The organism is Streptomyces sp. NPDC031474, from assembly GCF_055581185.1.
The window spans coordinates 1-55940 of sequence record NZ_JBVIJX010000010.1; the positions used below are offsets into that span (position 1 = coordinate 1).

At 73.2% G+C, this 55940-nt stretch carries 56 protein-coding genes and 4 pseudogenes (1 of these 60 running past the window's edge); 44 read left to right on the forward strand and 16 right to left on the reverse strand.

What is annotated here, in order from left to right; genetic code table 11:
• The 8 genes and pseudogenes from ACZ5SK_RS21505 to ACZ5SK_RS21540 all read left to right on the forward strand — a co-directional run.
• Positions 1-522: pseudogene (locus ACZ5SK_RS21505) on the forward strand (bifunctional 3-(3-hydroxy-phenyl)propionate/3-hydroxycinnamic acid hydroxylase MhpA); the annotation flags it as partial.
• On the forward strand, positions 519-1616 hold the full coding sequence (locus ACZ5SK_RS21510) for an alpha/beta hydrolase family protein (protein WP_334575736.1): 1098 nt from the start codon (positions 519-521) through the stop codon (positions 1614-1616). The pseudogene ACZ5SK_RS21505 and the gene ACZ5SK_RS21510, both read left to right, overlap by 4 nt.
• A gap of 239 nt (positions 1617-1855) precedes the next feature.
• The gene (locus ACZ5SK_RS21515; RefSeq protein WP_334575735.1) at positions 1856-1993 is read left to right on the forward strand and encodes a hypothetical protein; all 138 of its coding nucleotides are present in this window, start codon (positions 1856-1858) and stop codon (positions 1991-1993) included.
• Between the two features lie 533 nt (positions 1994-2526).
• Positions 2527-2970 carry an SRPBCC family protein gene (locus ACZ5SK_RS21520; protein WP_334575734.1) on the forward strand — a complete coding sequence of 148 codons (444 nt, stop codon included), beginning with the start codon at positions 2527-2529 and terminating at the stop codon, positions 2968-2970.
• A 153-nt stretch (positions 2971-3123) separates the two neighbouring features.
• Complete coding sequence (locus ACZ5SK_RS21525; RefSeq protein WP_361701831.1) at positions 3124-5517, forward strand: MFS transporter; 2394 nt, start codon at positions 3124-3126, stop codon at positions 5515-5517.
• Positions 5518-5669: 152 nt separating this feature from the next.
• Complete coding sequence (locus ACZ5SK_RS21530) at positions 5670-8219, forward strand: SpoIIE family protein phosphatase (RefSeq protein ID WP_334575731.1); 2550 nt, start codon at positions 5670-5672, stop codon at positions 8217-8219.
• A 163-nt stretch (positions 8220-8382) separates the two neighbouring features.
• The gene (locus ACZ5SK_RS21535; protein WP_468576465.1) at positions 8383-9108 is read left to right on the forward strand and encodes a class I SAM-dependent methyltransferase; all 726 of its coding nucleotides are present in this window, start codon (positions 8383-8385) and stop codon (positions 9106-9108) included.
• A 105-nt stretch (positions 9109-9213) separates the two neighbouring features.
• Positions 9214-9555, forward strand: a complete 342-nt coding sequence (locus tag ACZ5SK_RS21540) for a DoxX family protein (protein ID WP_334575728.1) — start codon at positions 9214-9216, stop codon at positions 9553-9555.
• Between the two features lie 54 nt (positions 9556-9609).
• Here ACZ5SK_RS21540 and ACZ5SK_RS21545 read toward each other — a convergent pair whose 3' ends face one another.
• Entirely contained in the window at positions 9610-10554 is a 945-nt protein-coding gene (locus ACZ5SK_RS21545; RefSeq protein ID WP_457493962.1) for a sigma-70 family RNA polymerase sigma factor, read from the reverse strand.
• A gap of 48 nt (positions 10555-10602) precedes the next feature.
• Positions 10603-11190 carry a rhodanese-like domain-containing protein gene (locus tag ACZ5SK_RS21550; protein WP_334581098.1) on the reverse strand — a complete coding sequence of 196 codons (588 nt, stop codon included), beginning with the start codon at positions 11188-11190 and terminating at the stop codon, positions 10603-10605.
• Between the two features lie 141 nt (positions 11191-11331).
• Between ACZ5SK_RS21550 and ACZ5SK_RS21555 the strand changes: the two genes are divergently transcribed.
• Positions 11332-11610: a metal-sensitive transcriptional regulator gene (locus ACZ5SK_RS21555; protein WP_334575726.1), complete on the forward strand. Its 279-nt coding sequence runs from the start codon at positions 11332-11334 to the stop codon at positions 11608-11610.
• A gap of 21 nt (positions 11611-11631) precedes the next feature.
• Here the strand turns inward: ACZ5SK_RS21555 and ACZ5SK_RS21560 are convergent, their stop codons facing one another.
• Both ACZ5SK_RS21560 and ACZ5SK_RS21565 read right to left on the reverse strand, forming a co-directional pair.
• On the reverse strand, positions 11632-12375 hold the full coding sequence (locus ACZ5SK_RS21560; protein WP_334575724.1) for a sulfite exporter TauE/SafE family protein: 744 nt from the start codon (positions 12373-12375) through the stop codon (positions 11632-11634).
• A 374-nt stretch (positions 12376-12749) separates the two neighbouring features.
• Positions 12750-14111: pseudogene (locus ACZ5SK_RS21565) on the reverse strand (MBL fold metallo-hydrolase); the annotation flags it as partial.
• 179 nt (positions 14112-14290) lie between these two features.
• Here ACZ5SK_RS21565 and ACZ5SK_RS21570 point away from each other — a divergent pair.
• From ACZ5SK_RS21570 to ACZ5SK_RS21595, 6 genes are all read left to right on the forward strand, one after another.
• On the forward strand, positions 14291-15124 hold the full coding sequence (locus ACZ5SK_RS21570) for a M55 family metallopeptidase (RefSeq protein WP_468576467.1): 834 nt from the start codon (positions 14291-14293) through the stop codon (positions 15122-15124).
• A gap of 68 nt (positions 15125-15192) precedes the next feature.
• Complete coding sequence (locus tag ACZ5SK_RS21575; RefSeq protein ID WP_468576469.1) at positions 15193-16497, forward strand: M20/M25/M40 family metallo-hydrolase; 1305 nt, start codon at positions 15193-15195, stop codon at positions 16495-16497.
• A gap of 16 nt (positions 16498-16513) precedes the next feature.
• On the forward strand, positions 16514-18478 hold the full coding sequence (locus ACZ5SK_RS21580; protein ID WP_334575720.1) for a S9 family peptidase: 1965 nt from the start codon (positions 16514-16516) through the stop codon (positions 18476-18478).
• Positions 18475-19398 carry a S66 peptidase family protein gene (locus tag ACZ5SK_RS21585; RefSeq protein WP_334575719.1) on the forward strand — a complete coding sequence of 308 codons (924 nt, stop codon included), beginning with the start codon at positions 18475-18477 and terminating at the stop codon, positions 19396-19398. The genes ACZ5SK_RS21580 and ACZ5SK_RS21585 overlap by 4 nt, the downstream gene beginning before the upstream one ends.
• Positions 19399-19485: 87 nt before the next feature.
• On the forward strand, positions 19486-19764 hold the full coding sequence (locus tag ACZ5SK_RS21590; RefSeq protein WP_468576471.1) for a LapA family protein: 279 nt from the start codon (positions 19486-19488) through the stop codon (positions 19762-19764).
• Positions 19765-19785: 21 nt separating this feature from the next.
• Positions 19786-20346 carry a GNAT family N-acetyltransferase gene (locus tag ACZ5SK_RS21595; protein ID WP_334575717.1) on the forward strand — a complete coding sequence of 187 codons (561 nt, stop codon included), beginning with the start codon at positions 19786-19788 and terminating at the stop codon, positions 20344-20346.
• On the opposite strand, the gene ACZ5SK_RS21600 is transcribed toward ACZ5SK_RS21595, so the two are convergent.
• Together ACZ5SK_RS21600 and ACZ5SK_RS21605 are read right to left on the reverse strand one after the other, a co-directional pair.
• On the reverse strand, positions 20324-20671 hold the full coding sequence (locus ACZ5SK_RS21600) for a DUF6204 family protein (protein WP_334575715.1): 348 nt from the start codon (positions 20669-20671) through the stop codon (positions 20324-20326). The two genes, ACZ5SK_RS21595 and ACZ5SK_RS21600, sit on opposite strands and share 23 nt — an antisense overlap.
• Positions 20672-20785: 114 nt before the next feature.
• On the reverse strand, positions 20786-21136 hold the full coding sequence (locus tag ACZ5SK_RS21605; protein ID WP_079658591.1) for a VOC family protein: 351 nt from the start codon (positions 21134-21136) through the stop codon (positions 20786-20788).
• 145 nt (positions 21137-21281) lie between these two features.
• Between ACZ5SK_RS21605 and ACZ5SK_RS21610 the strand changes: the two genes are divergently transcribed.
• From ACZ5SK_RS21610 to ACZ5SK_RS21680, 15 genes are all read left to right on the forward strand, one after another.
• Complete coding sequence (locus ACZ5SK_RS21610; RefSeq protein WP_334575714.1) at positions 21282-21755, forward strand: phage holin family protein; 474 nt, start codon at positions 21282-21284, stop codon at positions 21753-21755.
• A gap of 12 nt (positions 21756-21767) precedes the next feature.
• A complete protein-coding gene (locus tag ACZ5SK_RS21615) occupies positions 21768-22796 on the forward strand; it encodes an SDR family oxidoreductase (RefSeq protein WP_334581096.1) in 1029 nt (342 codons plus the stop codon).
• A gap of 187 nt (positions 22797-22983) precedes the next feature.
• Entirely contained in the window at positions 22984-24636 is a 1653-nt protein-coding gene (locus ACZ5SK_RS21620; RefSeq protein ID WP_468576473.1) for an NAD(P)/FAD-dependent oxidoreductase, read from the forward strand.
• A 4-nt stretch (positions 24637-24640) separates the two neighbouring features.
• A complete protein-coding gene (locus ACZ5SK_RS21625; RefSeq protein ID WP_361701842.1) occupies positions 24641-26488 on the forward strand; it encodes a transketolase in 1848 nt (615 codons plus the stop codon).
• Positions 26485-27525, forward strand: a complete 1041-nt coding sequence (locus ACZ5SK_RS21630) for a DNA polymerase domain-containing protein (protein WP_334575710.1) — start codon at positions 26485-26487, stop codon at positions 27523-27525. Before ACZ5SK_RS21625 ends, ACZ5SK_RS21630 begins: the two co-directional genes overlap by 4 nt.
• 45 nt (positions 27526-27570) lie before the next feature.
• Positions 27571-27939 carry a gas vesicle protein GvpO gene (locus tag ACZ5SK_RS21635; protein WP_334575708.1) on the forward strand — a complete coding sequence of 123 codons (369 nt, stop codon included), beginning with the start codon at positions 27571-27573 and terminating at the stop codon, positions 27937-27939.
• Positions 27940-28000: 61 nt separating this feature from the next.
• The gene (locus ACZ5SK_RS21640) at positions 28001-28438 is read left to right on the forward strand and encodes a gas vesicle structural protein GvpA (RefSeq protein WP_334575707.1); all 438 of its coding nucleotides are present in this window, start codon (positions 28001-28003) and stop codon (positions 28436-28438) included.
• On the forward strand, positions 28435-29196 hold the full coding sequence (locus ACZ5SK_RS21645) for a GvpL/GvpF family gas vesicle protein (protein WP_334575706.1): 762 nt from the start codon (positions 28435-28437) through the stop codon (positions 29194-29196). The genes ACZ5SK_RS21640 and ACZ5SK_RS21645 overlap by 4 nt, the downstream gene beginning before the upstream one ends.
• A 7-nt stretch (positions 29197-29203) precedes the next feature.
• Complete coding sequence (locus ACZ5SK_RS21650; RefSeq protein ID WP_334575705.1) at positions 29204-29467, forward strand: gas vesicle protein GvpG; 264 nt, start codon at positions 29204-29206, stop codon at positions 29465-29467.
• Complete coding sequence (locus ACZ5SK_RS21655; protein WP_334575703.1) at positions 29464-30228, forward strand: DNA primase; 765 nt, start codon at positions 29464-29466, stop codon at positions 30226-30228. The genes ACZ5SK_RS21650 and ACZ5SK_RS21655 overlap by 4 nt, the downstream gene beginning before the upstream one ends.
• On the forward strand, positions 30225-31352 hold the full coding sequence (locus ACZ5SK_RS21660; RefSeq protein WP_334575702.1) for an SRPBCC family protein: 1128 nt from the start codon (positions 30225-30227) through the stop codon (positions 31350-31352). The genes ACZ5SK_RS21655 and ACZ5SK_RS21660 overlap by 4 nt, the downstream gene beginning before the upstream one ends.
• A complete protein-coding gene (locus tag ACZ5SK_RS21665; RefSeq protein WP_334575701.1) occupies positions 31349-31720 on the forward strand; it encodes a gas vesicle protein in 372 nt (123 codons plus the stop codon). Before ACZ5SK_RS21660 ends, ACZ5SK_RS21665 begins: the two co-directional genes overlap by 4 nt.
• Positions 31717-32523, forward strand: a complete 807-nt coding sequence (locus ACZ5SK_RS21670) for a GvpL/GvpF family gas vesicle protein (RefSeq protein WP_334575699.1) — start codon at positions 31717-31719, stop codon at positions 32521-32523. Before ACZ5SK_RS21665 ends, ACZ5SK_RS21670 begins: the two co-directional genes overlap by 4 nt.
• Positions 32520-32708, forward strand: a complete 189-nt coding sequence (locus tag ACZ5SK_RS21675) for a gas vesicle protein (RefSeq protein WP_079658578.1) — start codon at positions 32520-32522, stop codon at positions 32706-32708. The genes ACZ5SK_RS21670 and ACZ5SK_RS21675 overlap by 4 nt, the downstream gene beginning before the upstream one ends.
• On the forward strand, positions 32705-32989 hold the full coding sequence (locus tag ACZ5SK_RS21680) for a gas vesicle protein K (RefSeq protein WP_079658577.1): 285 nt from the start codon (positions 32705-32707) through the stop codon (positions 32987-32989). Before ACZ5SK_RS21675 ends, ACZ5SK_RS21680 begins: the two co-directional genes overlap by 4 nt.
• 24 nt (positions 32990-33013) lie before the next feature.
• Here ACZ5SK_RS21680 and ACZ5SK_RS21685 read toward each other — a convergent pair whose 3' ends face one another.
• Both ACZ5SK_RS21685 and ACZ5SK_RS21690 read right to left on the reverse strand, forming a co-directional pair.
• Entirely contained in the window at positions 33014-33184 is a 171-nt protein-coding gene (locus ACZ5SK_RS21685) for a hypothetical protein (RefSeq protein WP_055635143.1), read from the reverse strand.
• 42 nt (positions 33185-33226) lie between these two features.
• Positions 33227-34048: a class I SAM-dependent methyltransferase gene (locus tag ACZ5SK_RS21690; RefSeq protein WP_334575697.1), complete on the reverse strand. Its 822-nt coding sequence runs from the start codon at positions 34046-34048 to the stop codon at positions 33227-33229.
• 262 nt (positions 34049-34310) lie between these two features.
• Here ACZ5SK_RS21690 and ACZ5SK_RS21695 point away from each other — a divergent pair, with 262 nt between their 5' ends.
• Positions 34311-34970, forward strand: coding sequence for a histidine phosphatase family protein (locus ACZ5SK_RS21695; protein WP_468576475.1), 660 nt, complete (start codon positions 34311-34313; stop codon positions 34968-34970).
• Between the two features lie 98 nt (positions 34971-35068).
• Positions 35069-36688 carry an ABC-F family ATP-binding cassette domain-containing protein gene (locus ACZ5SK_RS21700; RefSeq protein ID WP_334575695.1) on the forward strand — a complete coding sequence of 540 codons (1620 nt, stop codon included), beginning with the start codon at positions 35069-35071 and terminating at the stop codon, positions 36686-36688.
• Between the two features lie 34 nt (positions 36689-36722).
• On the opposite strand, the gene ACZ5SK_RS21705 is transcribed toward ACZ5SK_RS21700, so the two are convergent.
• Positions 36723-37832 (reverse strand): baeRF2 domain-containing protein, encoded by a 1110-nt coding sequence (locus ACZ5SK_RS21705; RefSeq protein WP_468157005.1) that lies wholly within the window; start codon positions 37830-37832, stop codon positions 36723-36725.
• A 66-nt stretch (positions 37833-37898) separates the two neighbouring features.
• Here ACZ5SK_RS21705 and ACZ5SK_RS21710 point away from each other — a divergent pair, with 66 nt between their 5' ends.
• Positions 37899-38252: a DUF6158 family protein gene (locus ACZ5SK_RS21710; protein ID WP_443041198.1), complete on the forward strand. Its 354-nt coding sequence runs from the start codon at positions 37899-37901 to the stop codon at positions 38250-38252.
• Between the two features lie 118 nt (positions 38253-38370).
• Here ACZ5SK_RS21710 and katE read toward each other — a convergent pair.
• From katE to ACZ5SK_RS21735, 5 genes and pseudogenes are all read right to left on the reverse strand, one after another.
• A pseudogene (gene katE / locus ACZ5SK_RS21715) lies at positions 38371-38671 on the reverse strand (catalase HPII); the annotation flags it as partial.
• A gap of 94 nt (positions 38672-38765) precedes the next feature.
• Positions 38766-39008, reverse strand: a complete 243-nt coding sequence (locus ACZ5SK_RS21720) for a hypothetical protein (protein WP_361702083.1) — start codon at positions 39006-39008, stop codon at positions 38766-38768.
• Positions 39008-39550: a type 1 glutamine amidotransferase domain-containing protein gene (locus ACZ5SK_RS21725; RefSeq protein WP_334575692.1), complete on the reverse strand. Its 543-nt coding sequence runs from the start codon at positions 39548-39550 to the stop codon at positions 39008-39010. Before ACZ5SK_RS21725 ends, ACZ5SK_RS21720 begins: the two co-directional genes overlap by 1 nt.
• A gap of 245 nt (positions 39551-39795) precedes the next feature.
• Complete coding sequence (locus ACZ5SK_RS21730; protein ID WP_334575691.1) at positions 39796-40176, reverse strand: DUF2795 domain-containing protein; 381 nt, start codon at positions 40174-40176, stop codon at positions 39796-39798.
• Between the two features lie 160 nt (positions 40177-40336).
• Entirely contained in the window at positions 40337-42130 is a 1794-nt protein-coding gene (locus ACZ5SK_RS21735; protein WP_334575690.1) for a thiamine pyrophosphate-requiring protein, read from the reverse strand.
• Positions 42131-42436: 306 nt separating this feature from the next.
• On the opposite strand from ACZ5SK_RS21735, the gene ACZ5SK_RS21740 reads away from it, so the two are divergent.
• The 4 genes from ACZ5SK_RS21740 (at position 42437) to ACZ5SK_RS21755 (ending at position 46867) form a co-directional block, all read left to right on the forward strand.
• Complete coding sequence (locus tag ACZ5SK_RS21740) at positions 42437-43231, forward strand: RNA polymerase sigma factor SigF (protein WP_334575689.1); 795 nt, start codon at positions 42437-42439, stop codon at positions 43229-43231.
• Positions 43232-43474: 243 nt separating this feature from the next.
• Positions 43475-44248 (forward strand): hypothetical protein, encoded by a 774-nt coding sequence (locus ACZ5SK_RS21745; protein WP_334575687.1) that lies wholly within the window; start codon positions 43475-43477, stop codon positions 44246-44248.
• 268 nt (positions 44249-44516) lie between these two features.
• Entirely contained in the window at positions 44517-45764 is a 1248-nt protein-coding gene (locus ACZ5SK_RS21750; RefSeq protein WP_334575686.1) for an aminotransferase class I/II-fold pyridoxal phosphate-dependent enzyme, read from the forward strand.
• Complete coding sequence (locus tag ACZ5SK_RS21755; RefSeq protein WP_334575685.1) at positions 45761-46867, forward strand: MBL fold metallo-hydrolase; 1107 nt, start codon at positions 45761-45763, stop codon at positions 46865-46867. Before ACZ5SK_RS21750 ends, ACZ5SK_RS21755 begins: the two co-directional genes overlap by 4 nt.
• Here the strand turns inward: ACZ5SK_RS21755 and ACZ5SK_RS21760 are convergent.
• Together ACZ5SK_RS21760 and ACZ5SK_RS21765 are read right to left on the reverse strand one after the other, a co-directional pair.
• The gene (locus ACZ5SK_RS21760) at positions 46864-47496 is read right to left on the reverse strand and encodes a DedA family protein (RefSeq protein WP_334575684.1); all 633 of its coding nucleotides are present in this window, start codon (positions 47494-47496) and stop codon (positions 46864-46866) included. The two genes, ACZ5SK_RS21755 and ACZ5SK_RS21760, sit on opposite strands and share 4 nt — an antisense overlap.
• The gene (locus ACZ5SK_RS21765) at positions 47493-48266 is read right to left on the reverse strand and encodes an MBL fold metallo-hydrolase (RefSeq protein WP_334575682.1); all 774 of its coding nucleotides are present in this window, start codon (positions 48264-48266) and stop codon (positions 47493-47495) included. Before ACZ5SK_RS21765 ends, ACZ5SK_RS21760 begins: the two co-directional genes overlap by 4 nt.
• An 84-nt stretch (positions 48267-48350) precedes the next feature.
• Between ACZ5SK_RS21765 and ACZ5SK_RS21770 the strand changes: the two genes are divergently transcribed.
• From ACZ5SK_RS21770 to dnaK, 7 genes and pseudogenes are all read left to right on the forward strand, one after another.
• The gene (locus ACZ5SK_RS21770; RefSeq protein ID WP_334575681.1) at positions 48351-48761 is read left to right on the forward strand and encodes a hypothetical protein; all 411 of its coding nucleotides are present in this window, start codon (positions 48351-48353) and stop codon (positions 48759-48761) included.
• A 108-nt stretch (positions 48762-48869) separates the two neighbouring features.
• Complete coding sequence (locus tag ACZ5SK_RS21775; RefSeq protein WP_468576480.1) at positions 48870-50972, forward strand: phage holin family protein; 2103 nt, start codon at positions 48870-48872, stop codon at positions 50970-50972.
• A 128-nt stretch (positions 50973-51100) separates the two neighbouring features.
• Positions 51101-52194: pseudogene (locus tag ACZ5SK_RS21780) on the forward strand (ATP-binding protein).
• A complete protein-coding gene (locus ACZ5SK_RS21785; protein WP_468157010.1) occupies positions 52191-53987 on the forward strand; it encodes a vWA domain-containing protein in 1797 nt (598 codons plus the stop codon). The pseudogene ACZ5SK_RS21780 and the gene ACZ5SK_RS21785 overlap by 4 nt, the downstream one beginning before the upstream one ends.
• A gap of 76 nt (positions 53988-54063) precedes the next feature.
• The gene (locus ACZ5SK_RS21790) at positions 54064-54492 is read left to right on the forward strand and encodes an OsmC family protein (RefSeq protein ID WP_334575677.1); all 429 of its coding nucleotides are present in this window, start codon (positions 54064-54066) and stop codon (positions 54490-54492) included.
• A gap of 238 nt (positions 54493-54730) precedes the next feature.
• Positions 54731-55489, forward strand: a complete 759-nt coding sequence (locus ACZ5SK_RS21795) for a glycerophosphodiester phosphodiesterase family protein (protein ID WP_457493972.1) — start codon at positions 54731-54733, stop codon at positions 55487-55489.
• Between the two features lie 84 nt (positions 55490-55573).
• Positions 55574-55940, forward strand: partial view of a molecular chaperone DnaK gene (dnaK, locus tag ACZ5SK_RS21800; protein ID WP_361701861.1) — the beginning only. The gene runs 1547 nt beyond the window's last position; the window shows 367 of its 1914 coding nt (coding positions 1-367); it begins with the start codon at positions 55574-55576; its stop codon lies off the right edge, out of view.

The window sequence follows — 55940 nt, forward strand, 5'->3', positions numbered from 1 at the left end:
GTCACCGCCCTCACCCACGCGGCGATCGGCCTGGGCAAGGTAGCCAACACGCACGACACCGAGGCCGCCGCGGCCCGGGACGCGGCCTTCTTCGCCGGCAAGGTCCCCCCACCGCCCCCGTTCCCCCCACTGAGCGGCGGAGTGCTGCGCAAGGAAGCCGGCACGCCGGTCGGCACCCTCACCCCCCAGGGCCGCATCCGCCTCGCCGACGGCCGCACGGGACGCTTCGACGACCTGACCGGATACGGCTTCACCCTGGTCACCGCCGAGGATCCCACCGCCGCCCTCGGTCCCGAGCGGCTCGCCCGGCTGGAGCGCCTGGGCTGCGCCGTGGTCGCCCTCGACACGGTCGAAGACCTCGACGGACGGCACCGCGAGTACCTCCAACTCCTCGGCGCGGTCGCTTATCTGGCGCGCCCCGACTTCGTGCTGTTCGGTACGGCCGCCGACACCACCGAGCTGTGCGCGCTCGTGGACGACCTCGACGCCGCGCTGTCGGCAACAGTGGGGGCGGCCGTATGACGACCGGAGATCAGGGTGCGGGGGCCACGCTGCCGCCGATGGTCGCCGCGCAGCACCGGGCCATGCCCTTCACCCGGCTCACCGACTGTGGCATGGACCCCGCCGACGCCCGGCGGCTGCTCGCCGACACCGCCGCCGGGATCCCGTGGCAGGATGCCGCCGCGACCATCGCCGACGTGCAACTGGAGCGCGCGCGGTCCGCGGAAGGAGCGGGGCACCGCGCGACCGCCCGGCAGGCCTACCGGTTCGCCTCCGCGGCGCTGATGTTCGCGCAGATGGCGCACCAGAGCGACACCGAACGGAAACGGGAGCTGTATGCCCGGCACACCGCCGCGACCGCCGCTCTCGCACCGGACGTGGAGCGGGTGGAGATCCCGCACCGCGACGGTGTCCTCGGAGGCTGGCTGTGCCTGCCGGCCGGCACGCCCCGCGCCACCGTGATCGTGTGGGGCGGGCTCAGCGGCTGGGGAGCGGCGTACCTGCCCGTCGCCGACGCCTACACCGCACGCGGCCTGGCCTGTCTGCTCGCCGAAGGCCCCGGCCAGGGCGAATCGCGGCTGCGCCAAGGACTGTACGTCGACGAGCACGTCACCGACGGTTTCGCCCGCTTCGTCGACCTGGTCGAGGCCGATCCCCGCCTCGGCGGTGGCACCGGTGTCCAGGGCGTCAGCTTCGGAGGCCTGTTCGCCGCCCATCTGGCCGCCGCCGACCCGCGTGTCGGCGCGGTGGTCGTCAACGGCGCCCCGGCGGTACCGGCCGTCCCGGAATTCCGTACCGCCCGCGAGCAGATGGCCGCCGTGGTCGGCACCGACGACCTGGACCGGGTGGCAGAAATCATGGACAGTCTGCGCTTCGACCCGGACAAGCACCGCATCGGCTGCCCGCTGCTCCTCCTGCACGGCGGCCACGACCCGCTCGCCCGCTACGAGGACCAGGAGCCGTTCCTCCGCGCCGCCGACCCCGCCACCGCGACGCTGCGAATCTGGCCCGACGGCGAGCACACCCTCTACAACCACGCGGCCGAACGCGACGCGCTCACCGCGGACTGGTTCACCGATCACCTGATCAACTCCCCCAACACCGCGAACGGGTAGGACCACCCATGGACTTCGCCGAGCCGCTTCGTCGGCGAGCGGCTGCATGCCCTGGGTGGGTCCTGGTGGAGGCCGACGCATGTCCCGGCTGGTGCATTGACGGGTCTCATCGGTGTCCTGCTCGGGGCTTCGGCGATCAGCGTCGTTGTCGCGTCCGGCCGGTGGCAGCAGAGCAGCTCAGGCTCACCTTCCGAGAAGTAGCCGCATGAAGAAGAACGAACCGATGCAGAACGCCTGCTATGACGATGAACGGACAGCCGGGCATCCTGCGGCTGGAGGGGTCGTCTGGGCCTCGCAGGGCGATTGTCCGCAGGCTGGTTCCGCGCGGCCTGTACGGCCCGGTGCAGGACGACCTCGACGGCGTCCTGGGCGGCTGACGCGTTCCTGAAGTGTGGCTGCTGGTGCGTCGGTTACGGGCGCTTCGCTGTGCGGTCGCGCAGCAGCAGCCACTGACTCGCGTCGGCGCCGCCTGAGTGCGCAGCCGGTCCATGCAGCAGCACGGCGTAAGCCGTCCTCTCCGCCTTGCTCGGGGCGGCATACTGGCCTGGCGCCTCCGGGGTCGGGAATGACCTCGTCATGCCTTTCCAGGCCTTGTCCGCGTTCGGAGTGCTGAGCATCGGCCCTCCCGGGCTCAATAGGGTCACGCAGTGAAGTACACGCACGCGTGCGTGCAGCCCCGGCAGGGGTGTCCCAGCGGGATGACGCCTCCTCGGTAGCCCTGCCCACACAATAGAACATGTGTTCCCATGATCGTGCGACGGACCTTCGGCAGTCCTTTTCGATCGCGAGGCGATCGCTTCCGCGACCCCGATTTGGGTGGCTGCGGACCGGGGTGGTTGGCTTGCCCCGCACCCTGAGCAAGCTGAGCAACCCTGAGCAACCCTGAGCAACAAGGACCTGGAGGAACCCCATGGCGCAGGTCGAGGCCACCACCGAGCGGGTCGTCGCTGCGGACCCGGAGAAGGTGTTCGACACCATCGCCGACTACAGCGGCGCGCGCGCGAATCTGCTGCCCGAGCACTTCAGCGAGTACGAGGTGCGCGAGGGCGGTGACGGCGAGGGTACCCTCGTCCACTGGAAGCTCCAGGCCACCAGCAAGCGCGTCCGCGACTGCCTCCTGGAGGTCGCCGAGCCGACCGACGGCGAGCTCGTCGAGAAGGACCGCAACTCCTCGATGGTCACCGTCTGGCGTGTCACCCCGGCCGGCGAGGGCGCCTCCCGGGTCGTCGTCACCACCACCTGGGACGGCGCCACCGGCATCGGCGGCTTCTTCGAGCGGACCTTCGCGCCCAAGGGCCTCGGCCGGATCTACGACGAGATCCTCGCCAACCTCGCCACCGAGGTCGAGAAGTAGATCAACACCCGTGCGCTCCCTGCGCGTTGATCCCCTTCACCGGTTCGGGTGGATCTCCCTTGTGACCGGGATGGCGCCGTAACTCGTCGCGCTTGCTCGTGGTTGTCGCTTTACGCGGGAATTGTGTGGCAGGTGCGACGAGGGGAGCGGGACATGGGCGGGATCACCCTGGTGCAGGACGAGCCGGTCACGGCACGTCCCGCGGAAGCGGAGGACCCGCCAGGGGCGTCGGCTGCCGGGAGCGGACCGGCCGGCCGCCGGGTGCGGCTGGTCTTCTTCGCCCTCATGCTCGCGCTGCTGCTCGCGGCGCTGGAGCAGATGATCGTCGCCACCGCGCTGCCGAAGATCGTCGGTGAACTGCACGGCCTGGACCGGATGTCCTGGGCGATCACCGCCTACCTGCTCACCGCCACCGTCGGACTGCCCGTCTACGGCAAGCTCGGCGACCTCCTCGGCCGCAAGGGCGTCTTCCAGTTCGCGATCGTCGTCTTCGTCCTCGGCTCCGCGCTCGCCGGACGGGCGCAGACCATGGACCAGCTGATCGCCTTCCGGGCCGTCCAGGGCGTCGGCGCGGGCGGGCTCATGATCGGCGTGCAGGCGATCATCGCGGACATCGTGCCGCCCCGGCAGCGAGGCCGGTTCATGGGCCTCATCGGCGCCGCGTTCGGCCTCGCCTCGGTCGCCGGGCCGCTGCTCGGCGGCTACTTCACGGACCACCTCTCCTGGCGCTGGTGCTTCTACGTCAACGTCCCCTTCGGACTCGTCACCCTCGCCGTCGTCACCGTCGTGCTGAAACTGCCGAAGCCGACCGCGAAACCCCGGTTCGACGTCCTCGGCGCCCTGCTGCTCGCCGTCGCCTCCACCTGCCTGGTGCTGCTGACCAGTTGGGGCGGCACCGAGTACGCCTGGGACTCCAGCGTCGTCGTCGGTCTCGGCGCGGGCGCGGCCGCCGCCGCCGTCCTCTTCCTCGTCGTCGAGGGCATCGCCGCCGAACCCCTCATCCCGCTGCGGCTGTTCAGGGACCCCGTCTTCAACGTCACCGCACTGGTCGGCCTGGTGATCGGCGTCGCGCTGTTCGGCGCCGCGAGCTATCTGCCGACCTTCCTGCAGATGGTCGACGGGGCCTCCGCCACCGAGTCCGGGCTGCTCATGCTGCCCATGATGGGCGGCATCGTCGGCGCCTCGGTCCTGTCCGGGCAACTCATCACCCACACCGGCCGCTACAAGATCTATCCCGTCCTCGGCAGCGCCCTCGCCGCCCTCGGCATGTGGCTGCTGTCCCGGCTGCAGGCCGACACGCCCCGGCTGCAGTACAGCCTCTGGATGGCCGTCCTCGGCGCCGGCATCGGCCTGGTGATGCCCGTCCTCGTCCTCGCCGTGCAGAACTCCGTGCGCCCCGCCGACCTGGGCACCGCCACCAGCGCCAACACCTACTTCCGCCAGATCGGCGGCAGCGTCGGCGCAGCGGTCTTCGGCACCCTCTTCGCCGGCCGGCTCGCCGACGCGCTGCGCGAGACCCTGCCCGCCCGTGCCGGCGCCGGCCTCCCGGACCCCGAGTCCCTCACCCCGCAGCTCGTACACGCACTGCCCCCGGCGCTGCGCGACGCCTGCATCCGGGCGTACGCCGACGCCATGCCGCGGATCTTCCTCTACCTCGTACCGGTGCTCGTCCTCGGGCTGCTCATCGCCTGCTTCCTCAAGGAGAAACCGCTGGTGTCCCACAACGCCGCCGAAACGGAGCCCGCGTCCGCGACCACGCCGGTCCTGCAGGCCCGGGCCCCGTACACCGCCGGAATCCCCGTCTGCGGCACGGTGCAGCACCCCGACGGGACCGTCGTGCCCCGCGCGGCGCTCACCCTCATCGATGTGACGGGCCGCCAGGTCGGCCGGAGCGCGAGCGGGGAGGACGGACGGTACGCGCTGTCCACGCCCGGCTCCGGCGCCTACGTCCTGATCGCCGCCGCCGGCGGCCACCAGCCGCAGGCCGTCTCCGTCACCGTCGGCGAACGCCCCGTCGAAATGGACATCGTCCTCGGCGGCGCGGGCCGCCTCGCCGGGAACATCGTCACCGCGGACGGCTCCCCGGTGCGGGAGGCCACCGTCACCCTCACCAACGTCCACGGCGAGGTCGTCGCCAGCACCCGCAGCGGCCGCGAGGGCGGCTACGTCATCACCGAGCTCGTCGCCGGGGAGTACACCCTCGCCGCCGGTGCGCCCGCTTTCCGCCCGGCCGCCCTGCCGGTCAGCGTCCAGGCCTCCCGCGAGACCCGCCAGGACGTCGAACTCGCCGGCGGCGCCGTACTGCGCGGCACGGTCCGGGCCACCGGCGGGCGCCCCGTCGAGGACGCGCGCGTGACCCTCCTGGACGCCGCGGGCAACGTCGTGGACACCCTCACCACGGGCTCCGACGGGGTGTTCCGCTTCGTCGACCTGTCCCGTGGCGAGTACACCGTCATCGCCACCGGCTACCCGCCGGTCGCCACCGTCCTGCACCTGGCGGGCGGCGGCCGCACGGAACGCGACCTGCAGCTCGGCCACGCGGACTGACCGGCCCGCCCCGGGCCCGGGACGTGCGGCGTACCCCGGCGCACCCCGGTGAAACCAATTCCATCATTGCCGCACATGCCGACGGACACGCACCGTACGGTGGGGACTGCGGGACAGATCTTGCGTAGCTCTGGGGAGAGAGGGCCTGGGCCATGGACCGTGGCACCGAGAGGGACGCACCTCCCAGCCGCGGAGCAGGGGGCGAGACGGCAGACGGCATGGCCGGCGCCGGGCGCGTCCCGCTGGCAGTGGTCGTGGTCGACCGCGAGGGCCTCGTCTCCCACTGGAGCACCGGCGCACGCCGGCTCTTCGGCGCCGCCAAGGAGGAGGCGATCGGCCGGTCCGCGATCGACCTGCTCCCCGTCTCCGGCGCGCTCCCCGACCCCGAAGACGACCTTCCGGACGCCGGATACGGGACGGCCGGCGGCTACGCGGGCTGCGGGGACCACGCCGCCTACGACGGTCTCGGGCCCGGGTTGGACTCCTCCCTCGACCGGGGCCTCGGCTACCCGGCCGCCGGGCGGGCCCGGCTGACTGTGCCCGAGCGAAGCGAGGCGGGGGTCCCCCCGACCGGAGGGTGGGGGAGGGGCGGCGACGGAGACCGGGTCGACGTCCTGTGGTGGGCCTACCCGCTGGTCGGACCGGGAACGGAACGGCTGCTGGTGCTGGCCGCGGACGCGGCGGCACTGCACAGTGACGACCCGGCGGACCGGGCGGTCGTCGAACGCATCGCCCCCGGCTTCGCCCTGCACACCGACTTCCCCGGCGCCGAGGACCTCGCCCGCCGGCTGCCCGAGATCCTGCCCAGCATGAGCGTCGGCGAAAGCGCCCGCATCGTGGCGCAGATCCTTGAACTCGGCTATCCCGTCCTGGAGTTCAGCCAGAACGACCTGGTGCCCGTGACCCCCGACTGGGGCGTGGCCCGGCGCGTCGAACGCAGGGTCCGCCGCGAGCGGGCCGCCCGCGCCGTCGCCGAAGGGATGCCCCTCCCGGAGGACCTGGCCGACGACAGGGAGGACCTCGAGTACGTCGCCGTCCGCGAACGCCTGGAGTTCCTCAACGAGGTCAGCGGGAAGATCGGCACCTCCCTCGACCTGTCCCGCACCATCGTCGAGGTCAGCAGAGCCGTCGTCCCGCGCTTCACCGACGTCGCCGGCACCTATCTGCGCGAACAGGTCGTCGCCGGCGAGGGGTTCCCCGACGGCGTGCCGGACACGACCACCATGTGGCACCGGGTCGCCCTGGAACACACCGACGAACCCGGCCGCTGGGACGACGTGGTGCCCGTCGGCGAGGCGATGCCGTTCCCCGCGCACACCCCGTTCTTCCAGTGCATGACCACCGGCGAGCCCGTCCTCGTGCCGCGCATCAGCGAGCAGATGGGCCACGCCATCGCCTCGCAGTTCGAGAAACGCGACATCCGGCCCCTCATCACCGGCCGCTCCATGCTCGTCGTCCCGCTGAAGGCCCGCAACGTCGTCCTCGGCTTCATGATCCTGCTGCGCCATCCCGAGCGCGCCGTCTTCAACGACATGGACCGCGTCACCGGCGCCGAACTCGCCGCCCGCGCGGGCCTCGTGCTCGACAACGCGCGCATGTACACCTACCAGGAGAGCGTCGCCGAGACCCTCCAGGACAGCATGCTGCCGCACATTCCGCCCCGCATGGCGGGCTGCGACATCGCCACCCGCTATCTGCCGGGCACGCTGCTGGGGCGGGTCGGCGGCGACTGGTTCGACTCGGTGAAGCTGCCCGGCGCCCGCACCGCCCTCGTCGTCGGCGACGTCATGGGCCACGGCCTCAACTCGGCCGCCATGATGGGCCAGTTGCGCACGGCCGTGCAGACCATGGCCGCACTGGACCTGCCGCCCGCCCAACTCCTGCGCAATCTCGACGACTTGGCGCAACGGCTCGGCGACACCTACCTCGCGACCTGTCTGTACGCGGTCTACGACCCGATCGAGAGCGAGCTGCACCTCGCCAACGCGGGCCACATCCCACCGGTGTTGGTGCGTGCCGTCGACGGCCACAGCGAACTCCTCGACCTGCCCACCGGCGCGCCCATCGGCGTCGGCGGAGTGCCCTTCGAGGCGGTCCGCGTGCGCGTGGAGCCGGGCGACCGGCTGGTCATGTGCACCGACGGTCTGGTGGAGGTGCGCGGCGAGGACATCGGCGTGGGCCTGGCGACGCTCTGCGAGTCCGCCGCCCACCCGGCCGCCGCCATGGACGACGCCTGCGACACCATCATCCGCGCCCTCAACACGCGTGGCGGCCGCAAGGACGACGTGGCTCTGCTCATGACCCGGCTCAACGGCATCGAGCCGGACGACGTCGCGGAATGGCGGCTGCGCCTGGACCCGGCCGAGGTGAGCCGGGCCCGCGCGGTGGTCCGCGAGCAGCTCCACGACTGGGGGCTGGCGAAACTGGCCGACGCGGCCGAGCTGATGGTCAGCGAACTCGTCACCAACGCCCTGGGGCACTCCCACCGGCAGCCCGTGGCCCTGCGCCTCGTACGCGGCGAGACGCTGCTGTGCGAGGTCGACGACGACGATCACGAACTGCCGACCCTGCTGAGCGCCGGGCCCGGCGACGACTTCGGGCGGGGGCTGCGCGTGGTGAGCACGCTGGCCCGCGAGTGGGGCGCCAGCCGTACGGGGGCCGGGAAGTCCGTCTGGTTCGAGCTGACGCTGCCGCGCCGCTGACCACCGGCCGCCCCCCCCCCAGGACGGGAGCGCGCGACGGCGTACGGATGTCGAAGGCGGAGTGAAGGAATGCGCCGGCTGCTTGTAGCGGGCACCCTGGAGCGATAAACCGTACTCGCCCGTCACTTACGGCGGATCGACCTTGCATCCTGGGGAGTTGGGCATGAGCGTGGCGAGTCGGTACCGGGAGGCGTGGGAGGGTTTCTGGCGGGAGGCCCCGGACGAGCCGGGCGGGGTGTTCTGGGACGCGGATCCACGCGTGACCTCCGCCGTGCACCTGGCCTTCTTCGAGCCCCATATAGTCGACGCGGGGCTGGCTTTGGTGGATCTCGGCTGCGGCAACGGCACCCAGACCCGGTACTTCGCCGACCGCTTCCCGCATGTGGTCGGTGTCGATCTGGCCGACGCGGCCCTCGATCACGCCCGGCGCACCGACCCCGCCGGACTGGCGACGTACCGGCTGCTGGACGCGGCGGAGAAGGATGCGGCCGACACCCTGCACACCGAACTGGGGGACGCCAACGTCTACATGAGGGGCGTCCTGCACCAGTGCGAGCCCGAGGACCGGCAGCCGCTGGTGGAGGGGATCGCCACGCTGGTCGGGGAGCGCGGCCGGGCGTTCCTCGTCGAACTGTCGGAGGCCGCCCGCCCCGTCCTCGGCTCGCTGGCGCAGGGCCCGGCCGGTCCGCCGCCGAAGCTCGCGCCGGTCTTCCGGCACGGCATCGCCCCCGGCGAGGTCGCCGACGACGCGGTGCCCGAGTATCTGCGCTCGGCCGGGCTCACGGTGCTGGCCTCCGGTGAACTGCCGCTCGTCACCACGGAGGTCACACCGGACGGCACCCGGATCGAGCTGCCGTCGAAGTGGTTCGTGGCGGCCCGCGCCATGTGACCGCCCTCACATCGAAAGGGGTGTCGGTGGCGGTCACACTCGCGCGTCGCGCCGTGTCAGGGGGGTGAAGGAACGCACGGAAACCCCCGCTGAGGAGCTACTGACATGTCCACTGCCTACGTTGTCGTCACCGTCGTCGGAGCCGTCCTGGCGGGCTTCTCGGCCGCCTCGGTCTTTCTGCGCGCCGAGTGGACGGTGAAGCCGCTGGCCGACTACGGAGTGCCGCGCGCCTGGTGGCCGTTCCTCGGCGCGGCCAAGGCCGCCGGCGCGGCCGGGCTGCTGGCGGGGCTGTTCGTGCCCGTGGTGGGCGTGCTCGCCGCGGCCGGTCTGGTCCTGTACTTCGTCGGGGCCGTCGTCACCGTGCTGCGGGCCCGCTGGTTCTCGCACGCGCTGTTCCCGCTGGTCTACGCGGCGCCGGTGGTGGCCTCGCTGGTGCTGGCGTTCTGACGAACGGGCGGGTGGGGGGCGGCCGGGAACTCCGGTCGCCCCCCACCCGTGGGGTCAGTCGTCGATCCCGACGGCGTCGAGCACCGCCACCTCGATGCCGTCCAGCCGCTCCCGGTCCGCCACCACGTCGATCCCGGTGATCCTGCCCTCGGTGATCGTGAACATCAGGACCAGCCGCAGCCTGCCCTGCGGCGCCATCGCGAGGCCGACCCGGCCGTCGAGCAGGGCGAGGCCGGTGAACCGGGCGCGGCCGGTCGCCGCCATCGCGCCCTCGGCCACGGGCCGGGCCCCGCCGACCGTGACGGGCTCGGGCGTCGGGACGACGAAGCGGTCGGCGGTGAGGACCACATCCGGGTGCAGCAGGGCGAGCAGCGCCTCGAAGTCGCCGCCGCGCGTGGCGGCCAGGAACGCCTCGACGACCTCGCGCTGCCGGACGCGGTCGACGGCAGGCGCGCCGGCGGGAACGGCCGCGGCAAGGGCGGCGGGCGCATCCGCGGGCGCGGTTCCCCGGACGCGTCGGCGGGCCCGGCCGGCCAGTTGCCGCGTGGCGGCCGGGGTGCGCTCGATCATCGGGGCGATGTCGTCGAACGGCACGGAGAACAGGTCGTGCAGCACGAACGCGAGCCGCTCGGCCGGGGCCAGGGTGTCCAGGACGACGAGGAGCGCGATCCCGACCGAGTCGGCGAGGAGCGCCTCCTCCTCGGGATCGCCGCCCTCTCCCGGGCCGACGGCGGGCTCGCTCACCCGGTCGTCGAGCGGGACCTCCGGCCGCGTTCTGCGGGAGCGCAGCATGTTCAGGCACACCCGGCCCACCACCGTGGTCAGCCACCCGCTGAGGTTCTCCACCGCGCCGATGTCCGCCCTGGCCGCCCTGAGCCAGGTCTCCTGCACGGCGTCCTCCGCCTCGCCGAGCGAGCCCAGCATGCGGTAGGCGACGGCGCGCAGATGAGGCCGGTCGGCCTCGAAGCGTTCCGGTGACAGCGTCGTGTGCGTGGTCATGCGCGGATCCCCGTTCGTGTCACTGCGGTGCGGGCTTGTGTGCGCAGATCACAACACGGGGGCGGAAAGCCGCTCCAACGTCTCCTCGAAAGAAGGGGCGTCCTTGGGCGGCCGGTTGTGCGGGAGCCGGGCCAGCAGGGCGGCCATGCCGCAGGTGTCGGTCGCCGCCGAGAAGACCAGGCCCGCACCGATCAGCCCGGACAGCCGGTGCGCGCCCGGCCGGGCCAGACCCACGGCGAATCCGGCGAGCACCAGAGAGCCGGCGGCGAGCCGGACCTGGCGGTCCATCGGCCAGGGGGTACGGGACCCCGCCGGACGCTCGACCGGGTGGCCGGCCGCCGCCCAGCCGCCGGTGCCGCCCTCCAGTGTGGCCGCCTCGACGCCGAGGGCCGCGAGCTGCGCGCAGCCCTTCGCGGACCGGTTGCCGGAGGCGCACACGAGCAGCAGCGGCCCGCGCGCGGCGGCTGCCCGCAGGGCGCTCGCGGCCTCGCCGAGCCGGTCCAGGGGGACGTTGTGGGCGCCGGGCAGCCGTCCCCCGGCGTACTCGCCGGGCGTGCGCACATCGACGACGGTGAACTCGTCGAGCCGGGCGGCGGCCTGGGCTACGGTCAGACCGGCAGAGGTGGACGCGGGGATGGACGCGCGGGCGGTCGTACGGTCGATCGCGGGGTCGGTCACGGAACAGAACCTTTCGACGGGGTGTTGTCCCGCACGGGTAGGATACCCATGGGGGTATATGGGGCCGCATAGGTGTATGCGGGTCATGGAGGAGGAAATGTGCAACTCGACATGTCGGCCGAGGAACTGAAGTCGGCGCTCAACCGGCTGCGGCGCGCCCAGGGACAACTCGCGGGGGTGATCCGGATGATCGAGGAGGGCCGTGACTGCGAGGACGTGGTCACCCAGCTCGCCGCCGTCTCCCGGGCCCTGGACCGGGCCGGCTTCGCGATCATCGCGACCGGGCTGGAGCAGTGCATGACCAGCGAGGACCCGGAGATCCAGAACTCCGCGCAGATGCGGGCCCGCCTGGAGAAGCTCTTCCTGTCCCTCGCCTGAGCGTCCGGGATCCGTATCCGGTCACCGGACGGCGCTCACGCCCATGCCCACCGCCACGACCAGCAGCACGCCGCCGAAGACGCGCTGCAGGGTCGCGGCGGAGACCTTCGCGGCCAGCCGTCTGCCGTCCCAGGCTCCGAGGACGGCGGTCGCGAGAAACGGCATGATCAGCGCCCAGTCCAGGTGGACGGCCGTGAACGCCCGGGCCGTGAGGGCCGCCAGCGCGTTGGCGGCGACGACCAGCAGACTCGTGCCCACCGCCGCGCTCATCGGCACGGCCAGCACGCCCACCAGCGCGGGCACGGCGAGAAACCCGCCGCCGACCCCGAGGAACCCGGTCACCGCGCCCAGCCCGGCCCCGGCTCCCGCCGCACGCGCCGCCGAGACCCGCCCGTCCCCGTGCGGGGCGCGGCGGCGCAGCATACGGACGGCGGCCAGGGCGGCCAGCCCCGCGAACATCAGCGTCAGCACCGGCTCGGGGACCCGTGAGGACAGGGCGCCCGCCGCCGCGGCCGGCGGCAGACCGGCCGCCGCGAACAGCAGCCCCGCCCGCCAGCGCACCGCGCCGGCCCGCGCGTGGGCGAGCAGCGCGGTGACCGCCGTGGCGATGACGATGACCAGGCCCGCGGTGGTCGCCGCGACCGGGCTGAAACCGAGCAGGTAGATCAGCGCGGGGACGGTCAGGATGCTGCCGCCCGCCCCCAACGCCCCCAGCGCCAGACCGACCAGCCCCCCGGCGACCAACGCCAGAACGAACGCGCTCATGCGCCGGGGGTGGCGTGGCCGGGGGTGCCAAGGGCGCCGGGGGTGGCGTGGCCGGGGGTGTTGAGGCCGGGGGTGGCGTGGCCGGGGGCGGTGTGGGCGGAGGTGGCGAGGGCGGGGGCGGTGTGGGCGGAGGTGTCGTGGGCGGGGGTGTTGAGGCCGGGGGTGGCGTGGCCGGGGGCGGTGTGGGCGGAGGTGGCGTGGCCGGGGGCGGTGTGGGCGGAGGTGGTGTGGCCGGAGGTGCCGGCGGCGGGGGTTTCGAGGGCGGGGGCGGTGTGGGCGGAGGTGCCGGGGGCGGAGGTGGCGAGGGCGGAGGTGGCGTGGCCGGGGGTGGTGTGGCCGGGGGTGCCAGGGGTGAGGGCAGCGTGGCCGGGGGTGGGGGTGGTGAGGGGGAGGTTGGCGTCGGCTGCCGCGGTGAAGGCGTCGTCGACGGCTACGACGTGCCGGCCGGCGGCGTCGAGCAGGGAGGCGGCGATGGCCGCGCGCATCCCACCCGCGCAGTGCACCCAGACCGTGCCCGCGGGCACCTCGGCGAGCCGCGGATGGAGCTGGTGGAGGGGGATGTGCACGCTGCCCTCGATCCAGCCGACCGCACGCTCGCGGTCCCGGTGGACGTCGAGCACGGTCATGTCCTCGCCGCGCCGGCGGGCGGCGGCGAGGTCGGCGAAGGTGGCCCGTGGGAACGAGGCCGGGCGTGCTCCGTCCACGAGCCAGTCGGCGGGGGAGCCGACGGCCGCCGCGGCCGGGCGGTCGATGCCGACCCGGGCGAGCTCCCGCTGGGCGCGCCCGACGTCCTCGGCGCTCCCGGCGAGCAGCGTCACCGGCTTGCCCCACGGGATCAGCCAGGCCAGATAGGTCGCGAGCTGCCCGTCGACCTCGAAGTTGACCGCCCCGGCCACGTGACCCGCGGCGAACGCCACTCGGCTGCGCAGGTCCACCACCCACTCGCCGGCCGCGAGCCGCCGGGCGATCTCGCCCGCGTCGGCGCGCCGCGGCGCCGTCAGGTCCACCGGGGCGGGGCCGCCCGCGTTGGCCGGGCCCATGTGCGCGTAGTACGCCGGGACGTCGTCCAGCCCCGCCAGCAGCTCCTTCACGAACGTGTCGGCGTCCTGCAGGAGCGCCGGGTTGGACGCCTTCTCGACGCCGATCGTGCTGTGCGCGCCGCCGGCCTGCGTGGAGGAGCAGAAGCTGCCGAAGCCGTGCGTGGGCAGCACCGCCACCTCGTCCGCCAGCTCCCGCGCGAGGCGGTGCGCGGAGGCGTGCTGCGCCCGGGCCAGCCGCTCGGTCAGCCGCGGCTCGACGAGGTCGGGCCGGCCCACGCTGCCGATCAGCAGGGAACCGCCGGTGAACGCGGCCACCGGCCGGCCCGCCTCCTCGAGGACGTAAGCGGTGTGGTGCGGGGTGTGTCCGGGGGTGGCCACCGCCCGCAGGACGAGGTCCTCGTCGATCGGCTCCACGTCCCCGTCGGCGACCGGCACACGCGCGTACGCCACCTCCGCCCCGGCCGGCACCAGATAGCGGGCCCCCGTGAGCCGGGCCAGTTCCAGCCCGCCGGTCACGTAGTCGTTGTGCACATGGGTCTCGGCGACGGCGACGATCCGCACCCCGCGCCGCGCCGCCGCGGCGATCACGCGGTCGATGTCGCGCGGTGGGTCCACGACCACCGCCGCGCGGGCGCCGCCCGCCAGATGACTGCGATGGCCCAGCCCCTCGGTCTGCAGAACGTCGACAAGGAACACGGCACACTCACTCCTTCACGGAAGCCGAACATTACCCCGGGGGGTATCTGACATCCACGGTAACAGAGATACCCCCCGGGGTATTTCCGGACCCAGGTAGCCGCCACACCCAGCTCCTGCGGCGCGATCCGTCGGACAGGCCCTAGGCTCGGGTACTCCTGGAGTGGACGGGGCCTGACGTGAAGATCCTCATCAGCGCCGACATGGAGGGCGCCACCGGTGTCACCTGGCCTGCCGACGTGCTGCCGGGCACCGCCGAATGGGAGCGGTGCCGGTCGATGTTCACCTCGGACGTCAACGCCGCGGCGCTGGGCTTCTTCGACGGCGGGGCGGACGAGGTCCTCGTCAACGAGGCCCACTGGACCATGCGCAACCTGCTCCTCGAACAGCTCGACGAGCGGGTGGAGCTGCTCACCGGCCGGCACAAGTCCCTCTCCATGGTGGAGGGCGTCCAGCACGGCGACGTCGACGGCATCGCGTTCGTCGGCTACCACGCGGGCGCCGGCATGGAGGGCGTCCTCGCCCACACCTACCTCGCCAACTCGATCACCGGCGTGTGGCTGAACGACGTACGGGCCAGCGAGGGTCTGCTCAACGCGCAGGTCGTCGCCGAGTACGGCGTGCCGGTCGTCCTGGTCACCGGCGACGACCTGGCCTGCGAGGACGCGCTCGGGTATGCGCCCGGCGCGCTGAAGGTCGCGGTGAAGGACCATGTCTCGCGGTACGCGGCCGTGTGCCGTACGCCGGCCCGCACCGCCGCCGGCATCCGGGCGGCGGCGAAGGAGGCGGCTCGGCTGGCGGTCCGTCAGGAACCGGTGAGAGGTGGGCCGTTCACCGTAGCGGTGGAGTTCGACGCCGAGCACCTCGCGATGACGGCCACCCTCGTGCCCGGTGTCGCCCGCATCGGCGAGCGGAAGGTCGCGTACACCAGCGCAACCATGTACGAGGGCATCCGTGCCTTCAAGGCGGTCACCACGATCGTCGCGGCCGCGATCGAGGAGCAGTATGGCTGAGCAGCACAGGCACAGGCACAGGCACAGGCGCGAGTACAGGCACGGGTACGGGCAGGAGCGGGAGCGGCATGGCTGACGTGCAGGCGCGGGACGAGGTCGTGCGGTTCACCTCCGATCTCATCCGTATCGACACCGCCAACCGGGGCGGCGGGGACTGCCGGGAGCGGCCCGCCGCCGAGTACGCGGCCGCGCTGCTCGCCGAGGCGGGCGTCGAGCCGACGCTGCTCGAACGCACCCCGGGACGCACCAACGTCGTCGCCCGGATCGGGGGCGCCGATCCGACCGCCGACGCGCTGCTGGTCCACGGCCATCTGGACGTCGTCCCCGCCGAGGCCGCCGACTGGAGCGTGCACCCGTTCTCCGGGGAGGTGCGCGACGGGGTCGTGTGGGGGCGCGGCGCCGTCGACATGAAGAACATGGACGCGATGATCCTGGCCGTGCTCAGGGGCTGGGCGCGGCAGGGCGTGCGGCCCCGGCGCGACCTCGTCATCGCCTTCACCGCCGACGAGGAGGCCACCGCCGAGGACGGCTCCGGGTTCCTCGCCGACCGCCATCCGGGGCTGTTCGAGGGCTGCACCGAGGCCATCGGCGAATCGGGCGCGTTCACCTTCCACGACGGCGCCGGACGCGAGATCTACCCCATCGCCGCGGGCGAGCGCGGCACCGCCTGGCTGAAGCTCACCGCGCGCGGGCGCGCCGGACACGGCTCCAAGGTCAACCGGGACAACGCGGTGACCCGGCTGGCCGCGGCCGTCGCCCGCATCGGCGGGCACCCATGGCCGCTCCGGCTCACCCCGACCGTCCGCGCCGCCCTCACCGAACTCGCCGCGCTGTACGGCATCGAGACCGACCTGCGCGACGTGGACGGTCTGCTGGAGAAGCTCGGCCCGGCCGCCGCCCTCGTCGAGGCCACCGTGCGCAACAGCGCCAACCCGACGATGCTGGACGCCGGTTACAAAATCAACGTGATCCCCGGCGAGGCCGTCGCGTTCGTCGACGGCCGGTATCTCGCGGGCGCCGAGGACGAGTTCCGCGCGGCCATCGACGAACTCACCGGCCCGGACGTCGACTGGGAGTTCCAGCACCGCGAAGTCGCCCTCCAGACACCGGTCGACGCGCCGGTCTTCGCCCGGATGCGCGCCGCCGTCGAGGAGTTCGCACCCGAGGGGCACGTGGTGCCGTACTGCATGTCCGGCGGCACGGACGCCAAGCAGTTCTCGCGGCTCGGCATCACCGGCTACGGCTTCGCACCGCTGAAGCTCCCGCAGGGCTTCGACCACCAGGCCCTCTTCCACGGGGTCGACGAACGGGTTCCGGTCGAGGCGCTGCACTTCGGCGTCCACGTCCTCGACCGGTTCCTGCGGACGGCCTAGGCGAGCGGGGGAGAACGTGCAGGTCCTGCCCTACGGTTCCTGGCCCTCGCCCATCGACGCGACCCTCGCGGCCACCCACGACGGGCGTCCCGAGTACGTCGGTTTCGTCGGCGACGAGGTGTGGTGGACCGCGCCCCGGCCGACCGAGAACGGCCGCCGCACCCTCGTCCGGCGACGCGCGGACGGCACGGAGGAGTCCGTCCTGCCCGCACCCTGGAACGTCCGCAGCCGGGTCGTCGAGTACGGCGGACAACCCTGGGCCGGCACCGTACGGGACGGCCGACCCCTCGTGGTGTTCGTGCACTTCGCCGACCAGCGGCTGTACGCGTACGAGCCCGGCCCCGGCGCCGAGCCGCGCCCGCTCACTCCCGTCTCCGGCGTGGGCGGCGGACTGCGCTGGGCGGAGCCGCAGTTGCTGCTGGAGCGGCGTGAAGTGTGGTGCGTACTGGAGGAATTCACCGGCGACGGCCCCACCGACGTCCGCCGCGTCCTGGCGGCCGTACCACTGGACGGCTCGGCCGCGCACGACCGCGGCGCCGTACGCGAACTCACCGACGACAGCCGCCGGTTCGTCACCGGAGCCCGCCTCTCGCCCGACGGCCGCAGGGCCGCCTGGCTGGCCTGGGACCATCCGCGGATGCCGTGGGAGGGAACGGAGGTGGTCGTCGCCGACGTCACGGGCGACGGCGTGCTCAGCGATGCCCGGGTGGTGGCCGGCGGGCCGCAGGAGTCGATCGCGCAGGTCGACTGGTTGCGGTCGGCGGAGGACTGCCTGCTGTATGTGAGCGACCGCAGCGGCTGGTGGAACCTGTACCGCGACCACGAACCGGTCTGCCCGCGCGAGGAGGAGTTCGGCGGGGCCCTGTGGAAGCTCGGACACCGCTGGTTCGCGCCGTTGGACAGCGGGCTCGTCGCCGTCGTGCACGGCCGGGGGGTCACCGCCCTCGGGATCCTCGACCCGCTGACGGGGGAGCTCATCGACGCGGCGGGGCCGTGGACGGAGTTCGCCTCGACCCTCGCCGTGCACGCCGAACGCGTCGTCGCCGTCGCGGCCAGTCCGCGCTCCGCGTACGAAGTGGTGGAGCTGGACGCCCGGACCGGCCGGGCCCGGGTGATCGGCGCCGCGCACGACGACGCCGTGGACCCGGCCCACTACCCCGAGCCCCGGATCCGCACCTTCGCCGGACCCGACGGCCGTGACATCCACGCGCACGTCTATCCGCCCCACCACCCCGCACTCGTCGCCCCCGGCCACGAACTGCCGCCGTACGTCATCTGGGCCCATGGCGGGCCCACCGATCGCTCGCCGCTCGTGCTGGACCTGGAGATCGCCTACTTCACCTCGCGGGGCATCGGGGTCGCCGAGGTCGACTACGGAGGTTCGACCGGGTACGGGAGGGCCTACCGGGAGCGGCTGCGCGAGCAGTGGGGCGTGGTCGACGTCGAGGACTGCGCGGCGGTCGCGCTGGCCCTGGCCGACGAGGGCACCGCCGACCGCGACCGGCTGGCGATCCGCGGCGGCAGCGCCGGCGGTTGGACCGCCGCCGCCTCGCTGAGCGGCACCGACGTCTACGCCTGCGGCACGATTCTCTTCCCCGTGCTGGACCTGGTGGGCTGGGCGACGGGGGAGACGCACGACCTCGAGTCGCATTACGTGGACAGCCTCGTCGGACCTCTCGCCGAGGTGCCCGCCCGGTACGCGCAGCGCTCGCCCGTCGAGCACGCCGACCGGATCACGGTGCCGTTCCTGCTGCTGCAGGGCCTGGACGACGTGATCTGCCCGCCCGCCCAGTGCGAACGGTTCCTGGCCCGGCTGGCGGGGCGGTCGGCGCCGCACGCGTACCTCGCGTTCGAGGGGGAGGGGCACGGGTTCCGGCAGGCGGCGACGATGGTGCGCGCCCTGGAGGCCGAGCTCTCGCTGTACGCTCAGGTGTTCGGGCTGCGTCCGCCCGGTGTCCCGAGGTTGGAGCTCGTGCAGTGAAGGAACTCGTGCGGCCGTCGCGGCTCGCCGCGGGCGCCCGGGTCGCGGTCGTCGCGCCCAGCGGACCCGTGGCGGAGGAGCGGCTCCAGGCCGGTCTCGACCTGCTGCGCGGCTGGGACCTCGACCCGGTGGTCGCCCCCCATGTGCTGGAGCGGCACGACCGGCTGCCCTACCTCGCGGGCGCCGACGCCGACCGGGCCGCCGACCTCCAGCGGGCCTGGTGCGACCCGACCGTCGACGCCGTGCTGTGCGCACGCGGCGGCTACGGCGCCCAGCGTGTCGTCGACCTGCTCGACTGGGACGCGATGCGGGCGGCCGGACCGAAGGTGTTCGTCGGCTTCAGCGACGCCACCACGCTGCACGAGGCCTTCGCCGTGCGCCTCGGGCTGGTCACGCTGTACGGGCCGGTGGCCGCGGGCGTCGACTTCATCAAGAACGCCCGCGCGCAGGACCACCTCAAGGCGACCCTGTTCGCCCCGGAGACCGTCCGCACGCTCGCCTCCACCGATACCGCCCTCGCCCCGGGCCGGGCACGGGGCATCACCCTGGGCGGCTGTCTGGCGCTGCTGGCCACCGGCCACGGCACCCCGCACACCCACGCCGGCGCCCGCGGCGGACTGCTGCTGATCGAGGACGTCGGGGAGTCGCCGTACGCGGTGGACCGGGCCCTGACCCAACTCCTGCGCACCGGCTGGCTGGACGGCGTCGCGGGCGTCGCGCTCGGCTCCTGGGACAGGTGCGGCCCGTACGAGAAGCTGCGGCCGGTCCTCGCCGACCGGCTCGGCGGCCTCGGCGTCCCCGTGGTCGAGGAGCTCGGATTCGGGCACTGCGAGGGAGCGGTGACCGTGCCCTTCGGCGTGGCCGCCGCCCTCGACGCGGACGCGGGCACCCTCACCCTCGACGCGCCCGCCCTGCGCTGACCTCCCGCCCCGCGGCGCGCGGGCACGCCTCACCCGGAGCGCCTGTCTCACCGTGCGTGACCAGGGCTTCGGGCCCACCCTGGTGGCATGAGCCCGAAAACCTCGAAGACGTCGAAGACCTCCGAGACCTCCGAGCGCGACGTGAAGGGCGGTGGCAGGGCCGGGGCGCTGACGCCCGCCCGGGTCGCCGTCCTGGTGCTCGCCGTCCTCGCCCTGATCTTCATCTTCGAGAACACCCGCGCCACGAAGATCCGACTGCTGATTTCCGAGGTGACGATGCCGCTGTGGGCGGCCCTGCTCGCGACGGGGCTCATCGGCGCGCTGTGCGGGGCGTATGTCGCGTATTCCAGGACCCGGCGGAGGTGACCGGCGTCGTAGGCTGATCCGATGCCGCACACCGCATCCCGCTACCTCGCCGAGGGCCCCCGCACCGGTATACGCCACTTCACCTACGAGGACGGGCCGGAGTTCACCGCCCGGGTGCGGGAGAGCAAGGACCTGCACCATCCGTGGCTGTTCCCGCCGGCCACCGCCGACGCGTACACGGCGTACGCGGGCCGGCTGATAGAGGACCGGTCGAAGGCCGGGTTCCTCGTGTGCACCCGGGAGGACGGGGCCGTCGCCGGGTTCGTGAACATCAACAACATCGTCGAGGGCGGCTTCCAGTGCGGTGCGCTGGGCTACGGCGTCTTCGCGCACGCGGCCGGGCGCGGGCTGATGCGCGAGGCGCTCGGCCTCGTGGTGCGCTACGCCTTCGGCCCGTTGCGGCTGCACCGGCTGGAGATCAACGTGCAGCCCGGGAACGCCGCGTCGATCGCCCTCGCCCGGGCCTGCGGCTTCCGGTTGGAGGGCTTCTCCCCGAAGATGATCTACATCGACGGGGAGTGGCGCGACCACGAGCGCTGGGCGATCACCGCGGAGACGGTCAACGGCGGGACGCGGGCTTGAAGTTGATCTTCATGGTGTCGAGGTCCGTGACCGTCGACCGCAGGCCGGCGAAGCCGTAGCCGAGCTCCCGCAGCGTCGTCTCGGCGCGCTCCTCGGCGAACGCGCCCGCCAGTTCCTCCCCGTCCGCCGCGTCCGACACCACCACGTACCGCATCGAGAAGTGCTTCAGCGGCGACGACTCGTACGACAGCGAGCCCTCCTCGGTGAACCGCATGCTCGTCAGCCCGTGGCCGTCGGCCTCGGCGAGCAGCCGGGTACGGGCCGCCTCGGTGAGACCGTCCCACGTGCCACGGACGATCACCCGATACGTGTGCTGCTCACTCACTGTCACTCACTCACTGTCGGTCTTGCGCGCCCGGTCGGTCGGGCGCGCGCGGGGCGTCGAACGCCCGACTCTACGACCGGGAAACGGCGCCGCACACGGATTTTTCGCCCGGCCCTAATGCCCGCGCCGGTCCGCGTACTCGTACACCGCGCCGTCCGGGTGGCGGACGATCAGGTTGCGGCCCACCGGCGTCGGCACCGGGCCTGCCAGGACGTCCGCGCCCAGCTCGGTGAGGGTCTTGTGCACCTCGTCGACGTCCGTCACGGCGATCGTCGCGGCCACCTTGCGCAGCACCTCCAGCTCGGCCGGGGGGCCGCTCATCAGCAGGAAGCAGCCGACGGCGGCCACCTGCACCCCGCCCCGCTCGAAGCGGAGAGCGTCGGTCCCCGCCAGCCGCTCGTAGAAGGAGACCGCGGCCTCCAGGTCGTCGACACAGACACGCAGCGTTGCTCCCAGAATGTCCATGCGGACGAGCCTAGTTGGGGCGGCCGCGGCCGGGTGATCCCTTCACCCGATCCTCTCCGCGTCCCCTCGCCGTTTCCCGCCGCTTCCCGCCGTGGTGCGCCGGCCGCCGGCGTTATGCCTCGGTGACGGCGGGTACCCGGCGGCCATGGAGCGCATCGATCACCTGGAGCATCTGGACAAGCATCTGGTCGACGAACTGGCGCAGGTGGCGCGCGAGACGATCCGCGACGAACTGCGCGAGCAGTCCCGCAAGCAGCGCCGTAAGGCCACGCTGTACGCCGCGTCCGGCGCCGTCGCCCTCTACGCGGGCGCGGCCGTCGCACTCGCGGTCGGCCTGGCCCTCGACGTGGGCCTGCCGGGCTGGGCCGCGGCGCTGATCACCGCCGCGATCCTCGGCGCCGTGGCGTACCTGCTGCGGGGTGCCGCCCAGCCCCACACGACGCGGCCCAGGAGCCACGGGCGGGTCATCGGCGGCACGCCGCCGGCCGGGCCGCCCGGCGGTACCGGGACGGCGTACCCGCCGATGCCGCCGACCGCCCCCGGCACCGGAGTGCCGGCGCCGGGCGAGGCGCCGCGCCTGGACGACATCGACCCCGAGAACCCGCACCACCGGGGGTGACACGCGGTGAGGATCCGTCGAGGAGCGGGCAGGGCCGTCGTGGTGACCGGAGCCAGCGGGGGCGTGGGCCGCGCCACGGCCGTGGCCTTCGCCGCCCGCGGCGACCGGGTCGCCCTCCTGGCGCGGGGCCGCGAGGGCCTCGCCGCCGCGGCGGAGGACGTGCGGCGCGCCGGCGGTGAGGCGCTCGTCGTGAGCGTCGACACGGCCGACGCCAAGGCCGTCGAGGACGCGGCACAACAGGTCGTCGACGTGTTCGGCGGGATCGACGTCTGGGTCAACAACGCCTTCGCCGGCGTCTTCGCGCCGTTCACCGAGATCACCCCGGACGAGTTCCGCCGGGTCACCGAAGTGACCTATCTGGGCTTCGTGTTCGGCACCCGGGCGGCCCTGCGGCACATGCTGCCGCGGGGCCGCGGCACGATCGTGCAGGTCGGTTCGGCGCTCGCCTATCGCGGGGTGCCGCTGCAGTCGGCGTACTGCGGGGCCAAGCACGCGATCCAGGGGTTCAACGAGTCGCTGCGGTGCGAGCTGCTGCACGCGGGCAGCAAGGTCCGCACGACGATGGTGCAGCTGCCCGCGATGAACACACCGCAGTTCGAGTGGGTCCTGAACCGGATGCCCGGGCGGGCCCGGCCGGTCGCCCCGGTGTACCAGCCCGAGGTCGCCGCGCGGGCGATCGTGCACGCGGCCGGGCACGGCAGGCGGCGCGAGTACTGGGTGGGCGGGTCCACGGCGGCGACCCTGATCGCCAACGCGGTCGCACCCGGGCTGTTGGACCGGTATCTGGCGCGGACCGGCTTCGACGCCCAGCAGGACGCCGGCGGCCACGCAGGCGTGGGGAACCTGTGGGCCCCCGCCGACGGGCCCCATGGGCACGACTTCGGGCCGCACGGGCGTTTCGACGGGGAAGCGGCGGACCGCAGCGCGCAGGAGTGGGTCTCGCGCAACCGGGGCCGGATGGGGAAGGGGCTGCTGGCCGGGGCGCTGGGCGCCTCCATGGGCGCCGTCGGCGTCGGCCTGCGCCGTCGCGGCCGCCTCTGAGGCCGAGCCGCAGCCGTAGCCGCAGCCGCAGCCGCAGCCGTGGGCGTGGGCGGGGCCATCGCCGTAGCCGTGCAGGAGCGCCCGGACGGGAAACCGGCGCACGTTTGCCCGCCACAGCCAGGGGGACGCGGAAACCCTCGTACGACAACCGTCCGCACCACCGTCCGAACACCGTCGGAGGCGAACCGTGAGCCGACCCCGCATCGTGATCGTCGGAGCGGGCTTCGCCGGATACCGGGCGGCCCGCACCCTGGCCCGGTCGGCCCGGGGACGGGCCGACATCACCCTGCTCAACCCGACCGACTACTTCCTGTACCTGCCCCTGCTGCCCCAGGTGGCGGCGGGCATCCTCGAACCGCGTCGGGTCGCCGTGTCGCTGTCCGGCACCCTGCGCGACGTACGGCTCGTGCTGGGCGAGGCCGACCGCATCGACCTCGACGCGCGCGCCGTCCACTACAGCGACCCCGAGGGCGACACGGGCGTGCTCGGCTACGACCGGCTCGTGCTCGCCGCGGGCAGCGTCAACAAGCTGCTGCCCATCCCCGGGGTCGCCGAGCACGCGCACGGCTTCCGCGGCCTGCCCGAGGCGCTCTATCTGCGCGATCACCTCACCCGGCAGGTGGAGTTGGCCGCCTCCGGCGACAACGCGGGCGACTGCGTGGCGCGTTGCACGTTCGTCGTGGTCGGGGCGGGCTACACGGGCACCGAAGTCGCCGCGCAGGGCCTGCGGTTGACCGACGCCCTGGTGCGCGACCATCCGCTGCGCACGGGCATGAGGCCGCGCTGGCTGCTGCTCGACGTCGCCGAGCGCGTCCTGCCCGAACTGGACGAACGGCTCTCGCGCACCGCCGACCGGGTGCTGCGCGAACGGGGCGTCGAGGTGCGCATGGGGACCTCCGTGAAGGAGGCCACCGGCGAGGGGGTCCTGCTGACCGACGGCGAGTTCGTCGACACCCGCACGCTGGTGTGGTGCGTGGGCGTCCGGCCGGATCCGCTCGTGGAGTCGCTCGGACTGCCCCTGGAGCGTGGTCGGCTGCTCGTCGAGCCGACCCTGCAGGTGCCGGGCCGGCCCGAGGTGTTCGCCTGCGGTGACGCGGCCGCCGTACCGGATCTGGACAGGCCAGGGGAGTACGCGCCGATGACCGCGCAGCATGCGTGGCGACAGGGCAAGGCGGCCGGACAGAACGTCGCCGCCTCGTTCGGCGGGGGAGGCGGTCTGCGGCCGTACCGGCACAAGGACCTGGGGTTCGTCGTCGACCTGGGCGGGGCGCAGGCGGCCGCGAATCCGCTCGGCGTCCATCTGTCCGGTCCCGCGGCCGGGGCGGTGGCCCGCGGCTACCATCTCGCCGCGATGCCCGGCAACCGCGTCCGGGTGGCCGCCGACTGGCTGCTGGACGCCGTACTCCCGCGCCAGTCCGTCCAGTTGGGCCTCGTACGGTCCTGGTCGGTGCCGCTGGACACGGCGTCGCCCGAGCTGGCACGGGTACCGGGCGCCGCCAGGCGGGAAACGGTTTCCGGCCCCGGCGCGGCCGCTCCCGAGGACGTGAACGGCGCACCCGACGCCGAGACCGAGACCGACCATCAGACGATCACGTCCCCGACGCCCGAGGTGGCGAAGGAGGGGGCCGACCCCGAGATCGCCGGTGCGGCCCCGGGCGCGGGGCCCGACGCCGAGCCCGACGACCACCAGACCATCACCTCCCCGACGCCCGAGGTGGCCAAGGACGAGACCGCGGCCGAGCCCGCGAAGAACCAGCCCAGGCCCGCCAAGGATCATCCGGCGCCCGGGCCCGTCAAGCGCGGTGACGTCCGCGCGGATCGCGTAGAAGGAGACCAGTAGCCCGATGGACACCGCCGAACTCACCGAACTCGGACAGCAGTTGAGGGTGGACAGTGTGCGTGCCTCCGCCGCCGCGGGGTCCGGGCACCCGACGTCCTCGATGTCGGCCGCGGACCTGATGGCCGTACTGCTCGCCCACCACCTCCGCTACGACTTCGACCGACCGGCCCACCCCGGCAACGACCGCTTCGTCCTCTCCAAGGGCCACGCCTCCCCGTTGCTCTACTCCGCCTACAAGGCCGCCGGGGCCGTCGACGACGAGGAACTCCTCACCTTCCGCAAGCTCGGCAGCCGGCTCGAAGGGCACCCCACCCCGCAGCGGCTGCCCTGGGTCGAGACGGCCACCGGTTCGCTCGGGCAGGGGCTCCCGGTGGGCGTGGGCATCTCGCTGGCCGGGAAACGGCTGGACCGGGCCGACTACCGCGTATGGGTGCTGTGCGGGGACAGCGAGCTCGCCGAGGGCTCGGTGTGGGAGGCCGCCGAGCACGCGGGCCACGAGCACCTCGACAACCTCACGGCGATCGTGGACGTCAACCGGCTCGGCCAGCGCGGCCCCACCCGGCACGGCCACGACCTCGACGCCTACGCCCGCCGCTTCCAGGCCTTCGGCTGGCACACGGTCGAGATCGACGGGCACGACGTGGACGCGATCGACCGCGCGTACGGCGAGGCGATCTCCACCAAGGGCCAGCCCACCGCGATCCTCGCCCGCACGCTCAAGGGCAAGGGCGTCGAGTCCGTCCAGGATCGGGAGGGCCTGCACGGCAAGCCGCTGCCCCACGCCGACGAGGCGATCGAGGAGCTGGGCGGCCCCCGCGACCTGCGGGTCCAGGTGCACGCACCGGCCGAGACGCGCATGCTGCACTCCGTGCCCACCGGACACCTCGACCTGCCCAGGTGGGAGAAGGGCGAGGAGGCGGCGACGCGGGACGCCTACGGGCAGGCCCTCGCCGCCCTCGGCACCGCCCGCGGGGACGTCGTCGCCCTCGACGGCGAGGTGAGCGACTCCACCCGCGCCGAGGCCTTCGCCAAGGAGCATCCCGACCGCTTCTTCGAGTGCTACATCGCCGAACAGCAGCTCGTCGCCGCCGCGGTCGGCCTCGCCACGCGCGGCTGGGTGCCGTACGCGTCCACGTTCGCGGCCTTCCTGACCCGCGCCTACGACTTCGTCCGCATGGCCTCGATCAGCGGCGCGGGCATCAACCTGGTCGGCTCGCACGCCGGGGTCTCCATCGGGCAGGACGGGCCCTCGCAGATGGGTTTGGAGGACCTGGCGATGTTCCGGGCCGTGCACGGCTCGACCGTGCTGTACCCCTGCGACCCCAACCAGACGGCCCGGCTCGTCACCGCCATGGCCGGCCTGGACGGCGTCCGCTATCTGCGCACCTCGCGCGGCGCCGGACCGGTGATCTACGGGCCCGACGAGGAGTTCCCGGTCGGCGGCAGCAAGGTGCTGCGCTCCTCCGACCGGGACCGCATGACGATCGTCGCGGCCGGCGTCACCGTGCACGAGGCGCTGCGGGCCGCCGACGCGCTCGCCGGCGAAGGCATCGCCGTCCGGGTCGTCGACCTGTACTCGGTCAAGCCCGTCGACCGGGCCACGCTGCGCAGCGCCGCCGAGGAGACCGGGCTGCTGCTGAGCGTGGAGGACCACCATGAGCAGGGCGGACTCGGGGACGCCGTCCTCGACGCCTTCCTCGACGGGCGGCCGATGCCCCGGCTGGTGCGCCTGGCCGTGCGGACGATGCCCGGTTCGGCGAGCCCGGCCGAGCAGTTGCACGCCGCCGGCATCGACGCCGAGTCGATCGCCGCGTCCGCGAGGCTGCTGGTGGAACAGGCGATCGCGCCATGAGCAAGGGCGCAGGCGGCGGCAGCGGCGGCGAGGTGCGCACGGTGCGCGCCGGCCGCCGTACCGTCGAGGTGCACCGGCCGGACAAGGTGCTCTTCCCGGCCGGCGAGGACGCGAAGGAGTACACGAAGGGCGACCTCGTCGCGTACTACCGGTCGGTCGCCGCGTTCATGCTGCCGCAGCTGCGTGGCCGCCCGCTGATGCTGGAACGGCATCCGGAGGGGATCGACGGCCCCCGCTTCATGCAGAAGAACACCCCCGCGCACTATCCGGAGTGGATCACGCGGGTCGAGGTGGCCAAGGAGAACGGCACGGTGTGCCACACCGTCTGTGACGACTCCGCCACCCTCGCCTTCCTCGCCGACCAGGCCTGCCTCACCCTGCACCGCTGGCTGTCGCGGACGGGTCGGGTCGACCGCCCGGACCTGATGGTCTTCGACCTCGACCCGGCCGACGACGCCTCCTTCGCCGCCGTCCGGGAGGCCGCCGGATGGCTGGGCGAGCTGCTCCGCGAGCTGCGGCTGCCCTCCGCCCTGATGACGACCGGCTCGCGCGGACTGCACGTCGTCGTCCCCCTCGACGGCTCGCACCGCTCCGACGGCTCCCACAACTCTGACCGTTCCGGCGGCTCGGACGGCTCCGGCGGCTCGGACGGCTCCGGCAGCTCGGAGGGCCCCGGCTTCGAGGAGGTGCGCGGCTTCGCCCGGGACGCCGCCGAGTTCCTCGTCGCCGAACACCCCGACCGGCTGACCACGGCCGCCCGCATCAAGGACCGCGGCAACCGCCTCTACCTGGACGTACAGCGCAACGCCTACGCCCAGACCGCCGTAGCCCCCTTCACGGTGCGGGCCCGGCCCGGAGCGCCGGTCGCCACGCCGATCGCCTGGGAGCAACTCGACGATCCGGAGCTCGGCCCGCGCCGCTGGACCATCGCCGACGCCGTCGAGCAGGCCCGCACCCGGCCCTGGTCCGGGATGCCGGGCCGCGGGCGCGCCCTGGGCCCGGCGCGGCGCCGGCTCGACGCACTGCGCGGCTCGTGAAGGTTTGGCCAAGAGCCTTCAGGCCACCCGGAGGAAGAGGTGGCCATGGTGAACACAAAAAGCACGGAAAAGTCACGAGCTTCACATGAATCCCAGGATCCACGGAGCGAAGAAGGCGAGGGCGGCAACGTGACGGACGACCGGCCCGGCCCCATGGAGGTGCTGCGCCAGGCGCGCGCCCAGCTCGCGGAACTGACCGGCATGGCCGCCGAAAGCGTCTCGTCCTTCGAGCAGACGGAGGACGGCTGGTCCCTGGAGATCGAGGTCCTGGAACTCGCCCGCGTGCCCGACACGATGAGCCTGATGGCGAGCTACCAGGTCGAGCTCGATCCCGAGGGTCAGCTCACCGGCTATCGGCGCGTCCGCCGCTACGAGCGCGGGCGGGCCGACGCACACCGGTCGGGCGGCCGTTAGGCCGCCGGCCCGTTCCCTTCCGAGACGACCATTCAATCCGAGACAAGGAGGCGCGGTCGACATGACCGTTGTCCCGGCACAACAGACCGGCGGCGGAGGCGGCTCCAGCGGCCTTTACGACGTGCTGGAGCTCGTCCTAGACAGGGGTCTCGTCATCGACGCGTTCGTGCGGGTCTCCCTGGTCGGCATCGAGATCCTCAAGATCGACGTACGGGTCGTGGTGGCCAGCGTCGACACCTATCTCCGCTTCGCCGAGGCGTGCAACCGGCTCGACCTGGAGGCGGGGCCCCGCAAGAGCCCGGGCCTGCCCGACCTGGTCGGCGAGATCACCGAGTCCGGCGCGCGCGGCAAGTCCAAGGGCGCGCTGGCCGGCGCCGCGGAGACCGTCTCCGACGCCTTCAAACAGGCCCGTGAGGAGAGCTCGGCGGAGCGCGAGCGGGAGCCCAGGCAGCGTCCGCGCAAGAGCACCGCTTCGCGCCGGAAGGAGGAAGAGGAGTGAGTACGTACGTCTACGGCATCGTCGCGAGCTCGCACCCGGCCCTTCCCGACGGTCTGGCCGGCGTCGGCGACCCGCCGCTGCCGGTGCGCGTGCTGAAGGAGGGCGAGCTGGCGGCCATCGTCAGCGACGCCCCCGAAGGGCTGCGACCCAAGCGCAGGGAACTGCTCGCCCACCAGAACGTGCTCGCCGAGACCGGCGCGGCCGGCTGCGTGCTGCCCATGCGGTTCGGCAGCGTGGCGCCCGACGACAGCTCCGTCACCGGGGTCCTCGCCGAGCGCGCCGAGCACTACATCGAGCGGCTGGACGCCCTCGACGGCAAGGTCGAGTACAACGTCAAGGCCTCGCACGTCGAGGAGGCCGTCCTGCACCAGGTGATGGCCGACAGCCCCGAGCTGCGGGCGCTCGCCGAGGCCAACCGGCAGTCGGGCGGCGGCAGTTACGAGCAGCGGCTGCAGCTGGGCGAGATGGTGGCCGCCGCGGTCAAGGCCAAGGAGGCCGAGGACGCGGCCGATGTGCAGCACCACCTCACGCCGCTGGCCGCGGCCACCGCCCTGGGCCCCGAGTCCACGGGCTGGCTGGTCAACGTCTCGTTCCTGGTGGACCGGGACGCGGCGGCCGGTTTCCTGGAGGCCGCGGAGGAGCTGCGCAAGATTCGTCCGCACCTCGAAGTACGGGTCAACGGGCCGCTGCCGCCGTACAGCTTCGTCGAACCCGGTCCGGCGGATCCGGCCGCACCCGCGGATCCCGCCAGGGAGTAGGCGCGTGATGGGACTCATCTCAGAGGTGCTCCTGCTGCCGTTCGCCCCCGTGCGCGGCAGCGGCTGGGTGATCAGACAGGTGCTCCAGGAAGCCGAGCGGATCTACTACGACCCGGCCACGGTCCGGACCGAACTCGCCCGGCTGGAGGAGCGGTTGGAGGCCGGCGAGATCACCGAGGAGGAGTTCTCCCGGCAGGAGGACGAGCTTCTCGACCGGCTGGAGGTCGCGACGCGCAGGAGCGCGGGAACGGACGACGGGTGGGCAGGATGAACCGAGTGGGAATGGGCCTCGCGGTCGGGGCCGGGTACGTCCTCGGACGTACCAAGAAGATGAAGCTGGCCTTCGCCGTGGGCTCCCTGGTGGCCGGCAAGAAGCTGAACCTGACGCCGCGCGCGCTCGCCGACCTTGCCTCCCGGCAACTGCGGGACAACCCGCAGTTCAAGGAGATCGGGGACCAGCTGCGCGAGGACCTGCGCGGGGTCGGCAAGGCGGCCTCCGGGGCCATGGTCGAGCGGCAGATGGAGGCCCTCTCCGAGCGCCTGCACGGTCGCACCTCCGAGGTGCGTGACCAGCTCGCGGGCGTCCTGCCCGGCGCGTCGGGCGACGAGCGGGAGACGGACGAGGAGGACGAGGAGTACGACGACAACGAGGAGCCGCGGGACTCCGAGGACCCCGAAAACTCCGAGGACTCCGAGGACTATGAGGAGGCTCAGGACTCCCAGGACTCGGACTCCGAGGACTCCGAAGAGGAGGACGAGGAGGACGAGGCGCAGGGCCGGGCCGACGAGGCGCCGTCGAGGAAGCGGGCGGCGAAGAAGGCGCCGGCGAAGAAGACGGCCCGCAAGGCCCCGGCGAAGAAGGCTCCCGCGAAGAAGGCGGCCGCCCGGAAGGCTCCGGCCCGCAAGACGGCCGCGAAGAAGACCGCGTCGTCCGGGAAGTCGGCGGCGAGGACCGCGTCCAGGAGTTCTTCGGGACGCGCCTCGGGGTCCGCTTCCCGGGCCCGGCGGTCGAAGGGAGGCGATGACCGATGACCGACACCCTGGGATCCGCCAGGTCCGCGACGTCCGCGGCCACCGGCGCCGGCAAGGCGGTCGGCGGCAGCCCCTTGTCCGAGGTGGCCCACAGCGAGGCCGCCGACCGGCTCAAGGAGGAGGTGCAGGAGTATCTCGCCGCCCAGGCCCAACGCCTGCTGGTCGGAGTCGGCCACAAGCTCGGCGAGACCACGAGCAAGCTCAACGACATCGCCGAGGGCAACAGCCCCGGGTTCGCCAAACTCGCCCTGGACGGCGGCCGGAAGATCGCTGAGGGCAAGGGACCGGTCCGCACCGCCCTGGAGCTCGGCGCCTCGCGGGCCAAGGACAAGGTGACCGGCGCCCTGAAGAACCTCGGCGGCGGCAAGGGCAAGAAGAGCGCGGGCAAGAAGCCGACCGTGATCATGGAGACGATCGACGTCGGCGTGCCGCTGCGCACCGCCTACGACCAGTGGACGCAGTACCAGGACTTCAGCACCTTCGCCAAGGGCGTCAAGAGCGCGAACCGCGCCGACGACACCACCAGCGACTGGCAGGCGAAGGTCTTCTGGTCCAACCGCAGCTGGAAGGCGAAGACCACCGAACAGGTGCCGGACGACCGGATCGCCTGGACGTCGGAGGGCGCGAAGGGCACGACGAAGGGCGTCGTCTCCTTCCACGAACTCGCCGAGAACCTCACCCGGATCCTGCTGGTCATCGAGTACTACCCGACGGGTCTGTTCGAGAAGACCGGCAACATCTGGCGTGCCCAGGGCCGCCGCGCCCGACTCGACCTGAAGAACTTCGCCCGCTTCATCACCATCAAGGGGGAGGCGCAGGACAGCTGGCGCGGCGAGATCCGCGACGGCGAGGTCGTCACCTCCCACGAGGACGCGGTCGCCGAGGAAGAGGACCGGGAGGACGATGAGGAGTACGAGGAGGACGCCCCGTACGCCGAGGACGAGACCGACGAGACCGGCGAGGCCGGCGAGGCCGACGACGAGGACGAGGAGTACGACGAGGACGAGGAGCCCGCGCAGGACGAGGGCCGCGGGCCGCAGGAGGCCGAGGACGAGTACGAGGAGTACGACGAGGAGGAGCCCGAGGACGAGGAGCAGTACGAGGAAAGCAGGAGCCGTCGATGAGCATGCCGAGCCGGCTTCCGGAGCCGTACGGACAGGGCAGCGGGGCCAACCTCGCCGACATCCTGGAACGCGTGCTCGACAAGGGCATCGTGATCGCCGGCGACATCCGGATCAACCTGCTCGACATCGAGCTGCTCACCGTCAAGCTCCGCCTCATCGTGGCCTCCGTCGACAAGGCGAAGGAGATGGGCATCGACTGGTGGGAGGACGACCCGGCCCTGTCCTCCGGCGCCCGGCGCAACGAACTCGCCCGGGAGAACGCCGAGTTGCGGGAGCGACTGGCGCGGCTGGAGGAACTGGAGCCGGGCCGCGCCCGGGAGGAGGCGCCGAAGAGCACCCGTAGGAACGTCCGAGAGGAGTCCCCGTGACCGGACTGCGCTACGTGTACGCCGTCTGCCGTCCCCTCGGCGCGCCGCTCCAGGCCGATCTGTCGGGTGTGGCGGGCGATCCGCCCAGGCTGCTCACCCACCACGGTCTGATCGCCGTGGTCAGCCATGTGCCGGAGCGGGACTTCGCGGAGGAGCCGCTCCGCCGCCATCTGGAGGACCTGGACTGGCTCACCGAGACCGCCCGCGCCCACCAGCAGGTGATCGACGCCCTCACCGCCGTCACCACGCCGCTGCCGCTCCGGCTCGCCACCGTGTTCCGGGACGACAGTGGCGTCCGCGTGATGATGGAGGAGCGCGAGGACGACTTCCGGCGCACCCTGGAGCGGCTCGCGGGACGGGTCGAGTGGGGTGTGAAGGTGTACGTCGAGCCTGAGGTGCGGGAGGCCGAGCCCACGACGGCCAAGCCCGCCTCGGGCCGCGACTACCTGATGCAGCGGCGTACGAGGGCCCGGGCGCACGAGGACACCTGGCAGCGTGCCGAGCGATTCGCCGGACGCCTGCACGCGACCCTGTCCGCGCACGCGGACGACGCCCGCCTGCATCCCCCGCAGAATCCCGCCCTGTCGAAGGTCTCGGGACCGAATGTGCTGAACGCCGCCTATCTCGTGCCGCGCGCCGAATCCGAGGAATTCGTGGAAATCGTGGATCGCACCAAGGGCGAGGAATCCGGAATGCGGGTGGAACTCACCGGACCGTGGGCCGCCTATTCCTTTGTGGAGTCCGCGGGGAATGCGGAGTCCGCAGGGGAGACCGGGGCGGGGCGGCCGGGGGAGGGGACATGACCGTCGTGGAGCGCCGTGAGGTCGCCCTCGTCGACCTGCTCGACCGGCTGCTGGCCGGCGGGGTCGTCGTCACGGGGGACATCACCCTGCGCATCGCGGACGTCGATCTCGTCCGCATCGACCTGAACGCGCTGATCAGCTCGGTGAACGAACAAGTTCCTTCGCCGTGGGGGGAGCTGCTGTGACCGACCGACGCAGGCGTCTCGACCTCGAGCCCGACACCGTCGAGCGTGACCTGGTGAAACTCGTCCTGACCGTGGTGGAGCTGCTGCGCCAGCTGATGGAACGGCAGGCGCTGCGCCGCTTCGACACGGGTGATCTGAGCGAGGAGCAGGAGGAGCGCATCGGGCTCACCCTGATGCTGCTCGACGACCGCATGGCCGAGCTGCGCGACCGCTACGGACTGCGGCCCGAGGACCTGAATCTGGACCTCGGGCCGCTCGGACCGCTGCTTCCCCGGGAATGACGCTTCGAAAAGCCCCGGATCAGCTCACCACCTGTACCAGCGTCCCCTGCCTCCCGCCGCTGAGGTCCCGCGGAAGAGGAATCCCAGCAGCCAGACGACGAGAACCGCGAGTGCGATCCACCACAGCAACTTCACTGCGAATCCGGCACCGAAAAGCAGTAGCACCAGCAGCAGTACCAGCAAGATGGGAACCATAGTGTGAACCTCCTGGATTCCGGGTTTCCCGGAATCCAGGATTTAGGCGCTCTTTCGGCACAGAATCTCTCCGTGCAGGACACTGAACCAGGCGTCCTCGTGCTGCCCCCACTCACGCCAGGCCGCCGAGACGGCGCGCAGTTGCTCCTGCGTGGCGTGACCGCCCTGCGTGGCGCGTTCCGCGTACGCCGAGGCCACGGTGCGGTCGGCCCACAGACCGCTCCACCAGGCCCGCTCCTCGGGGGTGCTGAAGGTCCAGGTGGCGGAGGTGGCCGTGAGGTCGGTGACCCCGGCGGCCAGTGCCCAGGACTTCAGCCGGCGCCCGGCGTCCGGCTCGCCGCCGTTGGCCCGCGCGACCCGGCGGTACAGGTCCAGCCAGTCGCTCATGCCGGGCGAGGCGGGGTACCAGGTCATCGCCGCGTAGTCCGAGTCGCGGACCGCGACGTATCCGCCCGGCTTCGTCACCCGCAGCATCTCGCGCAGCGCCTGTACGGGGTCGCCCACGTGCTGGAGCACCTGGTGGGCGTGGACGACGCAGAACGTGTCGTCGGGGTACTCCAGGGCGTGCACGTCGGCGACCGCGAAGTCGATGTTGGTCAGACCCCGCTCGTCGGCCGTGGCCCGCGCCTGCTCCAGGATGGCCGGCGCGTGGTCGACGCCGGTGACGTGCCCCTCGGGGACCAGGGCGGCCAGGTCGGCGGTGATGGTGCCCGGTCCGCAGCCGATGTCCAGGATCTTCATGTGCGGCTTCAGCGAACCGAGCAGGTAGGCCGCGGAGTTGGCGGCGGTCCGCCAGGTGTGCGACCGCAGCACCGACTCGTGGTGTCCGTGCGTGTAGACGGCGGTCTCCTGTGCTTTCGGCATGGCTCTACCCCTTCTCGACGGACCGGGACCGAACCGCATCCCCGGTGTCGTCACCGTACGCCGAAGGCCGCATGGTGAGACTGATCGTTTCGATATACGGACTGACGGTGTGTCAGCATGTGGCAGGGGCGAGGTGGGACGGGCCTTCTGCGCCAAGGCTGTGGGGCCGATATCCGGACCCATGGGCTCCGGGTACGCTGAAGCGGCCGTCTCCGGGGCGGGGGCGGCTTCGACCGCGGCTTCGCCACCGGAGGGTCCCTGCATGCGACTGCTGCTCGTCCGCCACGGCCAGACCCCCACGAACGTGGAGTACCTCCTCGACACCGCCGTGCCCGGCCCCGGCCTCACCGAACTCGGCCGGCAACAGGCCGCCGCCCTGCCGCAGGCCCTCGCCGGCGAGGACATCGAGGCCCTCTACGTCTCCACCCTCGTGCGCACCCGGCTCACGGCCGCCCCGCTGGCCGCCGCGCGGGGCCTCGACGTCCTCGTCCGCGACGGGCTCCGGGAGATCTCCGCGGGCGACCTGGAGATGCTCCCCGGCGACTCCGAGCAGGGCGAGCTCTACATGCGCACGGCGTTCGCCTGGGCGGCCGGGGACGTGGACCTGCGCATGCCCGGCGGGGAGAGCGGCGCCGAGTTCCTCGCCCGGTACGACGCCGTGGTCGCCGAGGCCGCGGCGAGCGGCGCCGGGACCGTCGCCCTGGTCAGCCACGGCGCCGCGATCCGCACCTGGTCGGCCGCCCGCGCGCACAACGTCGACCTCCCCTTTGCCGCGGCCCACCGCCTCGCCAACACCGGCACGGTCGTCCTGGAGGGCTCCCCGGCCGACGGCTGGAAGGCCCTGTCCTGGGCGGGCGCGACCGTGGCGCCTGCAGGCGAGGCCGGACCGGCGGGCCAGCCGGTGCGGGACGCCGACGGCTGACGTGCGGGGCGTCGGCCCGCGTACCGGCCCGCGCGTTGTCCGGCCCGCGCCCATAACGGTTTGCCGCATCCCGCGGGCGCCCCGCAGAATGCCTGACCATGGGACACCTGGAAGCCGCGCACCTCGAGTACTACCTCCCCGACGGGAGGGCGTTGCTCGGCGACGTGTCCTTCCGGGTCGGTGAAGGGGCCGTGGTGGCCCTGGTAGGACCCAACGGCGCCGGCAAGACGACCCTGCTGCGGCTGATCTCGGGGGAGCTGAAACCGCACGGCGGGACCGTCACCGTGTCCGGCGGCCTGGGCGTGATGCGCCAGTTCGTGGGCTCCGTACGCGACGAGACGACCGTACGCGACCTGCTGGTGTCCGTCGCCCCGCCCCGCATCCAGGAGGTCGCGGGGGCCGTCGACAAGGCCGAGCACGCGATCATGACCGTCGACGACGAGGCCGCCCAGCTCCAGTACGCGCAGGCCCTGGCCGACTGGGCGGAAGTGCGCGGGTACGAGGCCGAGACGCTGTGGGACATGTGCACCACGGCCGCGCTCGGCGTCCCCTACGACAAGGCCCAGTTCCGCCTGGTGCGCACCCTCTCCGGCGGCGAGCAGAAGCGGCTCGTGCTGGAGGCGCTGCTGCGCGGCACCGACGAGGTGCTGCTGCTCGACGAGCCCGACAACTACCTCGACGTACCCGGAAAGCGGTGGCTGGAGGAGCGGCTGAAGGAGACTCGTAAGACGGTCCTGTTCGTCTCCCACGACCGCGAACTCCTCTCCCGCGGCGCCGAGAAGATCGTCTCCGTGGAGCCCGGTCCGGCGGGCGCCGACGCCTGGGTGCACGGCGGCGGCTTCGCCACCTACCACGAGGCCCGCCGCGAACGCTTCGCGCGCTTCGAGGAGTTGCGCCGCCGCTGGGACGAGAAGCACGCGCAGCTGAAGAAGCTCGTCCTGAGCCTCCGTCAGGCCGCTTCCATCAGCCATGAGTTGGCCTCCCGGTACCAGGCCGCCCAGACCCGGCTGCGCAAGTTCGAGGAGGCCGGCCCGCCGCCCGAGCCGCCGCGCGAGCAGGACATCACGATGCGCCTCAAGGGCGGCCGTACCGGGGTAAGGGCCGTCACCTGCAAGGGACTTGAACTCACCGGCCTGATGAAACCCTTCGACCTGGAGGTCTTCTACGGCGAGCGGGTCGCCGTCCTCGGCTCCAACGGCTCGGGCAAGTCGCACTTCCTGCGGCTGCTGGCCGGCGACACCGTGGCGCACACGGGGGAGTGGAAGCTCGGCGCGCGCGTGGTGCCCGGACACTTCGCCCAGACCCACGCCCACCCCGAGCTCCTGGGCCGCACCCTCCTGGACATCCTGTGGAAGGAACACTCCCAGGACCGGGGCGCGGCCATGTCCCGGCTGCGCCGCTACGAACTGACCCAGCAGGCCGAGCAGAACTTCGACCGGCTCTCCGGCGGCCAGCAGGCCCGGTTCCAGATCCTGCTGCTCGAACTGGAGGGCGTCACGGCCCTGCTTCTCGACGAGCCGACCGACAACCTGGACCTGGAGTCCGCCGAAGCCCTCCAGGAGGGCCTGGAGGCCTTCGAGGGCACGGTCCTCGCCGTCACCCACGACCGCTGGTTCGCCCGCTCTTTCGACCGCTACCTGGTCTTCGGCAGCGACGGCCGGGTCCGGGAGACACCGGAGCCGGTGTGGGACGAACGGCGCGTGGAGCGGGCACGGTAGGACCGCTTCGACGGCGGGCTGCTTCGACGCGGGGCTACTTCCAGCGCAGCAGCGCGCCGAGCCCGCCCACCGGCGCCTCCTCGGGCGCCTCGGGCGGTACGACGAGTACGTTCGCGTCCGTGGCGACCGCCGACCGGATCAGCGCGTCGTCCGCCCGCGCGGCCCAGGAGTGCTGCTCGCCGAGCGTCTTCAGCTCCGTACGGCGCACCGCCAGCTGGTCGGGATCCTCGCCGATCCACACCTCGCGGTGGGCGTCGGGGCCGTCCAGCCGGATCAGCAGCTCGTCGATACGGTGCTCACGGGCCGCCTCGACCAGCGCCGGAACGCCCTCCACCGCCCCGGCGTGCCCCGCCTCGTCCGGGGTGCGGGCCGCGAGGAAACGTTCCAGTTCGGCCTCGGCGCGCCCGCGCACATGCTCGGCCCGGGCCGCCTCCACTTCCTTGTCCAGCAGCCGGCTGCCGGCGCCGTGCCCCATCTCGGCCACCCGGTCCTGCAGACGCCGCGGCAGCCGCTCGTGCACGGCCCGCCGTTCCCGGTCGTCGCCGACCAGCACCAGCAGATCGGCGCGGGTCTCCTCCTGGCAGACGCTGAGCGCGTCCGCGATCTCCGCCGCGTTGTGCTCCCAGGTGTTCTCGACCTTGAGCTGGAAGTGCCGCTCGGACCAGTCGGCCGTCGACGTGCGGTGGACGGGATACTGCCGGCCGGAGACCGTGTCCACCTTCTCCCGGGCCAACGGGGTGCGCAGCTCGAAGTCCGCGCCCTTGCGGTCGATGTACGCCACCACGCACACCGGGTCCTGTTCGGCCAGCTCCAGCAGCGGCGCGACCCGCGGCAGCGGCGCCCACTGCGCATGGTCGCCCTGCGGAGGCCGGGCGGCCAGCGCCGGATCGAGGACGACCTCGCCGGCCCGGGCGAACAGAGCGCGCCCGCGGGGCTCAGAGGAGTGGCTCAGCCCCTCGATCGCCTGCTCGACGGCCCGGCAGGTGGCGTCGTCGGCGCCCTGCCGCGCCAGCTCACGGGCCATCGCGGCGGCCGTGAGGTGACGCTCGTGAGGCGTGTTCTCCGTGTGACGGGAGGTGTCCACGTACACGGAGGCCCAGGGGCCGGAATGTTCGTACAGTGGATGCAGAAACGCGAGATCCATGGCTCCCTCCCGGATGCAGCTCGGGGGTAGTGCTGGCAGTGCTTCCCGGGCGGGTACCCGAACCGCATGGACGGACACGACTGTGAGCGGGGCACCACCATGACCGGAGTCGACCCGGACCGGCTGGACGACCAGCAGCTGATGAAAGAGCTGGAGACGATCCACCGCACGCGCCACGACACCCTGCTGTACGGCTCGAACGGCGCCCTGCGCGCCCACAACGACCGCATGGCCCAGCTGGAGGGCGAGTACCTGCGCCGCAACCCACGCCGCTTCGTCTCCCCGGCCCGCACCCGCGAGGGCGCCAGGGACCGGGCCGCCGGGGCGGACGGGGGCCGGGCGGCCCCGGAGGGCGCCTCGGCGGGCACTCCGGCCGGCAAGTGGGGCCCGGGAACGGCGGGCGGCCCCGGCGAGGCCTGAGCCCCCTCAGCCCCCTCAGCCGCCGCGCGGCCGCTCGCGCCGCCTGTGGACCGCCGACCGCGCCGTCTGTGGACCGCCGACCGCGGCCCCGGGGACGATCACCGCCGCCCGCGGGCGATCAGTAGCCCACCGGCGGCCGGTTCCAGTGCCGGTGTGCCGCGATCGCGGTCACGAACTCCCGCACGAACTCCGGGCTCGCGGTGCCCGGCGAGGTGTCCGTGACCACGCCCCGGTCGGCCACCACCCGGTGGAACTCGGTGGACAGCCGCACCCCCTCCAGGTGCAGCCCCGACAGCACGCCCACGCCGGAGCCGAGGGCTCCGACCGGCTTGTTCAGCGTCGGTGCCCGACACCTCACCATCCGTCGCCGCAAGTGCCTCCACGATCGCGCCCTCGTCGGCCGGCGCCTCGCGCACCGAGGCAGCGAAGGAGAACCGGCCCACACAGGAGAAGTTCCACTGCGTCTCATGCGGCCACACCGCGCACGCCGACACAGTGGGCGCTGTCAATGTTCTACGGGCCGGGCTGGTCCGTCGCGACGCCAACCCGGCGTAACGAGAAGCCCCCGGCTTCAGCCGGGGGAGGAGTCACCAGGGTCGGACCACGCGCGCGCTGCTCACCCGCGGCGAGCGAGTCGTCCGTGCGGTCGACCGCCACGCCCTGGTCGGTGGTGAGGGGCCCGCCGGTCGGGTCCTCGGCCCGGAAGACCTCCCGCTGCTCCTGCTTGGGGTCGTCCGGGAACGGGGTGGCGTCCATCAGCGCGCCTCCTTGGCGAACACGTCCAGATACGCCTCGCAGAACGCCTTCAGATCATCCGGCTTGCGGCTGGTGACGAGCTTGTTCGGGCCGTGGTCGCAGATGTTCACCTGCTCGTCGACCCAAGAGCCGCCGGCGTTGCGGATGTCCGTCCGCAGGCTCGGCCACGAGGTCAGCACCCGGCCTCGTACGACGTCCGCCTCGACGAGGGTCCACGGGGCGTGGCAGATCGCGGCGACCGGGCGGCCCTGCTCGAAGAACTCCTTGACGAACGCCACGGCCCGGTCGTCGGTGCGCAGGAAATCGGGGTTCGCGACGCCCCCCGGCAGAACCAGCCCGCCGAAGGACTCCGCGGGCACCTCGCCGACCACCTCGTCCACCATGAACGTGTCGGCCTTGTCGAGATGCCGGAACGCCTGGATCTCGCCGGACTCGGTCGACACCAGGACGGGTTCGTGGCCCGCGTCCACCGCCGCCTGCCAGGGCTCGGTGAGCTCCACCTGCTCGACGCCTTCGGGCGCCGTCAGAAACGCGATGCGCATGAGGGTTCAACATCCTTTCCGTGTCTTCTGCGGTCGTCACACGGCCCGCCGGTGGGCCGAGTCGGCCCCGGCACGCTGTTTCCGTTCTTCCTTCGCCCCGCCAGAAAGCTGTGGATGTGCTGGTCGACGGGCTTGACCTCGCGTGCTGTGCACGGCGGTCCGCACGTCCCACGGCGCGGTCGCCTCGACGACGTCCACGGTGGAGCCCGCGGCGGCGATCCCGGCGGCCCGGCCCCGACCATCCATCAGCCGCCGCCCCCGACCAGTGCTTCTGCCAGCTCCTGAACATTGACGTAGCGGTCCCGGTGCGGCAGCCGCCGCACCGCCTCCACGAGCGCGTCGGGCGCGTTCTTGCGGCGCAGAACCACAGCCAGCGCGCCCGGCCCCGCCGGGAAGGAGCTGCGGCCCAGGATCCGGGCGAGCTCCAGCCGCACCGTCGCCAGCGACGCCCGGGAGTTCCCCGGCACCACCGGTCCGCCCCAGACCTCGGGGTCGTCCTCGGCGGACGGCTCCGGGTCGTGCCACTCCTCGGTCCGCGTGGGATGTCCGGACCTCAGCAGGCCCTGCAGTTCGTGCTTCATCTCGTCGTCCCGGTGCACGCTCAGCCGGTCACTGCCTCGCTGCATGTCTGTCGCTCCCTCCAGATCGTCGTCGGTGGACCCCGCGTACCCGAGGACGGGGAGCCGACACGGGTCCGGGTCGCAGGAGAGGAAAGAGTTCGGTCGGCGAGGCGCTGACGGGCACGAAACGCGTTGCCACAGCCCTGCGCCCCGGTGCTCCGGCCGACTACCTGCTCGCCCGCCCCGGCAGAAAGTCCTGCGCCTTCGCCTTGAAGCCCTGCCGGATCACGGAGCCGCGGTCGGCGTCGCCCTTGAGGATCGACGCGGCCGTGGCCTCCAGCTGCTCCCAGGTGGCGTGCGGCGGGATCGGGGGCACGGCCGGGTCGGTGAGGAACTCGACGACCGCGGGGCCGTCCGCCTCCAGGGCCGTCCGCCAGCCCGACACCACGTCCTCCGGCTTCTCGACGCGCACCCCGGTCAGTCCCAGGGAACGCGCGAAGGCCGCGTACGGCACGTCGGGCAGCTGCTGCGAGGGCAGAAAAGACGGGGCGCCCTCGGCACGCATCTCCCAGGTCACCTGGTTGAGGTCCTGGTTGTTCCACACCGCGACCACCAGGCGCGGATCCTGCCAGCGGTCCCGGTACGTCGCCGCAGTGACCAGCTCAGCGAGCCCGTTCATCTGCATCGCACCGTCGCCGACCAGCGCGATCACCGGCCGGTCCGGATGGGCGAACTTCGCGCCGATCGCGTACGGCACCCCGCAGCCCATCGTCGCCAGCGTGCCGGAGAGGGAGCCGCGCATGCCCGGCCGCATCGTGAGGTGGCGGGCGTACCAGTTCGCCACCGAGCCCGAGTCCGAGGTGACGACGGCATCGGGCGGCAGCAACGGATCCAGGGCGCGGGCCACGTACTCCGGGTTGATCGGGTCGGCCGACACTCGCGCCCGCCGCTCCAACACCTCGTCCCAGAACCGGACGTTGTCACAAACGGTTTCGAACCACTCGCGGCCGCGTTCCGCGCCCCGGATCATCGGGATCAGCCGGCGCAGGGTCTCCTTCGCGTCGCCGACGAGGTTCACCTCGTACGGGTAGCGCATCCCGATCATGTGCGGATCGATGTCGATCTGCACGCCCCGCGCCGAGCCGAAGTCCGGCAGGAACTGCGTGTACGGGAAGGACGAGCCGATCGTCAGCAGGGTGTCGCAGTCGCGCATCAGCTCGTAGGAGGGGCGGGTGCCGAGGAGGCCGATCGAGCCGGTGACGTAAGGGAGTTCGTCGCTCAGGACGTCCTTGCCGAGGAGTGCCTTGGCCACGCCCGCGCCGAGCACTTCGGCGATCCGCTCGACCTCGGCCCGGGCCCCGGCCGCGCCCTGACCGGCCAGGATCGCCACCTTGTCACCGGAGTTGAGGATCTCGGCGGCCCGCTCCAGGGACTCCTGCGACGGGATCGCCGTCCAGTCGCTGCGGTACGGGCCGCAGGGCGTCGTCCTGAACTCGTGGGCGGGGGCGGAGTGTTCGAGCTCCTGAACGTCCGCGGGGATGATGACCGCGGTCGGGCAGCGGCGGGCGTACGCGGTGCGGATCGCCCGGTCCAGGACGTTCGGCAGCTGCTCGGGGACCGTCACCGTCACCGTGAACTCCGAGGCGACGTCCCGGAACAGCGTGTGCAGGTCCACCTCCTGCTTGTACGAGCCGCCCATCGCGCTCCGGTTCGTCCCGCCGATGATCGCGAGCACCGGGACGTGGTCCAGCTTCGCGTCGTACAGGCCGTTGAGGAGATGGATCGCGCCCGGCCCCGAGGTCGCCGCGCACACCCCCAGCCGACCGCTGAACTTGGCGTAGCCGACCGCCTGGAACGCGGCCGTCTCCTCGTGCCGCGCCTGCACGAAGCGCGGCTCGTCCCCGGCGCGGGCCCAGGCGGCGAGCAGAGCGGCGATGCCGTCGCCGGGATACCCGAAGACGTGCTCGACGCCCCACTCGCGCAGTCGTCGCAGGACGTGGTCGGAGACCTTGGTGCGCATGGGGGACCTTCCTGGGCCGGAAGAAAGAGGCGCGACGGCAGCGAGGAGCCCGACCCGCGAGCCCGACCCGCGACGACCGATCCGCTACGACCGATCCGCTACGAGTGACCCCGGCGGGCGGCGGGAAACCTGGGCGGGTGTTTGGAGGCGAGGGGCGGGGGCAGGCGCAGCCACAGTGCTTCGGACCGGAGGCACGTCCGTGAGAGGCCGCGACTTCGCAGGCCCCGGCAGGCCCGGTCGATCTGTTGCCGCGCTTCCACGGTTACCGGCCAACTCAGAGCACTTGCAAGGGAGTTGTCACGTCCCATGCCGAACCGAGCGAACCCGAAGCACCACCCGCACGACGACGCCCCCGACACCGCCGACGCCTTCCGCAGGCTCGCCGCGCTGCCCCCGGGACCGCGGCGCGACGCACTCCGCGGAGAGATCGTCGAGGCCTGGCTGCCCATGGCCGACCGCCTGGCCGGACGCTTCCGCAGCCGCGGCGAGAGCTTCGAGGACCTGCGCCAGGTCGCCGCCCTCGGTCTGGTCAAGGCCGTCGACCGGTACGACCCCGAGCGTGGGAACGCTTTCGAGAGTTACGCCGTGCCCACCGTCACCGGCGAGATCAAGCGGCACTTCCGTGACCACATGTGGACCCTGCACGTGCCGCGCCGGGTGCAGGACCTGCGCAACCGTGTGCGCTTCGCCGGCCAGGACCTGTCCCAGACGATTTCCGGGCGCCGTCCCACCGTCGCCGAGCTCGCCGAGCACGCGCAGCTGAGCGAGGAGGACGTCCGGATCGGGCTGGAGGCGCTGGAGAGTTTCAGCACGCTGTCGCTGGACGCGGAGCTGCCCGGCAGCGAGGACGGCTACTCGCTGAGCGACGCGCTCGGCGCGGCGGACCCGGCGCTGGACACCGTCGTCGACCGGGAGGCGGTCCGGCTGCGGCTCGCCGCGCTGCCCGAGCGGGAGCGGGCGATCTTGTACATGAGGTTCTTCGGCGACATGACGCAGAGCCGGATCGCCGAGCAGTTGGGGATCTCGCAGATGCATGTGTCCCGGCTGATCAGCCGGTGTTGTGACCGGCTGCGCGAACAGGTCCTGAACGACGCGGCGTGACGGGGCCCCGGGAGCACACGCGAGCCCCTGGAGCACACTGGCCACGGGAGCACGGGAGCACGGGAGCACGGGAGCACGGGAGCACGCGAGCCCTTGGAGGGTCCGGGCCGCTGAGGTCACCCGGTTGGGGGCTCGCGTCCCGCCAATGGCGTCCGGCCGCGCGCGTCCCGGGTTCCCTCGGGCTGTGATGGCTGTGGGGCGGCGACGCCCCGCCCCGCAGCCGTCGGCCGAAGGAGCCGTTCCATGGGTCGCACCGCCCACTTCCTCTCTGCCCTCGCCGTGGCCGGCGCCGCCCTGGTCGCCGTCGCTCCGGCCGCGGCCGCGGACCCGGCGGCGGAGGTCAGCCCGGGCAATGTCGCCCCGGGCGGCAGCGTCACCGTGTCCGTCACCTGCGGCCCCCTCACCGCCGGCGCGCCTGAGAGCCTCGACGCCACTTCCAAGGCCTTCGCCGACGGCACCGTCAGGCTGAGCAAGGTCCCCGGCGGCGACGACGCGCCGGCCGGGCCCGCCTACCGGGGCACCGCCCGGATCGCCCCCGCCGCCGATCTCGAGGTGAGCCCGGTGGCGGCCGGACCGGACGCCCCCTGGACCGTCGACGGCACCTGTCCGGCCGCGCCCGGCGCACCGGGCAAGCCGTGGAGCGCGACCCTGGACGTGGCGCGCGGCGAGACGCACGAGACCCACCCACAGACGCAGCCGTGCACCACGGAGCCCGGCGGGTCCTGCGCCACGAGCCGGCCGTGTGCACCGCCGCAGGGCGTCTCCCCGACCCGCGCCGACGCCTGCCGCACCGCCCCGCCGTGCGCCCGGCCCGAGCCGGAGCCGCAGCCGCGCGCCACCGGGTCCCACGAGACCGGCTGCGCCCCCGCGACCGTCGAACACGGCGTCCAGGCCGGCGGGGGAGGCGCCTTCACCGACTCCGTCCCCGCGCTCGCCGCCGGCGGCCTGCTGATCGCCGGCGCGCTCGGCGCCGCCGTGCACCGGCTGCGCCGCCGGCGCCCCGCGGGGGACGCCTGACCCCGCCGCGGAGCCGGCCCGGCCCCGGCTGTGACCGGCGCAACGCGCGAGGGCAGCCATGGGCACCGGGCCCAGTGGGTACTCAGAGCACTGGGGCACGAGCTGCCTCGTACGAGCGCCCGGCCCCGCACGAACGCCGAGCCCCGTACGAGACGTCCCGCACCCCACGCACCCCCCCCGGCCCACGACGTCCGGCGGCCGGGAACGGCACAAGGCACCAGGGACGCCGCCCGAGACGGCACCAGGGACGGACTGCGCGGAGGACCCCATGCGGCGGACGGCACCGGAGGACCACGGACCCGTCCGCTACGGCCCGCCGCTCCCCCCGGACGGCCTGCCGGTACTGCCCGAACTCGCCGCGGTGCTCGCCGAGGCAGCCGGCCGCGCCGACAGCGAGCCGATCGGCGGCGGCCGCGCCCTCCTCGACGCCGCCCGCGGCTACTGGGCCCGGCGCGGCGCCCCCGCCGAACCGGGGTGGGGCGTCGCCGGACCCGGCGCCCCCGCCCTGCTGCTCGCGCTGACCGCCGCGGTCGGCGGCGACGTCCTGGTGCCACGGCCCTGCGCGGCCTGGTGGGCGCCGTACGCGCGGCTGCTGGGCCGGCCCGTCTTCCACGTGGCGACGCCCGCCGAGTGCGGGGGCGTCCCGGACCCGTACGCCCTGCTGGAGACGGTGCGCCGGGTGCGCGCCGAGGGCGGGGACCCGCGGCTGCTGGTGCTGTCCGTCGCCGACGACCCCACCGCCACCGTCGCGCCGCCCGAGGTGCTGCACGAGGCGGTGGAGGCCGCCGCGGCCGAGGGGCTGCACCTGGTCAGCGACGAGACCTGGCGCGACACGCTGCACGCCCCGCACGACACGGTGCCGGTCAGCCCCGCCGAGATGCTGCCCGAGCGGGTCACCGTCGTCAGCGACCTCGCCGGTGCGCTGCTGCCAACCGGCTGGCCCGCGGCCGTCGCCCGGTTCCCCGCCTCGGCCGCCGGCGACGACCTGCACGCGCGCGTGCTCGACGTTCTCACCGCCCTCGACGCGCGCGTGGCCGCACCGGTCGCCGCCGCGGCCGCGTACGCCCTCACCGAGCCCGCCCCGGTCACCGCGCGCGTGGCCGCCGCCGTACGCCTGCACGCGCGCGTGGCCGCCGCCGCGCACGCCACCGTGGTCGCGGCCGGCGCCCTGGTCCGGCCGCCGAAAGCCGGCCGTCACCTGTACGTCGACCTCGGCCCGTTGCGCGACGCGCTCGCCGCGCACGGCGTGGGCGACGCACAGGAACTGGAGGACTTCCTCTCCACCCGGCTCGGGATGCCCGCACCGGGCGGACACCGCTTCGGCGACGACCTGGGGGCGCTGCGCGTCCGGCTGTCCACGGGCATGCTGCTGGACGGCACGCAGGCGCAGCGCACGGAATGCCTCACCTCGCCCACCCCGTTGGAACTGCCACACGTGCAACGCGCGTTGATGCATCTGAGGTCGGTCTTCGACGATCTCCGTGACGACGCTCAGCGATGGGAGCCTCCTCGATGACGCAGCAGTCCGAGTCGACCACCACCGCCACGGTGACCACCACCGGCACGGTGACCACCGCCGCCACGGTGACCACCAAGGACGCCGACGCCCCGGCCCCCCCGCCCCCGCTCGCACCCCCCGTCCCGCCACTCTCCCCACCCCGCCCGCTGGGGGAGCGGCGGGTGTGGCCGCGGACCTTCCACCACCGGCTGACCTCGCCGCTGCCCGGCCTCAAGGCCCTCGCCCGGTTCGCCCGCGAGGGCTCCGTACGGCCCGGCAAGGAGGGCCTCGCCGACATCCCCCGGCTCCCCTTCGAGCCCGCCCCGCTGCCCCGCGTGGACGCCGACACGATCGCCGTCACCTGGGCGGGACACGCCAGTTGGGTGGTGAGCATGGGCGGCCTGACGATCCTGACCGACCCGGTCTGGTCCCGCCGCATCATCGGCACCCCGGCCCGCATCACCCCCGTCGGCGTGCCCTGGGAGGCGCTGCCGCCCGTCGACGCCGTCGTCATCAGCCACAACCACTACGACCACCTGGACGCCCCCACGCTGCGCCGGCTCCCGCGCGACACACCGGTGTTCGTGCCGGCCGGGCTCGGCCGCTGGTTCCTGCGCCGCCGGTTCACCCGCGTCACCGAGCTGGACTGGTGGGAGGCGGCCGAACTGTCCGGCGTCCGCTTCGACTTCGTGCCCTCGCACCACTGGTCCAAGCGCAGCCTCACCGACACCTGCCGCTCCCTCTGGGGCGGCTGGGTGCTCACCGCCCCCGACGGCACGCGTCTCTACTTCGCCGGGGACACCGGCTACGGCCACTGGTTCTCCCGCATCGGACAGCGCTGTCCGGGCATCGACCTCGCCCTGCTGCCCATCGGCGCCTACGACCCCCGGTGGTGGCTCAGCGACGTCCACTGCGACCCGGAGGAGGCGGTCCGCGCCGCCCTGGACCTCGGCGCGCGGCGCATGGCCCCGATGCACTGGGCCACGTTCGTACTCTCCGCCGAGCCCGTTCTGGAACCCCTCACGCGCGTGCGTGCGGCCTGGGAGAAGGCCGGGCTGGAGCGGGAGGACCTGTGGGACCTGCCGGTGGGAGGCTCCCGGGTGTTGCACAGCACGCCTTAGGCGGTACGGGTTCCCCTGACCCGGCGCCACACGCTCGGGGCCGCGCCGACCACCACGGTCAGCGCGACCGCGGCGAGCACGCCCTCCCAGGGCTCGGCGAACAGCGAACCGCCGAGGATCCCGATCAGCTGGTAGGTCACCGCCCAGGCCAGACACGCCGGGAGGTTGCCCCGGACGAAGCGGCGCAACGGCCACCGCGCCATCAGACAGGCCAGCATCACCGGGATGCGGCCCGCCGGCACCAGCCGGGACAGGACCAGCACCACCGTGCCATGGTCGGCGAGCTTCTCCTGCGCCTGCGCCAGCCGCTCCTCCGGAGCCCGCGAGCGGATCGCCTCCAGCCAGCGCGAGCCGTTCTTCGACCGCATCCCGCGCCGCCCCAGCCAGTACAGCGCCGCGTCCCCGCAGAACGCCGCCACGGACGCCGTCACGAACACCAGAGCCAACGCGAAGGGCGCCGTCTGATGAAAGGCGACCACCGCCGCCGAACTCACCAGCGCCCCCGTCGGCACCACCGGCACCAGCGCCCCGATCAGCACCAGCAGAAACAGCGACGGATAGCCGAGGGCCTGCTGCGCGGGCGACGCCGGAACGGACGTCACGACCGCGGCGGCGAGCCACCACCTCACCGTGCGACCTCCACGCGCACGCTCTCCCCGTGCCCGAGCCGGTGCACGACCACCGCCGGCGCACGCTCCGCCGCCAGCCGCACGAACTCCTCGCCGGGCGCATGGAATTCATGGGGGCGCACGGCGTCCATGCCGATCGGCCAGTACGTGCCGTAGTGCACCGGCACCGCGCTGCGCGGCGCCAGCCGGGCCAGCGCCTCCGCCGCGCGCCCCGCGTCCAGATGCCCCTCGCCGAGATACGGCCCCCAGCCGCCCACCGGCAGCAACGCCACGTCGACCGGCCCGACCTCCCCGGCCATGTCCTCGAACAGGCCGGTGTCCCCGGCGAAGTAGGTCCGGGCCTCGCCCTCGACGACGTACCCGAGCGCGGGGGAGTGGTGCCGGCCGACCGGCAGCCGCCGCCCGTCGTGGCGCGCGGGCACGGCCCGTATCCGTACCTGGCCGACGGTCGTCTCGTCGCCCGGCGCCATCTCGCTCAGCCGCAGGTGACGCAGGCGCCGCAACCCCGGGACGGCGCGCGGCGCGCCCTGGGGCACCAGCAGGCGCGTGCCCGGCGCAAGGTGCGCCAACGAGGGCAGATGCAGATGGTCGGCGTGCAGGTGAGAGACGAGCACCACGTCCGCGCGCCGGGCGCCGGGCGGGGGCAGCGCGCCCCGGCGGCGACGCAGATGCGCCAGACGGCGGGCGAACAGGGGATCGGTGAGCACACGCACGTCCGAATCCTCGACCGTGCAGGTGGCGTGACCCCACCAGGTGATCTCCACCGGCACCTCTTTGCCTCCTTCGCGCGACTCCCCCGAAGCCTACGGGCAGGAGTAGGGTCGGCGGCGAAACCCGGAGGTGAGGGGGACGCCATGGGACCGGTGCGGGTCATGCGGGTCACGGCGATCGCGAGTCTGACGCCGCTGGAGGAACTGGACGACGATCCCTTCCTTGTGGACTCCCGCAGCCAGCACGCGATGTGCGCGCGGTGGGCCGCGGAACGCGGCTACGTCGTCGGCCGCGAACTGCTGGTGCGCGGGCTGCGCGCCGACCACTGCGTGCTGTGGGACGGGGTCCGGCCCGGCGTCGACCTGTTCGTCGCGCCGAGCCGCCGGGTGCTGGAGAGCGCGTTGTCGTCCGTGGAGGAATTCTCCGAGGAATGCGCCCGGCGCGGGGTGCGCGTGGAGACGGTCGGCAGCGCCGAGCCCGCCTACGACGCCCAGATGAAGGCCCGGGTGCACCGCCGGCTGTCGATGCCGACGGCCGGCTACGACGGGCGGTAGGCCGGCGGCGACGGCGCCAGTGCTCACGGGGGTGCCTGTCACCGCGATGTGACAGGGTGGAGGGCGGCTCCCGCGGGCGTCGGGGCCGGAACGCGAGGTGTACGGGGCGTGGGTGGGTTGCGGTGGCGGCGTGCCGTCAGCCAGGCCGGGCGGAGCGTCGCGGTGTGGGGAGTCTCCACGCTCACGATGCTGGTGCTCGCGGGGATCCTGCCGGACTTCCGGCTGCAGTCCGCCGACGGCGACAGCGCCACCACCATCGCCATGACCGCGGCCGTCGGCGCCGGCGTGTTCGGTGTGCTGTCGGCGCTGGTCTGGCCGCTGCTGGTGCGTCTCCTGCTGCTCGTCCCGGCGCTCGTCCTGGGCCTGCTGGTGTTCTTCCTCAACGGCTCGCTGCTGCTGCTCGCCCTGCGGCTGAACCCCTCCGGGCAGAGCGAGGCCGCCCCCGAGACCGCCGTCATCGTCGCCGCCGTGATGTCCGCCGTCGCCTCCGCGACGGGCGGCGCCCTGGCCGTGCGCGACGACGACGCCTACCGCCGCCGCCTCTACCGCCTGGCCTACCGCCGCCGAAGAGACGGCCCCGCCTGCCCCGCCACCCACGGCACCGTCTTCCTCCAGCTCGACGGCGTGGGCCACGACGTGCTGGTCACGGCCGTGGGGAAGGGCCTGATGCCGACGGTCGCGAGATGGCTGGGCGGTCCGCCGCCGCAGGGCCACGCCCAGGACGCGGCACACCGCCCCACCCATCGCCTCACCCCCTGGCACACCGACTGGTCCAGCCAGACCGGCGCCAGCCAGCTCGGCATCCTGCACGGCAGCAACCACGACGTGCCCGCCTTCCGCTGGTACGAGAAGGACAGCGGGGAGGTGATGGTCTGCAACCGTCCCACCAGCGCCGCCGAACTCCAGCGCCGCGCCGTCGAACACACCGGGGACGGCGGGCTGCTGTCCGCCGACGGCGCCAGCCGCGGCAACCTCTTCAGCGGCGGCGCCGACGAACAGGCCCTCGTGCTGTCCATAGCCGCCCGCCGGCGCAGCCGGGAGACCCGCTCGCGGTCCGGCTACTTCGCCTACTTCTCCGACCCGGCCAACGCCGTGCGTACCGCGCTGTCGTTCGTCGCCGAGGTCGTCCGGGAGATCGCCCAGTCCACCCGCGCCCGGCTGCGGGGAGAACGGCCCCGGGTCGGCCGCGGCGGCCTCTATCCGTTCGTCCGCGCCTTCGCGACCGTCGTCGAACGGGACGTGGTGGTGGCCGCCGTGATGGGCGACATGCTCGCCGGCCGCACCGCCGTCTACGCCGACCTGGTGGCCTACGACGAGGTCGCCCACCACTCGGGGCCGCTCGGCCGGGACACCGAGCAGGTCCTCGGCCGCCTCGACCGGGCGCTCGCGCTGATCGAGAACGTCGCCGAGCACGCGCCCCGCCCGTACCGGATCGTCGTCCTGTCCGACCACGGCCAGAGCCCCGGCGAAACGTTCCGCGCCCGCTACGGCCTCACCCTCGGCGACCTGGTTCGGGCCGGCTGCGGGCTGCCCGTGCCGCGCAAGGCGGAACGCACCCACAGCGGCGCCGAGGCCCGCGCGGCCGTCCGCGCGGCGCTGCGCCGGCCCGTCGAGGAGGGCGGCGAGCGCCACCGCCCCTCCGGCCGCGGCTCGGAGCCGATCGTGCTGGCCTCGGGGAACCTGGGCCTGATCTCCTTCCCGGACGTGCCGCACCGGATGACCAAGGAGGAGATCGACGCCCGCCACCCCGCCCTGCTGACCACCCTCGCCAACCACCCCGGCATCGGCTTCCTCCTGGTGCGCAGCGAGGAGCACGGCGGGGTCGTCCTCGGCGCGTACGGCGCGGAGATCCCCCTCGATCGACTCGACGGCGACCCCGGCCCGTTGGCCGTCTTCGGGCCCGGCGCGGCCGCCGCCGTACGCCGCACCCACTCCTTCCCGCACACCGCCGACATCATGGTCAACTCCTTCCACGAGCCGGCCGACGGCGAGGTCCTCGCCTTCGAGGAGCAGATCGGCTCCCACGGCGGCCTCGGCGGCGCCCAGGCCAGACCGTTCCTGCTGTCCCCGCTCGCCCTGTCCGCACCCGTCGAGGACGACGAGCAGCTGACCGGCGCGGAGCACATCCACCGGGTCCTGCGCCGCTGGCTGCGCGAGTCGAACGGCCCCCAGGTGCCCCTGGAGACGGCTTCGGAGGAGCACGCGGCCTGACCGGACCGTCGGCTGCGCCACCAGGAAAACCAGGTGACGGCCGCAACCGTCCATTGAGAACCTCGACGGCGAGCAACCACATCCGCGAGAGCGGCGCCGGTTTAGGCGCATAGAAGAGGAGCTTTCCTTTGCAGGCTGCCGTGACCGTCACGCCCTCCCGTGTCCCCGAACTCCTGCTCGGTCTTGCCGTGGTGCGGCCGGTGTTTCTCTGGGGCGCCCCCGGCATCGGAAAGTCCTCCCTGGTCAGGGAGTTCGCCGAGTCGCTGGGGCTGGTGGGGGTCCCCCCACGCCCTTAAGGCAGTGGGGGAGCGTGAGCCTGCTCGGTACGCAGCTCGCGCCCGAGGACCTCATCGGCGTCCCCCAGATCCGCGACGGGCGGTCGGTGTTCTGCCCGCCGGAGGCCATCGCCCGCGACGAGCCGTACTGCCTGTTCCTGGACGAGCTGAACGCGGCCACGCCCGATGTGCAGAAAGCGTTCTACTCGCTGATTCTCGACCGCCGGATCGGCACCTACGAACTGCCGAAGGGCTCGATCGTCATCGGCGCCGGGAACCGGGCCACGGACAACGCGCTCGCCCGGCCCATCGCCTCCGCGCTCGTCAACCGGCTCACCCACGTCCACCTGGAGGCATCCGCGCGGGACTGGCTGACCTGGGCCGCGGGCAACGGCATCCACCCGTGGATACTCGACCACCTCACCGACCGGCCCGACCACCTGTGGTCCAAGCCGCCGAAAACCGAGGAACCGTTCTCGACGCCCCGTTCCTGGCACATGCTCTCCGACGCCCTGCACTCCTTCGGGCGCGATCTCGACGAGGACACCCTCAAGGTCCTCGCGCACGGCACGCTGACGCCCGCCCACGCCACCGCCTTCTGCGGCTACATCAAGATCGTCCGCAGCCGGTACGGCATCGAGGCCATCCTCAAGGGCGAGGCCTCCTGGCCGCACCGCGTCGAGGATCGTGACCTGCTCTACTACCTCGCCGACTCGTTCCGCGGCCGACTGGTCAAGGAGCTGCCGGCCGTCAAGGAACGCATGTCGGCGAACGGCCGGCAGACCGCGTACCGCGCCAAGTCGCTGCTCGTGCAGCTCGCCGAGATCTCCGTCGAGGTCGCCCAGACCGTCATCGCCTCCGACGCCGACGGCAACCCCGTGCTGCCCGCCTGGTTCCTGGTCGAGGCGGCCCGCGACATGCCCCGCCTGGTGGAGGCCCGCCGGTGAACCGTGAGGCCCGTGAGAAGAAGAAGCGGGACCTCGCCACGGAGTCGTTCGAGTTCGGGGTGGCGCTGCTGCGCCAGAACCCGGCGCTGGCCGCCATCGAGTTCGACACCTGCCGCCGCGAGGGGTGCGGCCTGGCGCCCCGCGACGGCCTCGTCCGCGCCGACTCCAACGGCGTCCTGCACGCCCACCCCACCCGGATCGCCGACGTCGGCCACTGGGCCTGGTCCCTCGCGCACGCCGCCCTGCACCTCGGCTTCGGACACCTCCCGGCGTCCAAGGAGGCCCGCCCGCAGCCCGACCGGTACGAGCTCGCCGCCCGCTGCGCCGTCGTCAACCGCTTTCTGCTGACGTTCCGCGTCGGCACCACCCCGGACGACCTGCCGCCCTCGTACCCCGGCGGCGACGAGGAACAGCTCGCCGCCCGCTGGCGGCGCACCGGGCTCCCGGCCGCCTACGCCCACTGCGGCACGGCAGGGACGGCCGCCGACCAGCTGCTGGTGCCATGGCCCTGGTTCGGACGCCGGACGCCGGACTGGCCGCTGGCGTTCGCGACCGCCCTGACCCGGACCGTGTCCGCCGCGATGGACATGGCGGGCGGCCGCCGCGACTCCCTGGACGGCGCGCCGCCCGTCCAGCGCCCCTGGGAGCGCGCGCTGAGCTGGTTCGTCTCGTCCTACCCGCTGCTCGGCGGCCTCGCGGCCGGCATCAAGCTGGTCGCCGACGCCGAACTCGCCCGCGCCCACGGCATCTCCGTCGCCGCCGTGAACGCGGAAGCCGGGGAGATCTACCTCAACCCGCTGCGGACGTTCGACGACGAGGAGTGGCGGTTCGTCCTCGCCCACGAGATGCTGCACGCCGCCCTGCGTCACGGCGACCGCTGCGGCACCCGCGACCCCTACCTCTTCAACGTCGCCTGCGACTACGTCATCAACGGCTGGCTGCGCGAGATGCAGGTCGGCGTCATGCCCGAAGGGCTGCTGTACGACGCGGAGCTGGCGGGCCTGTCCGCCGAGGAGGTGTACGACCGCATCACCGTGGACCTGCGCCGGATGCGGCGCCTGGCCACCCTGCGCGGCAAGGGCCTCGGCGACATCCTCGGCGGCCCGCTCGGCCCGCCCGGCGACTACGTCGACCTCGACGGCTTCTACCGCCGCGGCCTCGCTCAGGGCCTCGACCTGCACCAGCGGCAGGAACGCGGCTTCCTGCCCGGCGGGTTGGTGGAGGAGATCCGCGCGCTCAGCCATCCGCCGCTGCCCTGGGACGCCCGACTCGTCCGCTGGTTCGACGAGTTCGTGCCACGCCCCGAGCCGCTGCGGACGTACGCCCGTCCCGCGCGTCGGCAGGCCTCCACCCCCGACATCCCGCGCGCCGGCCGCTGGTTCCCGCCCGAGGAGACAGCTCGCTGCACGTTCGGCGTCGTCCTGGACACCTCCGGCTCCATGGACCGCACCCTCCTCGGCAAGGCGCTCGGCGCGATCGCCTCGTACGCCGAGGCCCGTGACGTCCCGGCCGCCCGGGTCGTGTTCTGCGACGCGGCCCCGCACGACGCGGGCTACGTGCCGGTCACCGAGATCGCCGGCCGGGTCCGGGTGCACGGACGCGGCGGTACGGTCCTGCAACCAGGCATCGACCTGCTGCACCGCGCCGACGACTTCCCGCCCGGCGCGCCCCTCCTCGTCATCACCGACGGCTGGTGCGACACCCTGCGGGTGCGGCGCGAGCACGCCTACCTGATCCCACAGGGCCGTCACCTGCCGTTCACCGCGCAGGGGCCGGTGTTCCGGGTGCGGTGAGGCGGAGTGTGATCGGATGGGGGCCGGGGACCCGGAAACGGGTCCGCCCGCCAGCCTCCACGCGAAAGGAAGAAACGTGGCCACCACGCGCTCCGCACACACCGTCTGGGAAGGCAACCTGCTCGAGGGCAACGGTGTCGTGTCCTTCGACTCCTCCGGCGCCATCGACCCGCAGCCCGTGACGTGGGCCTCCCGTTCCCAGGAGGCGAACGGGAAGACCAGCCCCGAGGAGCTGATCGCGGCCGCCCACTCCAGCTGCTTCTCCATGGCCTTCTCGCACGCCCTCGCCGGCGCCGGCACCCCGGCCACGAAGCTCGTCGCCTCGGCCGACGTCACCTTCCAGCCGGGTGAGGGCATCACCGGCATCCACCTGAGCGTGGAAGGCACGGTGCCCGGCCTCGACGAGGAGGGCTTCGTCGCCGCGGCCGAGCAGGCCAAGGTCAACTGCCCGGTCAGCCAGGCCCTCAAGGCCGTCCCGATCACCCTGTCCGCCAAGCTCGCCTGACCCACCCGCACCACGGCCCGGGGCGCAGCCGCCATCCCGACCCCCTGCGCCCCGGGCCCCTGCGCCTTCGTCGGTTCCGTGCGGAGCTCGACGGTGCCGAAACGGCCGACTGCGGCGCGCCGGCCGCCGCTCCCGTACGCTCCTCAGCGACCCCCGGCGACGCCCGGTCCGTCCTGAGGCCGTCGTCCCCGTACCCCGGTACCCCGTACCCCGTCCGCCGTCCGGGAGCTGAGTAACTGTGCCACCGCGCCCCGCCGTCTCCGCCCACCGCGGCGGCTCCGAGCGCTACGAGGCCGCCACCCGGGAGGCGTACGAGGACGCGCTCGCCTCCGGAGCGGAGTACGTCGAGTTCGACGTCCGGCGGACCGCCGACGGCGTCTACGTCGTCCACCACGACGCCCGGGCCGGCCGCGGCGGACCGCCGCTCGCCCGGATCACCTACGCCGAGCTGTGCGGACGCGCCGGAAACACCGTTCCCGTCGTCGAGGACGTGATGACCCTGGTCGCCGGGAGACTCGTCGCCCACCTGGATCTGAAGGAAACCGGTTACGAGCGGGAGCTCGTCGACCGGGCGGTCGCCCTGCTCGGCCGGGACGGCTTCGTCGCCACCTCCCTGGAGGACGTTTCCGTCGCCGCGATCACCCGGGCCTTCCCGGGCGTGCGCACGGCCCTGTCGCTGGGACGCGACCGCAAGGAGGTGGGGGCAGCACGCCTCGCGGGCACCCGGGCGAGCGAGCTGTTCCCGATGCGGCGGCTGCGGGCCTGCGGGGCGCACGGGGTGGCCGTGCACCAGCGCCTCGCCCGCGCCACAGTGCTGCGCCGGGCGGCCAGGCACCGCCTCTTCACCATGGTGTGGACGGTCAACGACGACCCCGGGCTGCGGACGTTCCTGGCCGACACCCGGGTGGACGTCCTGGTCACGGACCGGCCGCGGCGGGCCGTGGAGCTGCGCGGGGAGCTGCATCGGACGCTGCCGACGGGGCACCTGTCCCATTGACAGCCGCAGCTTCAGGTCCTGTCCTGGAGGTACGGGTGGCTTTCTGCTCCCTGGGCGGGCAGCCCTGGGCGGAAGGGGACAGCGATGGGACGTCCGGTCGGAATCGATCTCGGGACCACGAACTCGGTGGTGGCCGTGCTGGAGGGCGGCGAGCCCACCGTCATCGCCAACGCGGAGGGTGCGCGGACCACGCCGTCGGTGGTGGCCTTCGCCAAGAACGGGGAGGTGCTCGTCGGTGAGGTCGCCAAGCGGCAGGCGGTGACCAACGTCGACCGCACCGCCCGCTCGGTCAAGCGGTACATGGGCGACGCGCACTGGCGCTTCCCCGAGCAGGAGGCCGCCGACAGCATCGACGGCACCCGCTACCGCGCCCAGGAGCTCTCCGCGCGCGTCCTGCAGAAGCTGAAGCGGGACGCCGAGGCCTACCTCGGAGAGGACGTCACCGACGCGG

Coding starts and splice junctions, on each gene's coding strand:
- ACZ5SK_RS21510 (WP_334575736.1), top strand. CDS start 519: ATGACGACCGGAGATCAGGGTGCGGGGGCCACGCTGCCGCCGATGGTC.
- ACZ5SK_RS21515 (WP_334575735.1), top strand. CDS start 1,856: ATGACGATGAACGGACAGCCGGGCATCCTGCGGCTGGAGGGGTCGTCT.
- ACZ5SK_RS21520 (WP_334575734.1), top strand. CDS start 2,527: ATGGCGCAGGTCGAGGCCACCACCGAGCGGGTCGTCGCTGCGGACCCG.
- ACZ5SK_RS21525 (WP_361701831.1), top strand. CDS start 3,124: ATGGGCGGGATCACCCTGGTGCAGGACGAGCCGGTCACGGCACGTCCC.
- ACZ5SK_RS21530 (WP_334575731.1), top strand. CDS start 5,670: ATGGACCGTGGCACCGAGAGGGACGCACCTCCCAGCCGCGGAGCAGGG.
- ACZ5SK_RS21535 (WP_468576465.1), top strand. CDS start 8,383: ATGAGCGTGGCGAGTCGGTACCGGGAGGCGTGGGAGGGTTTCTGGCGG.
- ACZ5SK_RS21540 (WP_334575728.1), top strand. CDS start 9,214: ATGTCCACTGCCTACGTTGTCGTCACCGTCGTCGGAGCCGTCCTGGCG.
- ACZ5SK_RS21545 (WP_457493962.1), bottom strand. CDS start 10,554: ATGACCACGCACACGACGCTGTCACCGGAACGCTTCGAGGCCGACCGG.
- ACZ5SK_RS21560 (WP_334575724.1), bottom strand. CDS start 12,375: ATGAGCGCGTTCGTTCTGGCGTTGGTCGCCGGGGGGCTGGTCGGTCTG.
- ACZ5SK_RS21575 (WP_468576469.1), top strand. CDS start 15,193: ATGGCTGACGTGCAGGCGCGGGACGAGGTCGTGCGGTTCACCTCCGAT.
- ACZ5SK_RS21590 (WP_468576471.1), top strand. CDS start 19,486: ATGAGCCCGAAAACCTCGAAGACGTCGAAGACCTCCGAGACCTCCGAG.
- ACZ5SK_RS21595 (WP_334575717.1), top strand. CDS start 19,786: ATGCCGCACACCGCATCCCGCTACCTCGCCGAGGGCCCCCGCACCGGT.
- ACZ5SK_RS21605 (WP_079658591.1), bottom strand. CDS start 21,136: ATGGACATTCTGGGAGCAACGCTGCGTGTCTGTGTCGACGACCTGGAG.
- ACZ5SK_RS21610 (WP_334575714.1), top strand. CDS start 21,282: ATGGAGCGCATCGATCACCTGGAGCATCTGGACAAGCATCTGGTCGAC.
- ACZ5SK_RS21625 (WP_361701842.1), top strand. CDS start 24,641: ATGGACACCGCCGAACTCACCGAACTCGGACAGCAGTTGAGGGTGGAC.
- ACZ5SK_RS21630 (WP_334575710.1), top strand. CDS start 26,485: ATGAGCAAGGGCGCAGGCGGCGGCAGCGGCGGCGAGGTGCGCACGGTG.
- ACZ5SK_RS21635 (WP_334575708.1), top strand. CDS start 27,571: ATGGTGAACACAAAAAGCACGGAAAAGTCACGAGCTTCACATGAATCC.
- ACZ5SK_RS21640 (WP_334575707.1), top strand. CDS start 28,001: ATGACCGTTGTCCCGGCACAACAGACCGGCGGCGGAGGCGGCTCCAGC.
- ACZ5SK_RS21650 (WP_334575705.1), top strand. CDS start 29,204: ATGGGACTCATCTCAGAGGTGCTCCTGCTGCCGTTCGCCCCCGTGCGC.
- ACZ5SK_RS21655 (WP_334575703.1), top strand. CDS start 29,464: ATGAACCGAGTGGGAATGGGCCTCGCGGTCGGGGCCGGGTACGTCCTC.
- ACZ5SK_RS21660 (WP_334575702.1), top strand. CDS start 30,225: ATGACCGACACCCTGGGATCCGCCAGGTCCGCGACGTCCGCGGCCACC.
- ACZ5SK_RS21665 (WP_334575701.1), top strand. CDS start 31,349: ATGAGCATGCCGAGCCGGCTTCCGGAGCCGTACGGACAGGGCAGCGGG.
- ACZ5SK_RS21675 (WP_079658578.1), top strand. CDS start 32,520: ATGACCGTCGTGGAGCGCCGTGAGGTCGCCCTCGTCGACCTGCTCGAC.
- ACZ5SK_RS21685 (WP_055635143.1), bottom strand. CDS start 33,184: ATGGTTCCCATCTTGCTGGTACTGCTGCTGGTGCTACTGCTTTTCGGT.
- ACZ5SK_RS21690 (WP_334575697.1), bottom strand. CDS start 34,048: ATGCCGAAAGCACAGGAGACCGCCGTCTACACGCACGGACACCACGAG.
- ACZ5SK_RS21695 (WP_468576475.1), top strand. CDS start 34,311: ATGCGACTGCTGCTCGTCCGCCACGGCCAGACCCCCACGAACGTGGAG.
- ACZ5SK_RS21700 (WP_334575695.1), top strand. CDS start 35,069: ATGGGACACCTGGAAGCCGCGCACCTCGAGTACTACCTCCCCGACGGG.
- ACZ5SK_RS21705 (WP_468157005.1), bottom strand. CDS start 37,832: ATGGATCTCGCGTTTCTGCATCCACTGTACGAACATTCCGGCCCCTGG.
- ACZ5SK_RS21710 (WP_443041198.1), top strand. CDS start 37,899: ATGGACGGACACGACTGTGAGCGGGGCACCACCATGACCGGAGTCGAC.
- ACZ5SK_RS21720 (WP_361702083.1), bottom strand. CDS start 39,008: ATGGACGCCACCCCGTTCCCGGACGACCCCAAGCAGGAGCAGCGGGAG.
- ACZ5SK_RS21725 (WP_334575692.1), bottom strand. CDS start 39,550: ATGCGCATCGCGTTTCTGACGGCGCCCGAAGGCGTCGAGCAGGTGGAG.
- ACZ5SK_RS21730 (WP_334575691.1), bottom strand. CDS start 40,176: ATGCAGCGAGGCAGTGACCGGCTGAGCGTGCACCGGGACGACGAGATG.
- ACZ5SK_RS21735 (WP_334575690.1), bottom strand. CDS start 42,130: ATGCGCACCAAGGTCTCCGACCACGTCCTGCGACGACTGCGCGAGTGG.
- ACZ5SK_RS21740 (WP_334575689.1), top strand. CDS start 42,437: ATGCCGAACCGAGCGAACCCGAAGCACCACCCGCACGACGACGCCCCC.
- ACZ5SK_RS21745 (WP_334575687.1), top strand. CDS start 43,475: ATGGGTCGCACCGCCCACTTCCTCTCTGCCCTCGCCGTGGCCGGCGCC.
- ACZ5SK_RS21750 (WP_334575686.1), top strand. CDS start 44,517: ATGCGGCGGACGGCACCGGAGGACCACGGACCCGTCCGCTACGGCCCG.
- ACZ5SK_RS21755 (WP_334575685.1), top strand. CDS start 45,761: ATGACGCAGCAGTCCGAGTCGACCACCACCGCCACGGTGACCACCACC.
- ACZ5SK_RS21770 (WP_334575681.1), top strand. CDS start 48,351: ATGGGACCGGTGCGGGTCATGCGGGTCACGGCGATCGCGAGTCTGACG.